Origin of the sequence: Pseudomonas sp. NPDC090233 (assembly GCF_044772285.1) — a bacterium.
In the GTDB taxonomy this organism is placed as follows: Bacteria; Pseudomonadota; Gammaproteobacteria; order Pseudomonadales; family Pseudomonadaceae; genus Aquipseudomonas.
This window is the reverse complement of record NZ_JBIVYQ010000009.1, coordinates 1-56,168: the sequence shown is the minus strand read 5'-3', so window position 1 is coordinate 56,168 and position 56,168 is coordinate 1. Positions and strand designations below refer to the sequence as shown.

Genomic DNA, 56,168 nt, shown 5'->3' with positions numbered 1-56,168 from the left:
GCCCGCCCACGCTCAAGCGAGCCGCCGATGTACAGCGGGAAGTCCAGCGGCAGGTAGCCACGCGGGGTGAGGCGCCGGTAATAAACCACGCGCAGCAGGCTGATGTTCTGCCCTGACACCGAATCCTGGCGGAACCCCGAGAGCTCCCGCGCACCGCCCATCACAAAACTCGACGGCACCACTTCGGTGGGGTCCAGCGTGCGCCCATAACGCCCGCCAAACACCCAGGTGTTCGGCCCGCTGCTGATGGCCTTGTCCAGGTTGAGCAGCCACTGCCGGTAATCCTCATCCGAATCGAGCGATTTGTCGTACTTGCGCAGGGTCAGGCCGAGGTCTTCACCGCTGTGCGGGAAGTACACGTTGTCGAGGGTGTCGAACGAATATTTCAGCTCGTAGAAGCCTTCGTTGAAACTGAACTTGGGCAAATCCTGATCGCCGATGCGCACCTCGGCTTCGCCCCAGGCCTTGCCCACGCCCAGGCGTACCTCGCCATAGGTGCCGATCTGGCGGCCGACGTTGAGGCCGAACTCGTAGCGTTCAAGGCGGTACTCTGCGACCGGGTCGTTGTCCAGGGTGGCCTCGATATTCTGCGAGCCGAAGTCCAGATAAGGCGCGATGAAGTAGCGCGAGCCCACGTCCAGCGGTTGGTAGAACTCGCTGTACAGCTCCTGCTGGTCGCCGATCTGCGCGCGCGTCAGCCACTCTGCGCCCAGGCGGTTGATGCCATTGACGCGGTAGCTGGCGCCCAGGTTGAAGGCGCTGTCGCCGCGCAGATCGTCGGACAGGTTCAGGCCCAGGCGCAGGTAGTCGGTGCCGCCGCGCTTGCCCCGGGCGTTGATCACCAGGATATGGTCGTCGCCCTTGTGCACCACGCGGTATTGCACGCGGTCGAAGTAGTCCAGGCCGTAGAGAGTGCCCATGTCGGTCTGCAGGCGGTCCAGCTCCAGCGGCTCGCCGATCGGCTGGCGGATGTAGTAGCGAATCACGTCGTCACTGACTTTGGAATCGTTCTCCACCCTGATCGCAGTGATCACCGGCGTGCGCTGGCGGGGCGAGCGCGCCACGGCCAGCTCGGCGTCGCCTTCGGGCTGGCGCAGCGTGGCCAGGCGCGGATCGAGCAGGCGCGTGGCGCGGTAGCCGGCGTCGATCATGTCGCGGGCGCGGCCAAAGTCGGTAACACCGAAGGCGGCCAGTTGGGGTTGGATGAGGATGTCGTCGCGCTGCAGGCTGGCCAGTTGTTCTTCGGAATTGCGCCGGGTCATCAGGGTTATCGACTGGTTCAACACATCGACCACCGTCGCCAACTGCTTGCGGTCGCGCAGCGGGGTGCCGATGTCGACCACGATGGCCAGGTCCACGCCCATCTCCCGCGCCACGTCGACGGGGATGTTGTCGACCATGCCGCCATCGACCAGCAGTCTGCCATCCAGCTCAACCGGGGCGAACACTGCCGGGATCGACATGCTGGCGCGGATCACCTGGGGCAGGTGGCCGCGACTGAACACCACTTTTTCGCCACTGGCGATGTCGGTGGCGACGGCGCGGAACGGGATCGGCAGTTTGTCGAAATCGCGGGTGTCGGCGGTGTGGGCCAGCTTGCTCTCCAGTAGCAGGGCGAGGTTCTGGCCCTGGATAACTCCCAGTGGCAGGCCCAGGCTGCCGTCGTCGCGAAAGCTCAGCTTCTGTTTGACCAGGAAGTCGCGGTCGTCCTGCTTGCGCCGGAACGGTACATCCTTGCGCGGCGGCGCGTCGGACAGTGCCTGCTGCCAATCAAGGGTGGTGGCGAGTTTTTCCAGCTCTTCGACGCTGTAGCCCGACGCATACAACCCGCCCACCACGGCGCCCATGCTGGTGCCGGCAATGGCGTCGATGCGCACGCCCTGTTCTTCCAGGGCCTTGAGCACGCCGATGTGGGCCAGGCCACGGGCCGCGCCACCGGAGAGCACTAGACCGACCTTGGGGCGAGGCGGCTCGGCGGCAAGCACCGTGAGCGAAGTGAGCGTCAGCAAAAGGCAGAACAGCAGGCGGTGCATCGTGAGTCTCAAACCGAGGGCTAAAGACCGCTAGTATAAGCGGCCCCCTACCTGGAGATCGCCCATCATGGCCGACAGCAAGCCGGAAATCGTCATTACCTATTGCACCCAGTGCCAGTGGCTGCTGCGCGCCGCCTGGTTGGCCCAGGAGCTGCTCAGTACCTTCACCGATGATTTGGCCCGGGTGGCGCTGGAACCGGGTACCGGCGGCATCTTCCGCATCACCTGCGACGGCGTACAGATCTGGGAGCGCAAGGCCGACGGTGGCTTCCCCGAAGCCAAGGTACTCAAGCAGCGCGTGCGCGACCAGATCGACCCGCAGCGTGACCTGGGCCACAACGATCGTTGATCAGACGCCCTCGGCCACTTCGCGCTGCTTGGGTGGTTGTTCGGCCGCCAGGCGGCTGGACAGCACGATGGCGAAGATGATCAGCGCACCGCCCAGCAGCATGCGCAGGGTGGGCGTTTCGGCGAACACCACCCAGGCCACGGCAATGCCATAAACCGGTTCCATGCCGAACACCACCGCAGCGGTACGCGCCTTGATCACCGCCAGGCTGGCGACGAACAGGCTGTGGGCGACGCCGGTGCAGAAGATGCCGAGCAGGGCGATCCACAGCCAGTCCATGGCGACCACGGCGCCAAGGCCTGGGGCGGCGAATGGCAGCAGGCACAGGCCGACCACCAGGTTTTGCCACAGCGCTGCCTGCACGGCCGGCAAGCGGCCGGAGCCGGCGCGGTTGGTCAGCGACAGCAGCGAGAACAGCAGGCCGGAAAGCAGTGCCCAGAGCAGGCCGCCGGTGGCTTCGCTGGCCAGGTCGAATGACGGGGTCACCAGCACCAGGCCGAGGCTCACCAGAATCACCAGAACCGCTTCGTTGCGGCGGATACGTTCGCGGAACAGTATCCCTTCGAGGATAACGGTAAACGCTGGGAAGCTGGCAAAGCCCAGGGTGGCTATGGCGACGCCGCCGACTTTGACGGCGATGAAGAAGCTGACCCAGTGGCCGGCCAGCAGCACGCCGCCGAGCAGCAGGCGGCGTAGGTCCTGGCCGCTGAGGCGCCGCCAGCCCGGGCCGGTAAGGCTGGCGAACAGGGCCAGGGCGAGCACCGCGAAGGCGGCACGGCCGAACACGATGATGGACGGGCTGGCGCTGGCGGCCAGTTTGCCGAAAACGCCGGTGAGGCCGAAGAACAGTGCGCCGATGTGCAGCGCGCCGAGGGCGGTGCGGTGGTTCATGGTGGTCCTTGAGCGAGTGTGTTGTCAGTGCCGGCCTCATCGCGGATGAATCCGCTCCTACAGATACCCCACAACCTGTAGGAGCGGATTCATCCGCGATGACGCCGGCACAGGCTCAGTGTAAAGCCGCAGACAAACAAGTTCTGTCGCCCCCTTAGCGTGCTTTATCGCCAGACTCTCGCCGCAACGCCCCCGGCGAACACCCGAACGCCCGCAACATCGCCGCCGAAAACGCACTCTGCGAGCCATACCCCACCTGCGCGGCAATCTCTCCCATTGGCAGCAGCGTCTGAATAACCAACTGCCGCGCCTTGAGCAAGCGCCGCTGGCGAATGTAGTCCATCGGCGTCATCGCGCATTCAGCGGCAAACCGCGCATGCAGTCGCGCACTCGACAATCCGGCAATCCGTGCAAGATCGGCAACTTGCAACGGGTACGCCGCATGTTCCTCGATATACCGGTCAAAGGCCGCATAGGGCAGGCGCTTGCTCGGGGCGACGATGGCCGCAGCCGTCGGGCTGAGACTGGCCAGCAACAATCCCGCACCCTGGCGAGCAATCAGCGGGTCGTCCATCGCGCTTGCCGCCAGCCAATCCACCAGTTGCTGCTGGCGGTCATCCAGGCCTATGGCGGCAGGCTGGTCGAGCAACCGTTGGCTGGCATCGGCATGCTCGCCCAGTTGTTCACGCAACCAATGTTCGCCCGGCACATCGAGCACCAGGCAATGGCTGCCCGCATCGCTGGCGCAGGTGTGATGGGCGCCAGCGGGCACCACGATCAGGCCCTGGCGGTCGATTAGCGCCCCATGGCCATTCACCTCGAAATCCAGCCGCCCACGCAGGCCGAACACCAGCTGAGGGTGCTCGTGGCTGTGGGCGATCAGTTCGTCACGGTAATGGCGCAGGGATAGAATCGGGCCGGCGGTCATGGGGCGTCCTCGCAGGGCAGGGCACCATTGTGCCGCATTGTGGGCTGACCATCACCCGTCACAAGGTTGCCACCAACCTGTCATGCGCGCCTGCCAGTCTCCAGCAAACAGCGCCGGAGCCCGCCCATGAGCCATGCCGAACTCTCTCGCCCGTCGCGCAAGCAACGCGTGCGCACCCTGTGGATTTCCGACGTGCACCTGGGCACCCGTGATTGCCAGGCCGAACACCTGTCGCAGTTTCTCAAGGGCTACCAGGCCGACCGCATCTACCTGGTCGGTGACATCATCGATGGCTGGAAGCTGCGCAGCGGCATCTACTGGCCACAAGCCCATACCAACGTGATCCGCCGCCTGCTGACCCTGAGCAAACGCGGCACCGAGGTGATCTACGTTACCGGCAACCACGACGAATTCCTGCGCCGCTACTCCAAGCTGATTCTGGGCAACATCCAGCTGGTGGACGAAGCAGAGCACCTGACAGCCGATGGCCGCCGGCTGCTGGTCATCCATGGCGACCAGTTCGATGTGATCACCCGCTATCACCGCTGGCTGGCTTTTCTCGGTGATCGCGCCTACGAGTTCACCCTGGTGCTCAACCGCTGGCTCAACCATTGGCGTGCGCGCTACGGCTATGGCTACTGGTCGTTGTCCGCGTATCTCAAGCACAAGGTCAAAGGAGCGGTGAACTTCATCAGCGACTTCGAGGATGCCATTGCCCATGAGTGCACCAAGCGGGGCTTTCATGGCGTGGTGTGCGGGCATATTCACCACGCCGAGATCCGCAAGGTCGGCGAGGTGGATTACCTCAACTGTGGCGATTGGGTGGAGTCGTGCACGGCGCTGATCGAGCATTGGGACGGCAGCATCGAGCTGTACCGCCTGGCCGACGCGCAGGCGCGGCAGGCTGAAGCTGCTGCGGCGCTGCGCGAGCCTGCTTAGGACGCTACAGGCTGATCCTGCCGAGCAGGATGTCGCGGAACATGGCGAAATCGCCAATCAGGCTGTACAGCGGATGCTTGAAGGTCGCCGGGCGGTTCTTCTCGAAAAAGAAGTGGCCGACCCAGGCGAAGCCATAGCCAAACAGGGGTACCGCCAACAGCAGCAGCCATTTGCCGCTACCGATCGTGTACGCCAACAAGGCGATGACCAGGCTGGTGCCGACGAAATGCAGGCGCCGGCAGGTGGGGTTGTTGTGCTCCCCCAGGTAGTAGGGGTAGAACTCGGCAAAACTGCGAAACTGCGCTGTGCTGTTCATGGGCAGTGCTCCGGGATTAACACTTTTTGACAGGATACACGGCGTGGAGCCTGAATCGAGTCTAGAGTCATTGACGGGGCTCGCCAGTGACCACGGGCGCCATTTGAGTATCCTTGGAGTTCACCGCATGAAGCGGTAAGAAGAAGCCTGTCATGAGTGAGAGAACAACGTCTGCCAGCTGGGCATCAGGGATTGTGAAAGCGCTGGAGCTGGAAGGGCTCGATTGCCCAGCCATGTTCAGGCAGCTCGGTTTGGATTTCGCCGCCCTTGACGACCCGGACGCCCGCTTCCCACAAGACGCCATGACCCGCCTCTGGCAACTGGCTGTCGAGCTGTCGGGCAACGAAGCCATTGGCCTGAACATGGCGCGGGTGGTGCGGCCAGCGTCGTTCCATGTGGTGGGCTATGCGTTGATGTCCAGCCGCACCCTTGCCGAAGGTTTCGACCGCCTTGTGCGGTATCAGCGCATCATTGCCGAAAGCTCCGACCTGAGTTTCCGCCTGGGGCCTGAAGGCTATTCACTGATTCTTACCGTGCACGGTGATCACCTCCCACCCACCCGGCACAGCGCCGAGGCGTCGCTGGCCTGCGCGCTGGCATTGTGCAAGTGGCTCAGTGGCCGGCCGATCCAGCCACGGCGGGTACTGGTTCAGGGGCCGCAACCGAAGAACATCGAGCCTTACAAGGTGGCGTTCCATTCCCCACTGGTGTTCGGGGCGCCGCACGACGCCCTGGTGTTCGAGCGCGCCGACATGGAAGCCCCCCTGCCAACGGCCAACGAAGCAATGGCCATCTTGCATGACCGCTTTGCCGGGGAATATCTGGCGCGTTTCTCGGAAAGCCGAGTGACCCATCGGGTCCGTCAGGTGCTGTGCCGCATCCTGCCGCAAGGCGAACCCAAACGGGAAACCCTGGCTCAGGCGCTGCACCTGTCCCAGCGCACCCTGCAGCGGCGCCTGCAGGAAGAGGGCACCAGCTTCCAGGCATTGCTGGACGACACCCGCCGCGAGTTGGCCGAGCAATACCTTGCCCAGCCAGGCATGACCCTGCTGGAAACCGCGTACCTGTTGGGCTTCGCCGACCCGAGCAACTTCTACCGCGCCTTCCGCCGCTGGTTCGATGTGACCCCCAGCGAGTACCGTGCCCGCCTAGGCGGGGACAGCGAAGGCGTCAGTGACGCCAGAACGCCGGCATACACAGCACCAGCACCGTGATGATCTCCAGGCGGCCGAGCAACATGCCGCCGGCAAGAATCCATTTGGCGGCGTCCGGCAGCGTGGCGTAGTTCCCTGACGGCCCGATCACTTCGCCCAGGCCCGGGCCGACGCCGGAAACGGTCCCTGCGGCGCCGGTCAGCGCGGTCATCCAGTCGACGCCCAGCAACGACAGCAGCAAGGCCATTACGCAGATGGTAATGGCGAAGAAGAACGAGAAGGTCAGGATCGAGCGCACGATATCTTCGTCGAGGCGGTGCCCGTTGTACTTCTGCTTGATCACCGCGCGGGGGTGGATCAGCTGGTTGAGGCTGGCCTTGAGCAGGATGTAGGCCACCTGGAAGCGGAAGATCTTGATGCCGCCGGCGGTCGAGCCGGAGCAGCCACCGACGAAGCCCAGGTAGAAGAACAGCATCAACGAGAAGTTACCCCACAAGCTGTAGTCGCCCAGGGCGAACCCGGTGGTGGTGACTACCGAAGTGACGTTCAGCGCCACATGGCGCAGGGCATCCAGCCAGTGCAGGTTGGTCGAGTACCAGTACCAGGTGCCAAGCACCAGCCAGGTGACGACCAGCATGCCCAGCAAGCCCTGCACCTGCTGGTCGCGGATCAGTGCCTTGCGGTTGCCGCGCAGGGTCGCCACGTACAGCGTGAACGGCAGGCTGCCGAGGATCATCACCACCACCGCCACCCAGTGCACCGCTGGGATGTCCCACTTGGCCAGCGATTGGTCGGAGGTGGAGAATCCGCCGGTGGAGATGGCCGACATGGCGTGGTTGATGGCGTCGAACGGGCTCATGCCGGCCCACCAGAAGGCCAGCGCACCCAGCACAGAAAAGCCGACGTATACGCCGACGATCGACTTGGCGACCATGTGCGAGCGCGGCATGACCTTTTCCGAACGGTCGGACGATTCGGTCTGGAACAGGCGCATGCCACCGATGCGCAGCAGCGGCAGGATCGCCACCGCCATGGCGATGAAGCCGATACCGCCGAGCCAGTGCAGCATCGAACGCCACATCAGGATGCCCGGCGACATGCTGTCCAGCCCGCTGAGTACGGTGGCGCCGGTGGCGGTGATGCCGGACATGCTTTCGAAGAAGGCGTCGGTGTAGCTGATGTGTTGGGTCAGCAAAAAGGGCAGGGCGGCGAACACGCACACCACCAGCCAGCTGCTCACGGTCAGCAGGTACATGTCGCGCGGGCGCAGGTGCACATGTTCCGGGCGGCCCTGCACGACCATCAGCAGGCCGGCGACGAAGGTGATCAGGCTGGACCAGAGGAACGACGGCATGTCGCCGGTGCGTTCGAAGATCACCAGGGTCGCCATGGGTACGACCATGCTGACCGCCAGGGTGATCAGGAAGATGCCGATGATGAAACCAATGATCCTTAAGGTCGGCAACGCCATGTGATCTGCTCTGACTCTGAACGGAAGGGCGCCATTCTACCTATGGGTCTGGTGATGTAAACGCTAGAATGGCGGCACATTCACCTGCCAGGAGGGTAGCCGATGGAGGCTCTCGACGCATTGCTCAACCGTGTTTCCGTGCCACGCCTGACCGAGCCGGCGCCCAATGACGCCCAGCGTGAGGCATTGTTCCAGGCGGCGCTGCGTGCGCCGGACCACGGCCAACTGCGGCCGTGGCGGTTCCTGACCATTGAAGGCCAGGGGCGCGAGAAACTCGGTGAGCTGTTCGCCGAAGCGGTGCAGCACAAGGGTGACGCGACCCCGGCGGCACTGGACAAGGCACGTGCCATGCCGCTGCGCGCACCGTTGCTGATCGTGGTGATCGCCAAATTGCAGGACCACTTCAAAGTGCCCAAGTCGGAGCAGCGGTTGGCGGCCGGGTGTGCGGCGCATGGCATTCTGATTGCGGCGCACGCGCAGGGGATCGGTGCGGTGTGGCGTACCGGTGACATGGCCTTTGATGCCCATGTGCACAAGGGGCTTGGGCTGGCCGAAAACGAAGAGTTGATCGGTTACCTGTACGTTGGGACGCCGATGGCCGAGCCGCGCACGGCGCCGATTCTGGAAACGGCCGAGTACGTCAGCGCCTGGGGCCAGTAAGGCGGTGAATCCTTCGCGGGGCAAGCCCGCTCCCACAGGTTCTGCATAGTACCTGTAGGAGCGGATTCATCCGCGAAGAGGCCGGAAGACCCAACCTCAATTCAACTGCCAATCTCCACCACCAGCGGCAACTCCAGCCTGGCTACAAATCCACCCTGTGGATGATTTTCCAGCACCAGACTCCCGCCATGCCGCTCCGCCGCCTTGCGCGCAATCGCAAGCCCCAGCCCATGCCCCGCCGCATCCTGCCCCGGTGCCCTGAAGAACGGCTCACCCAACTGCGCCAGGTGCTCAGCCGATACCCCCGGCCCATGATCGCGCACGCTCACAACGATTCGCTCCTCCTCGCGCACAGCGCGCACCTCGATCGGCTGTCCCGTTGGATTGAAGCGCAGCGCGTTGCGCAGCAGGTTGTCCACGGCACGCTCGATCAACGTCGGCCAGCCCTGCAGGGTCAAACCCGGCTGCGCTTCCAGGCGTACGTCCTGCTCCGGCGCACTGAGCTGGGCGTCTTTGCGCACACTGCCGAGCAAGGCGTTGAGGTCGACAGGTTCGGCGTGGGCCTGTTCGGCATCGACCCGGGCCAGGGTCAGAATCTCGCTGATCAAGTCCTCCAGGCGGTCGCATTCGCGAGTCAGGCGAGGCCACAGGGCCTGGCGCTGCTCGGCTTCGGCGCGTTCGGCCAACGCCAGGGCGATGCGCAAACGTGCGAGGGGGGATCGCAGTTCGTGTGAAACATCACGCAGCAACTGACGCTGGCTGCCAATCAGGCTTTGCAAGCGTGCGCCCATCTTGTTGAAGTCCTTGGCCAGCACGCCGAATTCGTCGCGCCGGGCGGCGAGGCGGGCCAGGCTGTTCTGCTGGTAGCTGGCCTGGCCAAGGTCGTGCACCGCACTGCGCAGGCGACTCAGGGGGCGGGTGATGGACAGGGTCACCAGAAGGCTGAACAAGGTCAAGACCACCAGGGCGATGCCCAACGCACTCAACGGCCAGAGCAGGCTTTCGCGGTGCCAGGCATCCAGTTCCGGATGCGGAATGCGGTAGATCAGCAGGTAGGTTTCACCGCTGTCGGGGCTGGTGTATTCCTCGGTCAGGCGGCGCCACGGCAGGCGGCGTTCGTCATTGTGCTGGCGCGCCTCGAAGGCGGCGGCGCGGCGCGGGAAGGTGCCGGGCACCACCGCCTCGCCACTGTCGTCGAGCACCTGCACGTCGATCTTGAAGCGCTGCTTGCGGCGTTCAAGGAAGTGTTGCGCCGACTCCAGGCCTTCCTGTTCATAGTGCTTGGCCCAGTGGCTGGCCAGGGTGTTGAGGCCTGGGTGACGGCTGAGGATCCAGGCGTCCTGGTTGAGCATGTGGCCCAGCAGGATCGACAGGCCTGCGACCAGGGTGATGGCTAGCCAGAAACTGGCCAGGATGCGCCAGAACAGAGAACGCAAGAGCACCTCCTGTAAACGGGAAAAGCCCGGCCCGCTTGTGGGCGGGCCGGGCAGTGGGGAACAGCTTACTGGGCCTTGCCGGCTTTTTCAGCTTTCCAGGCCTGGAACTCCTTCCATTCGGCCTTGCGTGCTTCACGCTCTTTCTGCAGTTCGTCGAACTTCTTTTGCTGCTCAGGCTTGAGCAGGGCGCGCACCTGGCTGTCGGCCTTGTCGCGGCTGGCCTTGAGCTCGTCCTTCATGGCCTTCTGATCGGCAGCAGGCAGCTTGGCCAGGTAGCGCTCGGTGATGTCGCGGCGGTTCTTCATCTGGTCGCCCATCAGCTTGCCGATCTGCTGGCGCTGGTCGCGGCTCAGGTCCAGTTGGGCGAAAGGCGCGTCACCGCGATGATGCGGGCCGTCGTGACGCGGGCCGCCTTCAGGCATGGCCATGGCCACGGTCGGCAGGGCGGCGGCGAACATCAGGGCGATTAGGGTCTTGCGCATGGTGTCTCTCCTGTCATGGGCCGGTGGTTACCGGATGAGCTCAGTCTAGGGAGATGGAGGTCAAGCGCCGTCAGTGAAGGGTAAAGGCAGGGTAAAGACGGTCAGGGCCGCAGTGCGGCCCGGGGTGGTCAGAGGCTGTAGTAATAGCCGCGGCTGCGCAGCGCGACGATGCGCGGGCGGCCGTCGGCGTGGGGGCCGATCTTCTTGCGCAGGTTGCTGACGTGCATGTCCAGGCTGCGATCGTACAGGGTCAATTTGCGGCCCAGGCCGATCTGCGCCAGGTCCTGCTTGTCCAGGGGCTCGCCCGGTTGACGCAGCAACGCTTCGAGGATCCGGCTTTCGGACAGGGTCAGGCTCATCTCGCGGCCATCGATGCTGACCACGCCGCGCACCGGGCTGAAAGCCAGGTCTCCGAGCTCGACTTGGGTAGTGGTGGCGGTCGGGTGGCTGCGGCGCAGCACCGCGCGCAGGCGGGCGGTGAGTTCACGGGGGTCGCAAGGCTTGGCCAGGTAATCGTCGGCGCCCAACTCAAGGCCGAGAATGCGGTCCAGCGGCTCGCCGCGCGCAGATAGCATCAGCACCGGCAACTCGGCGTGGTCGCTGCGCAGCTGTTTGAGCAGCTCCAGGCCGCTGCCGTCGGGCAGCATCACATCGAGTACCACGGCCGCCGGCGCGTGTTCAGCCAGGGCCTGGCGCGCGCTCTGGCCATCGTGGCAGGCGCGGACAACAAAACCTTCCTGGGTCAGCCAGCTGCCGAGCAGCTCGCAGAGTTCCTGGTCATCATCAATCAGTAACAGCTCGCTCATGACTCACTCAATTCAAATCGACAGCGTCTGACGCGCTCGCCAGTGGCAAAGATACCGCAGACGCCGCCAATTTATAAATCGATCAGGGCAAGACTTGTTTGAAAGGTTTTACGATGACCTTGTCGTACACGCCAGCGGCAATGTACGGGTCGGCATCGGCCCAGGCCTGGGCGGCGCTCAGCGAGTCGAACTCGGCAACGATCAGGCTGCCGCTGAAGCCGGCTTCGCCCGGGTCGTTGCTGTCGATAGCCGGGTGCGGGCCGGCCAGCACCACGCGGCCTTCGGCCTTGAGCTGTTGCAGGCGCTCGATGTGCGCCGGGCGCGCGGCCAGGCGTTTTTCCAGGGAATTCGCGACGTCGCTGGCAATGATGGCGTAAAGCATGTCAATCCTTGGTCTTGGAAGTGGAGGGGTCGTCATGCAGGTGACGCGACAGGTAGACACCCTGCGCCACCAGGAAAATCACGGTCATGCCCAGGCTGCCGAACACTTTGAAGTCGACCCAGAAATCCTGGAAGGTGAACGCGACGAACAGGTTGGCCGCGCCGCAGAACAGGAAGAACGCGATCCACGCCACGTTCAGGCGGGCCCAGATGGCATCGGGCAGGGTCAGGGCGTGGCCCATGATGCGCTTGATCAGCACCCGGTCGCCGATGAAGTGGCTGCCGGCAAAGCCCAGGGCGAACAGCCAGTTGACCACCGGCGCCTTCCACTTGAGGAAGGTTTCGCTGTGGAAGGTCAGGGTCAGGCCGCCGAACACCAGGCAGGCGACCAGGGTCAGCCACTGGCCTTTCTCCAGCTTGCGCTGGCGCAGGAACAGCGCGCCATACACCACCAGCGAACTGATGATCAGCATGGCCGTGGCGCTGTAGATGCCGCCGAATTCGAAACTGTGGCCAGCGACCTCCAGGGGGCGTGGGTCGAGCTTGTAGACGATGAAGAACAGCAGCAGCGGGATGAAATCGATGAATTGTTTCACAATGGCAGCCAGAATCGGGATGTGACGGCATAATAACAAACATCGATTCCAGCGGTAGCACCCCTCCATGAATGTTGATCTGCACTGTCACAGCACGGCCTCCGACGGCGCCCTGTCGCCCACGGTCCTGGTCGCCCGGGCCCATGAACACGGGGTACAGACGCTGGCACTGACCGACCACGACACCCTCGAAGGCTTGGCCGAGGCCCGCCAGGCCTGCGCCGAGCGCGGCATGCGCTGGGTCAGCGGGGTGGAGCTGTCGTGCACCTGGGGTGGCGCGACCATTCATGTGCTGGGCTACGATTTTCCGCTCGATGCGCCGCCGTTGCTCGAAGCGATCGAGTCGCTGCACCGAGGACGCTGGCTGCGCGCCGAGGAAATCGACAAACGGCTCGCGGCCAAGGGCATGGTCGGCACGCTCGACGGTGCCCGCGCTGTGCAGCAGGAGCTCGGCGACAGCGGCAACGCCCCGGCGAGGCCACATTTTGCCGAATACCTGGTGCGTGCCGGGCACGTCAAGGACCGCGGTGAAGCCTTCCGCAAGTGGCTGGGCGCCGGCAAGCTGGGTGACGTCAAACTGCATTGGCCCACTCTGGAGGAAACCGTTGCCACCTTGCGCCAGTCCAACGCTTGGGTGAGCCTGGCACATCCGATGCACTACGATCTGACCCGCAGCAAGCGCAGGCGGCTGATTGCCAACTATATTGAGGCAGGCGGGCAGGCGCTTGAGGTGGTCAACGGGATGATGCCGGCCGAGCAGGTGGGCACGATGTCCATCCTCACCCGTGAGTTCGGCCTGCTGGCAAGCGCTGGCAGCGATTTCCACGGCCCCGGCACCTGGGGCGAGATCGGTGCCTACCGGCCATTGCCTGAGGATCTGCCACCTTTGTGGCGTCGATTCAGCCATGAACAGCCTATGGCGATATGAACAGGATGACTTCGTGAGCCAATTTTTCCAGATTCATGCGGAAAACCCGCAAGCGCGCCTGATAAAACAGGCCGTCGAGATCATTCGCAAGGGCGGCGTGGTGGTGTATCCCACCGACTCGGCCTACGCGCTGGGCTGCCAGATTGGCGACAAGACCGCTGTAGAGCGGGTTCGCCGCTTGCGCCAGCTGGACAAGCAACACAACTTCACGCTGTTGTGCTGCGACCTGTCGCAAATGGGGCTGTTCGCCAAGATCGATACCTCGACCTTCCGCCTGCTCAAGGCCCATATCCCCGGCCCGTATACCTTCATTCTCAACGCCACCCGTGAAGTGCCACGCCTGCTGATGCATGAAAAGCGCCGTACCATCGGCCTGCGCGTGCCTTCCAACCCGATCGTCCTGGCGCTGCTCGAAGAGTTGGGCGAACCGCTGATGAGCGTGAGCCTGATCCTGCCGGGCGATGAAGAGCCGATGACCGACCCTTACGAGATCCGTCAACGTCTGGAGCACCATGTCGACCTGATCATCGATGGCGGTTTTGGTGACCTCAAGGCCTCCACGGTAATCGACCTGACCGGTGACGAGCCTGCATTGATCCGTGAAGGCTGCGGCGACCCCACGCCCTTCCTGGTCAACGCGTGAGCCAGCTGGATACCCCCGAGGCACCGAGTATCGACGCCGAATCGCCCCAGCAATTGCAGTTGGCCCTGGTCTACGGTGAAGCGCTGACCGAAATGCCGGTGGATCTGTACATCCCACCGGACGCCCTGGAAGTCATCCTCGAAGCCTTTGAAGGCCCGCTCGACCTGCTGCTGTACCTGATCCGCAAGCAGAACATCGATATCCTCGACATCCCCGTGGCGGAAATCACCCGCCAGTACATGGGCTACGTGGAGCTGATGAAGAGCGTGCGCCTGGAGCTGGCAGCCGAATACCTGGTCATGGCCGCCATGCTCGCCGAAATCAAGTCGCGCATGCTGCTGCCGCGCTCGGCCGAAATCGAGGAAGAGGAAGGCGACCCACGCGCCGAACTGATCCGCCGCTTGCAAGAGTATGAGCGTTTCAAGGCCGCCGCCGAGGGCATCGATGAGCTGCCGCGGGTGGGCCGCGACGTGCTCGTGCCGCACCTTGTGGCGCCGCAGGCCAAGGTGCGCAAGCTGCTGCCGCAGGTCAGCCTGGAAGAGCTGCTGGTGTCCATGGCCGAGGTCATGCGCCGCAACGACCTGTTCGAAAGCCACCAGATCACCCGCGAGACCCTGTCCACCCGCGAGCGCATGAGTGACGTGCTGGAGCGCCTCAAAGGCGGCGGTTTCGTGCCCTTTGTCCAGCTGTTCACGGCCGAAGAGGGCAAACTGGGTGTAGTAGTGACATTCATGGCGATTCTGGAGCTGGTGAAGGAGTCGCTGATCGAACTGGTGCAGAATGAGCCTTTCGCCGCGATCCATGTCCGGGTGCGTGCCGAGCCTGTCGAAGAAGCTGATGAATCTGAATGAACCCCGCGACCTGGCGTCGCTGATCGAGGCCTTTCTGCTCGCCTCTGGCAAACCGCAATCCCTCGAACGCCTGTACGAGCTGTTCGAGGAAGCCGAACGCCCGGAACCCAAGGTCTTCAAGAAGGCTCTGGAAGTGCTGGGCAAGTCCTGCACTGGCCGTGCTTTCGAGTTGAAGGAGGTGGCCAGCGGTTACCGCCTGCAGATCCGCGAGACCTACGCGCCGTGGGTGGGCCGCCTGTGGGAAGAACGCCCGCAGCGTTACTCCCGGGCGCTGCTCGAAACCATGGCCTTGATCGCCTATCGCCAGCCGATTACCCGTGGCGAGATCGAGGATGTGCGCGGTGTGGCGGTGAACAGCAACATCATCAAGACACTGGTGGAGCGCGAGTGGATCCGCGTGGTCGGCTACCGCGAGGTGCCAGGGCGGCCGGCGATGTTCGCCACCACCAAGGCGTTTCTCGATCATTTCAACCTCAAGAGCCTGGACGAGTTGCCGGCACTGGCCGAGCTGCGTGAGATGGAACCCGCGCCAGTGCTCGATGACCCGGATGAAGCGCCGGTGCCGGCACACCTGCAGGCGTTGGCCGATGCCAGTCTGGGTGAGGAACATGAGGTGGCCGAGCCGAAGGAGGAAACCAGCTTCCGCAGCCTCCTGGTTGAGCTGGATGCCATGGAGGAGGGGCTGAAGACCGACTTCGATGATTTGCGTGAGGAAGAGGCTTCGGTGGGGGAAGAGGGTAAGTTGCAGTCTTGAGGTCCCTGCAGTCAGTGCCGGCCCTTCGCGGATAAATCCGCTCCTACAGATACACCGCTGGGCTCCTGTGGGAGCGGCTTTAGCCGCGAATAGGGACCACCTGGCAGAAAACGATCCCCGCTCTCACAAAACCCTCTACGCTGCAGTGCGTTCCCGCACCGAACCGCGTATGATGCGCGGCCTTTTGGCGCGTTCGTCGCCAGAACTCTTTTCATTCCTACACCGGGAGGTGCCCAGATGAGTGAGCAAGACCTGCAAAATACCGAAATCACCCCACCAGCCGGCGAAAAGCTGCAGAAAGTGCTGGCCCGCATTGGCGTGGGTTCGCGCCGTGATGTCGAGGCCTGGATCAGCCAGGGTCGCATCAAGGTCAATGGCGTCGCCGCCACCCTCGGCCTGCGCGTCGACCTGCACGATGCCATCACCGTCGACGGCAAGCTGATCAAGCGCGAAGAGGCCGCCGAGGCCACCCGCCGGGTGATCATGTACAACAAGCCCGACGGCGAGATCTGCACCCGTGACGACCCGGAAGGCCGTCCGACCGTGTTCGACCGCCTGCCGCGTCCGAAAGAAGGCCGCTGGATCAACATCGGCCGCCTGGACATCAACACCACCGGCCTGCTGCTGTTCACCACCGACGGTGAACTGGCCAACCGCCTGATGCACCCTTCCTACGAGATGGACCGTGAATACGCGGTGCGTGTGCGTGGCGAAGTCGACGACGAGATGCTCGACCGCCTCAAGGCCGGCGTGATGCTCGAAGACGGCCCGGCCAAGTTCACCGACATCCAGAAGGCGCCGGGTGGTGAAGGCTTCAACCACTGGTACCACTGCGTGGTGATGGAAGGGCGCAACCGTGAGGTGCGTCGCCTGTGGGAATCCCAGGGCATGGTGGTCAGCCGCCTGAAGCGCGTGCGCTTCGGCCCGGTGTTCCTCAACTCCGACCTGCCGATGGGCCGCTGGCGTGAAATGACCCAGGGCGAAATCGACATCCTGGCCGCTGAAGTGGGCTTGCAGCCGGTTGCGTTGCCTGCCATGAACCTCAAGTCCAAGGACAAGATGGAGCGCCTGCAGCGCAAGTCCACTCGCCCGATGGGCCGCAACGAGCGTGTACGCAGCCTGCGCCCGGCGCAGGACGCCGGCACCGCCGAGCGCCCTGCACGCCAGCCGCGTGAAGAAGCGCCGCGTAAAGGCAGCCGTGGCAGCGCCGTGGCCGAGCGCCCAAGCGATATGCGCAAACGCCCGTCCAAGCCTGATGGTGACAAGCCGGCAGGTCGCGGCGGTCGCGGCAAGCCGCGTGGCTGATCTGCTTCGCCAGTGATGAATGAGCCAGCCTTCGGGCTGGCTTTTTTGTGCCTGCGGTTTAGCCGCTCAGCGCCAAGACCTTGAACAAAAAGATTTTTTCGGACGACTGGCAAGTTTTCAAACCGGCTTGTAAAGAAATCTATACAAAATCGACAGATTTCGCGGGTCACAATTATTTTCTGTAAACAGATCTTGCCGCAACACCGTCCGCAGTCTTCCATTCCAGCCCGCCCCCCTATTGCTCAAACCCCCGTGCCACGGGGATATTGCGGCCATTGCCGTGTGCAAAGAGCCTGTCCACAGAGCCGGGCTGATAAAACAACAAATGGAGGCGCCATGTACGCCGATCACACCGCCTTACCAGGCATCTACCACAGGATCGCTGCGTTTTTTCCCAAGGGAACAACGCAACGCGTTGACGCCTGCGCGCTTGCAGGGGTATACAGTGCGCCGCGTTTTACCTGTGACCCTTTTGCGTACCGCGCACTCTTGCTCACACCCGGCTGAGCCGCTCTGGCGGCACCTGTGTTCAAGAAACCCAAGGTAACCACCTTGCCCATTCCGCTGCGCCACGAGCGCGGTGGGTCCGATCCCGTCACAGATAAAAACAATGCAGGTGACTTCGTTCATGAGTGAACACAACATGCATTCAGGCGAGCTCAAGCGGGGCCTGAAGAACCGCCATATCCAGTTGATCGCCCTCGGCGGCGCAATTGGTACCGGTCTGTTCCTCGGTTCGGCAGGCGTGATGAAATCCGCCGGCCCGTCGATGATCCTCGGCTACGCCATCTGCGGCTTCATCGCCTTCATGATCATGCGCCAGCTCGGCGAAATGATCGTCGAAGAGCCGGTCGCCGGTTCGTTCAGCCACTTTGCCCACAAGTACTGGGGCGGTTTCGCCGGCTTCATGTCGGGTTGGAACTGCTGGGTGCTGTACATCCTGGTGGGCATGTCGGAGCTCACCGCGGTCGGCAAATACATTCACTACTGGTGGCCGGAAATCCCGACCTGGGTGACGGCGGCGGGCTTCTTCCTGCTGATCAACTTTATCAACCTGATGAACGTGAAGGTGTTCGGCGAGGCCGAGTTCTGGTTCGCCATCATCAAGGTCGCGGCCATTGTCGGCATGATCGGCCTTGGCGCTTACCTGCTGACCAGCGGTAGCGGCGGCCCCGACGCCTCGGTGACCAACCTGTGGGCGCATGGCGGCTTCTTCCCGCATGGCGTCAGCGGCCTGGTCATGGCGTTGGCGTTCATCATGTTCTCGTTCGGCGGCCTGGAAATGCTCGGTTTCACTGCCGCCGAGGCCGACAAGCCGAAGACCGTGATCCCCAAGGCGATCAACCAGGTCATCTACCGCATCCTGATCTTCTACATCGGCGCGCTGGTCGTGCTGTTGTCGCTGACCCCGTGGGACAACCTGGTCGCCAGCATCGACGCCTCCGGCGGCAGCTACGGCAGCAGCCCGTTCGTGCAGGTGTTCTCCCTGCTGGGCAGCGATGTGGCCGCGCACCTGCTGAACTTCGTGGTGCTGACCGCGGCGCTGTCGGTGTACAACAGCGGCACCTACTGCAACGCCCGCATGCTGCTGGGCATGGCCGAACAAGGTGACGCTCCGGCCGGCCTGGCCAAGGTCGACAAGCGCGGTGTGCCGGTGCGTTCGATTCTGGCGTCGGCTGCAGTGACCGTGATCGCAGTGCTGCTCAACTACTTCATGCCGCAGAATGCGCTGGAGCTGCTGATGTCGCTGGTGGTGGCGACCCTGGTGATCAACTGGGCGATGATCAGCTATTCGCACCTGAAGTTCCGCCAGCACCTGGACCGTACCGGCCAGAAGCCGCTGTTCAAGGCGCTGTGGTACCCCTATGGCAACTACATCTGCCTGGCGTTCGTGGTGCTGATCCTGGGCATCATGCTGCAGATCGATGGCATCAAGATCTCGGTGTATGCGATGCCGGTATGGATCCTGGGGATGTTCGTGCTTTACCTGATCAAGCCCAGGCGCAGAACGCTGGGTAATGGCGCGGCCGCCGGTACTGTCGCCAAGTAAGGGCAGCAGGCGGTAAGCGAAACCCGATGCCAGGTGACTGGCATTGGGTTTTTTGTTACTGGGTCAGATCTGCTCCAGCAACCAGCTGCGAAATGCCCGCAATGAAGGCAACGCCTCATTCCTCGGTGGATAGATGAGGTAGTAGCTGCGCTGGCTTGCAAATGCCTCTCCCGGGCTGTACAGCTCGCCTTTGGCCAACTCCTCTTCCACCAGTATCCGTGGTACCAAGCCGATCCCGATCCCGGCGCGTACCGCCTGGATCAGGTGCGACGTCAGCTCGAAGCTCGGCCCCAGGCGCATCGAGCGGTGCGCCAAGCCATGGTGCGAAAACCACTCACCCCAGGCATGCGGATTGTTGGCGACATTCAGCAGCACCTCGGCGCTGATCCGTGCCGGGTCCCAACCTTGAGGGGCGCCACCGGCTTCTGGAGGCAGAATCACCACCAGTTCCTCGGCATGCAGGCGATGGCAGATCAGCCCAGGCAGGTCATGGCTGGCCACGCCGATGGCGGCGTCGATCTCGCTGGTGTCGAAGTTGATCGCTTCGATGCGTGAATGAATATGCACCAGCATCCCTGGGTGGGCGCTGTAGAAGGCGTGCAGGCGCGGCAACAGCCACTTTGAACCGAATGTGGGCAAGGTGGCCAGGCGCAGGGTGCCGACCCCGGACTGATAGGCGAGCGCCTGCAAGGTGGCACTGCGGATGCGCCCCAGAGCTTCGCTGAGCTCGCGCTGGTATAGACGGCCGACGTCGGTGAGCTGCACCTGGCGGCCCTCGCGGCGGAACAGGGTGAGGCCCAGTTGCTGCTCCAGCGCCTGCACCTGGCGGCTGACCGCGCTCTGGGTCAGGGATAGCTCGGCGGCGGCGCGGGTGTAGCTTTCATGCCGGGCAGCGGCCTCAAAAGCCAGCAGCAGCGACATGGACGGTGTCAGGTGTCGGTAATTCATTCATAAAAGTCATCGATAGCGGCAGGATTATCCGTTTGCCCCTGAAGCGAAACTACAGGAACATTGGCCTATACGTCACCCCGCATGGTTTGATACATGCCGGCATGACAGGAATTCCGTGAATTAGCCCATATCAAGAGGCCATCCTTCGATGATCGCCCAGCTGCCGACCGTTGCGCCGAGCGCCAACTACCCCGAATTCCTCGAAGCCCTGCGCAACAGCGGCTTCCGTGGCCAGATCAGCGCCGACTACGGCACCCGTACGGTGCTGGCCACCGACAACTCGATCTACCAGCGTCTGCCCCAGGCGGCGGTGTTCCCGCTGGACGCCGACGACGTGGCGCGGGTCGCCCGGCTGATGGGCGAGGCGCGCTTCCAGCAGGTCAAGCTGACCCCGCGCGGTGGCGGCACCGGCACCAACGGTCAGTCGTTGACCGACGGCATCATCGTCGACCTGTCGAGGCACATGAACACCATCCTCGAAATCAATGTCGAGGAGCGCTGGGTGCGGGTGCAGGCCGGTGTGGTCAAGGACCAGCTCAACGCTGCGCTCAAGCCCTACGGCCTGTTCTTCGCCCCCGAGCTGTCCACCTCCAACCGCGCCACCGTCGGTGGCATGATCAACACCGACGCCAGCGGCCAGGGCAGCTGCACCTACGGCAAAACCCGTGATCACGTGCTGGAGCTGCACAGCGTGCTGCTCGGGGGCGAGCGCCTGCACAGTCGGCCGATCGACGATGTCGCGCTGGAGCAGGCCTGCGCCGCGTCTGGCCGTGTTGGCGAGGTCTATCGCACCGCCCGCGAGATCCAGGAAACCCAGGCCGAGCTGATCGAAACCACCTTTCCCAAGCTCAACCGCTGCCTGACCGGCTACGACCTGGCACACCTGCGCGACGAGCAGGGCCGCTTCAACCTCAACAGCGTGCTGTGTGGCGCCGAGGGTTCGCTGGGCTACGTGGTCGAAGCCAAGCTCAACGTCCTGCCCATCCCGAAATACGCGGTGCTGGTCAACGTCCGCTACACCAGCTTCATGGACGCGCTGCGCGATGCCAACGCGCTGATGGCGCACAAGCCGCTGTCGATCGAGACGGTAGACTCCAAGGTCTTGATGCTGGCGATGAAGGACATCGTCTGGCACAGCGTTGCCGAGTACTTCCCGGCCGACCCCGAGCGTCCGACCTTGGGTATCAACCTGGTGGAGTTCTGCGGCGACGAGCCGGCCGAAGTCAATGCCCGGGTGCAGGCCTTCGTCGAACACCTGCAGGCAGACACCAGTGTCGAGCGCCTTGGGCATACCCTGGCCGAAGGTGCCGAGGCCGTTACCCGTGTCTACGTAATGCGCAAGCGCTCGGTAGGGCTGCTGGGCAACGTCGAGGGCGAAGTGCGCCCGCAGCCGTTCGTGGAAGACACGGCGGTGCCGCCGGAGCAACTGGCGGACTACATCGCCGACTTCCGCGCGCTGCTCGATGGCTACGGCCTGGCCTACGGCATGTTCGGCCACGTCGACGCCGGTGTGCTGCACGTGCGCCCGGCGCTGGACATGAAAGACCCGGCCCAGGCCGCACTGGTCAAGCCGATTTCCGATGCCGTGGCCGCATTGACCAAACGCTACGGCGGCCTGCTGTGGGGCGAGCACGGCAAGGGTTTGCGTTCGGAATACGTGCCGGAGTACTTCGGCGAGCTGTACCCGGCGCTACAGCGCCTGAAGGGCGCCTTCGATCCGCACAACCAGCTCAACCCCGGCAAGATCTGTACCCCGCCAGACAGCGCCGAGGGTTTGACCCCGGTGGATGGCGTGACCTTGCGCGGCGACCTCGACCGCACCATCGATGAGCGCGTGTGGCAGGATTTCCCCAGTGCCGTGCACTGCAATGGCAATGGCGCCTGCTACAACTATGACCCCAACGACGCCATGTGCCCGTCGTGGAAGGCCACCCGCGAGCGCCAGCATTCGCCCAAAGGCCGTGCTTCGCTGATGCGCGAATGGCTGCGCCTGCAGGGCGAGGCGAACATCGACGTGCTGGCGGCCGCGCGTAACAAAGTGTCCTGGCTCAAGGGGCTGCCTGAGCGGCTGCGCAACAACCGTGCCCGCAGCCAAGGCCAGGAGGATTTTTCCCACGAAGTCTACGACGCAATGGCCGGCTGCCTGGCGTGCAAATCTTGCGCTGGCCAGTGCCCGATAAAGGTCAACGTGCCGGACTTCCGTTCGCGCTTCCTGGAGCTTTACCACGGCCGCTATCAGCGCCCGATGCGCGATTACCTGATCGGCTCGCTGGAGTTCACCATCCCGTACCTGGCCCACGCACCGGGGCTGTACAACGCGGTGATGGGCTCGAAGTGGGTGAGTAAACTGCTGGCGGACAAGGTCGGCATGGTCGATAGCCCGCTGATCAGCCGCTTTAACTTCCAGGCCACCCTGACCCGCTGTCGGGTGGGCGTGGCCAGTGTGCCGGCATTGCGCGAACTGACCCCGGCCCAGCGCGAGCGCAGTATCGTGCTGGTACAGGACGCGTTCACCCGCTATTTCGAGACGCCGCTGCTGGCCGCGTTCATCGAACTGGCGCATCGCCTTGGTCACCGAGTGTTCCTGGCGCCCTACAGTGCCAATGGCAAGCCGCTGCACGTGCAGGGTTTCCTCGGCGCCTTCGCCAAGGCGGCGATTCGCAACGCCACCCAGCTCAAGGCGTTGGCCGACTGCGGTGTGTCACTGGTGGGCCTGGATCCGGCGATGACCTTGGTGTATCGCCAGGAGTACCACAAGGTACCTGGCCTGGAAGGTTGCCCGAAAGTTTTGCTGCCTCAGGAATGGCTGATGGATGTGCTGCCCGAACAGGCGCCGACCGCGCCCGGCAACTTCCGCCTGATGGCGCACTGCACCGAGAAAACCAACGTGCCGGCCAGTACTCGTCAGTGGGAGATGGTGTTTGCGCGCCTGGGCCTGAAGTTGTCGACCGAGGCCACCGGCTGCTGCGGCATGTCCGGTACCTACGGGCACGAGGCGCGTAACCAGGGCACGTCACGGACCATCTTCGAGCAGTCGTGGGCGACCAAGCTGGACAAGGAGGGCGAGCCACTGGCCACGGGCTATTCGTGCCGCAGCCAGGTCAAGCGCATGACCGAGCGGCAAATGCGCCACCCGCTGGAAGTGGTGCTGCAGTATGCGCAGCGTTGACTGATCGGGCCAAGGGGCGCAATGCGCCCCAGCTTGCTAACTGTTCCTGACGCGTAGTGCCTGCCGGTACAAGTACAGGCTCAACACCAGCCCGCAACATGCAGCCGCTGCCGCGAACAGGAACATTGACGCAAACCCGAACCCGGACGCCACCGCGCCCACCAGTGGCCCGGTGACCCCCAGTGACAAATCGATGAACAATGAATACGCGCCCACCGCCGCCCCGCGGTTGGCGGCTGATACCTGATTGACCGCCTCCACCCCCAGCGCCGGAAACACCAGCGAGAAGCCGAAGCCGCTGAGTGCGGCTCCAGCCAATGCCATCTCGGCGCTGGGTGCCAGCCACAGCATCAGCAGGCCCAGGGTCTCCACGGAAAGGCAGGCGATCGCCACGCGAAACCCGCCAATCCGGTTGATCAGGTTGCCGAACAACAGCCGCGCGCTGATAAAGCTTGCGCCGAACAGGCTCAAGGTCAGTGCCGCATTCGCCCATCCTTGGCTGGCGTAATACAGGGTGATGAAGGTGGCGATGGTGCCGAACCCGATCGAGCCCAGCGCCAGCCCCGAACCATGCGGGAACACTTTGCCCAGCACTTGCAGGAACGGCAGGCGCACGCCGCTGACGATCGGCGCCGCCCGTTTTGGCCAGGCCAGCAACAGCCCGAGCGCGCACAGCAGAATGATGCTCACGCCCATGCTCCACAGCCCCAGTTGCTTGACCATCAGCACGCCCAGCGGTGCGCCGATGGCCAGGGCGCCGTAGCTGGCGATGCCGTTCCAGGAAATGACCTTGGCCGTGTTGTCGGCGCCGACCCGGCCAATGCCCCAGCCAATCGAGCCTGAGCCCACCAGGCTCTCGGCGCTGCCCAGCACCAGGCGGCCGAGCAGCAGGCAGGCCAGGCTCAGCCACGGCAGGTGGGTGAGGTAGGCGCAGGCGAGCATGAACACACCGCTCAGGCCACACCCGGCAAGGCCATACATGACCGCCTTCTTGCTGCCCAGGTTGTCGATGATGCGGCTTGCAGTGGGGCGGCTGAGCAGGGTGGCCAGGTATTGCACGCTGATCACAAGGCCCGCGATCACGGTGCTGAAGCCCAGGTCGTTGTGCACATAGCCAGGCAGCACGGCCAGGGGGATGCCGATGTTCAGGTAGCCGATGAAGGTGAACAGGACGATGGAGACGACTTGCAGGGTGACCGCAAGGGGGCGCGGTGAGTGGGGCATGGGGGCCTACTGTTCTGGACGGTGTGAAAACGTGATGAAGGCGGTAGTCCGCAGATCAGCCGTTTTCACACTGTCGGGGGATGCGCGGTTATTCCTGGTCAGCGCTGGATTGATCGTCGCCATCCTCGACGGCAGGCGTCGGTTCGGAGTGGGCGGCAACGGTGGGCTCTTCTGGGTTCAGGCTTGGGAAGGGAAGATTCGGGATCTCGTGCATCTCGTCGTCCTCGCAAGAGTGAGTGAAAAGTCTGCGCCAGGCGCGTTTGGAGCTTTGCAAAGCTGGGGCAGGATACACAAGTCTGGATGACAGTTTGGATTTTTTCCCGGTCGCTTGTCGGTTTTGCGGGCGGATACCGGACATTATCGGGCAAAAAAACAGGGCCGTTGCGGCCCTGTCGGTGGTGTTTACTTACGGCCTTCGGCCGTTTCGGCCACCTTGTCGGTGCGCGCGCACATGATGAAATCGTTGCGGTGCAGGCCTTTGATCGAGTGGCTCCACCAGGTCACGGTGACCTTGCCCCATTCGGTCAGCAGGCCCGGGTGGTGGCCTTCGGCTTCAGCGATTTCGCCCACGGCGTTGGTGAAGGCCAGGGCATGCTTGAAGTTCTTGAACAGGAACACGCGCTCCAGCTCCATGTGGCCGTCGCGTACTTCGATGTTCCAGTCCGGGATCTCGCGGATCAGTTCGGCCAGCTCGTCGTCGGTGACTTTCGGTGCATCGGCGCGGCAGGCTTCGCAGTGGGCTTGGTTCAAGGCATTCATGGGTTGTTTTCCGGTTCGAGTTGTTGTCGCAAGGCCGCTCAGGCGGCGACTTTGGGTGGAAACTTCGGTGCATGCAGCCCCAGCTGCATGGCGTGCTGGACCATGCCCATGATGTCTTCGTGGGCCAGGTCGAACAGGCGCTTGAGGTTCGGCAGCACGAAATACAGCGGCTGCAGAATGTCGATACGGTACGGGGTGCGCATGGCTTCGACCGGATCGAAGGCCTGGTACTCCGGCTCGCCGGACAAACTGTAGACGGTCTCCTTGGGCGAGGAGAGGATGCCGCCGCCATAGATCTTGCGACCTTGCGGGGTGTCCATCAGGCCGAACTCGATGGTCATCCAGTACAGTCGCGCCAGGTATACGCGCTGTTCCTTGGTGGCGGCCAGGCCGAGCTTGCCGTAGGTGTGGGTGAATTCGGCGAACCAGGGGTTGGTCAGCAGCGGGCAGTGGCCGAAGATCTCGTGGAAAATGTCCGGTTCCTGCAGGTAGTCCAGTTCTTCCGGCGTGCGGATGAACGTGGCGACCGGGAAGCGTTTGCTGGCCAGCAGTTCGAAGAACGTCTGGAAGGGGATCAGCGCCGGCACACGGGCAACCTGCCAGCCGGTGGTGGCGCCCAGCACCTTGTTGACCTCGCCCAGTTGCGGGATACGGTCATGGGGCAGCTTCAGCTGGTCGATACCGTCCAGGTACTCCTGGCAGGCGCGGCCTTCGATGACCTTCAGCTGGCGGGTGATCAGCGTGTTCCACACCGCATGCTCTTGCTGCGGGTAGTCGATAAAACCGTGCGCATCGGGCTCGCGTGCCACGTACTGCGTCTGTTTCATGTGGCTCTCCTGGTGAGGCTTTCTTGTTATGTCCACGACATACGCTTAGGAATATCCCTTCACTCGCCCAAATGCACGGGGGGCACAGGGTGCTATGCGAGGTTTTTGCGGATATTTCGTAACGATAATTTTACAAAAAGCCCGCCATCACGGAAAATTCGGCTCATCTGGCTGGCGTTAGTGCTCTTTTTGTCAGCTTATCTTTACGACTTTTCTGCGCGCAGTTAAAAAACTTCGCTGCTTCGAGAGCTTTCATGCGTATCAAAGTGCACTGCCAGAACCGAATCGGCATCCTTCGCGACATCCTCAACCTGCTGGTGGAGTACGGCATCAACGTGCTGCGTGGCGAGGTGGGGGGCGACCATGGCAACGCCATCTATCTGCATTGCCCGAACCTGATCAATCTGCAGTTCCAGGCACTGCGGCCGAAATTCGAGTCGATTGCCGGGGTGTTCGGGGTCAAGCGAGTGGGCCTGATGCCCAGTGAGCGGCGGCATATGGAGCTCAATGCGCTGCTCGGTGCGCTGGATTTTCCGGTGTTGTCGGTGGATATGGGGGGCAGCATCGTGGCCGCCAACCGTACCGCTGCGCAGCTGCTTGGCGTGCGCGTGGACGAGGTGCCGGGCATGCCGCTGGCGCGTTACGTCGAGGACTTCGACCTGCCGGAGCTGGTGCGGGCCAATCAGTCGCGCATCAATGGCCTGCGGGTGAAGGTCAAGGGTGATGTGTTTCTGGCCGACATCGCGCCCTTGCAGTCCGAACACGATGATAGCGAGGCGCTGGCCGGCGCCGTGCTTACACTGCACCGCGCTGACCGTATCGGCGAGCGCATCTATAACGTGCGCAAGCAGGAACTGCGCGGCTTCGACAGCATCTTTCAGAGTTCGCGGGTGATGGCGGCGGTGGTGCGCGAGGCGCGCCGCATGGCGCCCCTGGATGCGCCCCTGCTGATCGAAGGCGAGACCGGCACGGGCAAGGAATTGCTGGCGCGTGCCTGTCACCTGGCCAGCCCGCGCGGCCAGGCGCCGTTGATGGCGCTCAACTGTGCCGGCCTGCCGGAATCCATGGCTGAAACCGAGCTGTTCGGTTATGGCCCGGGGGCTTTCGAGGGGGCACGCGCCGAAGGCAAGCTGGGGTTGCTGGAGCTGACCGCCGGCGGCACGCTGTTTCTCGATGGGGTAGGGGAAATGAGCCCCCGGCTGCAGGTAAAACTGTTGCGCTTTCTGCAGGACGGGTGCTTCCGGCGTGTCGGCAGCGATGAAGAGGTGTACCTGGATGTTCGGGTGATCTGCGCGACCCAAGTGGACCTTTCCGAATTGTGCGCCCGTGGCGAGTTCCGTCAGGACCTCTATCACCGCCTCAATGTGCTGTCGTTGCACATACCGCCGCTGCGCGAGTGCATGGATGGCCTGGAGGGGTTGGTACAGCACTTTCTCGATCAGGCCAGCCGACAGATTGGTTGTGCCATGCCGCGCCTGGCGCCAGCGGCGATGGACAAACTTGCGCACTACCATTGGCCGGGCAATGTACGGCAACTGGAGAACGTATTGTTCCAGGCCGTATCGTTGTGTGAAGGCGGGGTGGTGAAGAGCGAACATATCCGCTTGCCGGATTATGGTGTGCGGCAACCGTTGGGTGAGTTTTCCCTGGACGGAAATCTTGCAGATATTGTTGGGCGATTTGAAAAGGCGGTATTGGAAAGTTTGTTGGGGGAATACTCAAGCAGCCGCGCACTGGGTAAACGCCTGGGTGTATCCCATACGACGATCGCCAACAAGTTAAGAGACTATTCGCTTGGCAAGTCTGCCGATTAGTTGAATCACGACAGGGCCCCCGCGGGGCCCTGTTCAGTCGAAGCGATCAGCCGTTGGAGCAGCCGTTGCCCATCACGCGGTATTCGAGAATGTGCTTCTGGCCCTGGGAATCTTCATAGGTCATGCGGGCAGGCACCACTTCGCAGACATTCGGCACTTCGCTCATGGAGATGACGCGGGCGATGTCCAGGTGCTGCGAGTAACTGTACTGTTCAACCGGAATCTGCTCGACATCGTTTGCCTCGCCGGCTATCGCCGCGCTGCAAAGACTGCCAAGTACCAATGCCAGTAAAGCTTTCATTTTCTATTTACCTGTCTAAGGTCGTGAAGGGGCGCGCGGCACTTGTGGCGCCGCGAATAAAGCCAAGTTTTCAACTATCGGATTAGAAGGGGATTAACAGATTGCCTTCGTGGGGGCTGTTACTGTTTCCAGTTGTTAATCCCTTGCCGTTGCTGGCGAGGTGAATCTTATGCCTGGCTAATTAAGGGAAACAGAGGGCGTTTTGATAAAGTTTTTTCGCCTTTTGACAGAATCTGTAACAATCCCTCGGCAGAATCTTTCGTTTTTACCCCTCGCCGGGCCGCCGGCTGCGGCCTAGAGCCTTTTCCACCCAATGCTGGGTTCGCATTCGGTCGCGTTACTACCATCGTCGTATGGCTTTTGCCGCTCTGGTACAGTTACAAACGGTTCCATACAAAAACAACTATTACACCGAGGTAACACAGATGAGTGCGGCTCCACTGTATCCCGTTCGTCCCGAGGTTGCGGCCACTACCCTGACCGACGAGGCCACCTACAAGGCCATGTACCAGCAATCGGTGATCAACCCGGACGGCTTCTGGCGTGAGCAGGCCCAGCGTCTCGACTGGATCAAGCCTTTCACCAAGGTCAAGCAGACCTCCTTCGACGACCATCATGTCGATATCAAGTGGTTTGCCGACGGCACTCTGAACGTTTCTTCCAACTGCCTGGACCGCCACCTCGCCGAGCGCGGCGACCAGCTGGCAATCATCTGGGAAGGCGACGACCCTTCCGAACACCGCAACATCACCTACCGCGAGCTGCACGAGCAGGTCTGCAAGTTCGCCAACGCCCTGCGTGGCCAGGACGTGCACCGAGGCGATGTGGTGACCATCTACATGCCGATGATCCCGGAAGCCGTCGTGGCCATGCTGGCCTGTGCCCGCATCGGCGCGATCCACTCGGTGGTGTTCGGCGGCTTCTCGCCGGAGGCGCTGGCGGGGCGGATTATCGATTGCAAATCCAAGGTGGTGATCACCGCCGACGAAGGCGTACGGGGTGGTCGTCGTACCCCGCTCAAGGCCAACGTCGACCTGGCGCTGACCAACCCGGAAACCAACAGCGTGCAGAAGATCATCGTGTGCAAGCGCACCGGTGGCGACATCGCCTGGCACCAGCACCGCGACATCTGGTACGAAGACCTGATGAAGGTTGCCTCCAGCCACTGCGCACCCAAGGAGATGGGCGCCGAGGAAGCGCTGTTCATCCTTTATACCTCCGGCTCCACCGGCAAGCCCAAGGGCGTGCTGCACACCACTGGCGGCTACCTGGTCTATGCCGCACTGACCCATGAGCGGGTGTTCGACTACCGCCCGGGCGAAGTGTACTGGTGCACCGCCGACGTCGGTTGGGTCACCGGCCACAGTTATATCGTCTACGGCCCGCTGGCCAATGGCGCGACCACGCTGCTGTTCGAAGGCGTGCCGAACTACCCGGACATCACCCGCGTGTCGAAGATCGTCGACAAGCACAAGGTCAACATCCTCTACACCGCACCGACCGCCATCCGCGCGATGATGGCCGAAGGCGAGGCCGCCGTTGCTGGCGCCGATGGTTCCAGCCTGCGCCTGCTGGGCTCGGTGGGTGAGCCGATCAACCCCGAAGCGTGGAACTGGTACTACAAGACCGTGGGCAAGGAGCGTTGCCCGATCGTCGACACCTGGTGGCAGACCGAAACCGGCGGCATCCTGATCAGCCCGCTGCCGGGTGCCACCGGCCTCAAGCCGGGGTCGGCGACCCGGCCGTTCTTCGGCGTGGTGCCGGCGCTGGTGGACAACCTGGGCAACCTGATCGACGGGGCGGCCGAAGGTAACCTGGTCATCCTCGATTCCTGGCCGGGCCAGTCGCGTTCGCTGTACGGCGACCACGACCGCTTCGTCGACACCTACTTCAAGACCTTCCGTGGCATGTATTTCACCGGTGACGGTGCGCGCCGCGACGAGGATGGCTACTACTGGATCACCGGCCGGGTCGATGACGTGCTCAACGTGTCCGGTCACCGCATGGGCACCGCCGAGATCGAGAGTGCCATGGTGGCCCATGCCAAGGTGGCCGAGGCTGCAGTGGTGGGAGTGCCGCACGACATCAAGGGGCAGGGCATCTATGTCTATGTCACCCTGAATGCCGGTGTCGAGTCGAGCGAGCAATTGCGCCTGGAACTCAAGAACTGGGTGCGCAAAGAGATCGGCCCGATCGCTTCGCCGGATGTGATCCAGTGGGCGCCAGGGCTGCCGAAGACCCGCTCGGGCAAGATCATGCGGCGGATCCTGCGCAAGATCGCCACCGGTGAATACGATGCGCTGGGTGATATTTCGACCTTGGCCGATCCGGGTGTGGTGCAGCATTTGATCGATACCCACAAGGCGATGAACCTGGCTTCGGCCTGATGTACGGGTCGCGGAACCTGTGGGAGCGGCTTTAGCCGCGAAGCAAACGCCGCGGTGAATGGCACCGGCTTCGCCGGTGTTCGCGGCTGAAGCCGCTCCTACAAAAAATATCTGACCTCCAAAAATCCCCGCACGGGCAACCGGCGGGGTTTTTGCTTTACTGTTACCCGACATTCATCGGTAACTCTTCTGTCACCGCATTCGCACGAAAACGGGGCGCCGCGAAACAGTCGAGGGCTCTTTGGGTGCGTTTTTTCCGACATTTTGTGCGGCCCAGCACGCTGCACTTGCCGTAGCACAAGGCTTTGCCAATAATAGGCCCAGTAATTGCTAGTTCTATGGGTTCTATTTCCCTCGCATTTGCATATTTTGCAAAGGCTGTCAACCTGGCTCGCTGCGATTTCAAGCGCTTCTGTAAGTAGTTGTCGCTTTGAAGAAATATCGACTATCGGGCTGTCGTTAAAATGCCACTCACTCGCTCGTGGTCATCGACCGACCTTGCGCGGCTTGCGTTGTACCCATTCGCATATCGGGCAGCTGTTACCCTGCCTTGTATTGCCCCGTACCGATGGAGTTACCTGATGAAGAAGCTCGCACTGCTTGGCGCCCTGGCGCTTTCCGTGTTTTCCCTGGTGTCGCAGGCCGAAGAAAAACCGTTGAAAATCGGTATCGAAGCCGCCTACCCACCCTTCGCCTTCAAGCAGCCTGACGGCAGCATCGCCGGTTTCGACTACGACATCGGCAACGCCCTGTGTGAAGAGATGAAAGCCAAGTGCACTTGGGTCGAGCAGGAGTTCGATGGCCTGATCCCAGCCCTGAAAGTGCGTAAGATCGATGCCATCCTGTCGTCCATGTCGATCACCGAAGACCGCAAGAAATCGGTCGACTTCACCAAACGCTATTACCTGACCCCAGCCCGTCTGGTGATGAAGGAAGGCACTGCCGTGAGCGACAGCCTGGCTGAGCTCAAGGGCAAGAAGATCGGTGTGCAGCGCGGCTCGATCCACGACCGCTTCGCCAAGGAAGTGCTGGCTCCGCAAGGCGCCACCGTCGTGCCGTACGGCACCCAGAACGAAATCTACCTGGACGTCGCCGCTGGCCGCCTCGACGGTACCGTGGCCGATGCCACGCTGCTCGAAGACGGCTTCCTGAAAACCGACGCCGGCAAAGGTTTTGCCTTCGTAGGCCCATCGTTCACCGACGTGAAGTACTTCGGTGACGGCGTTGGTATCGCCGTGCGCAAGGGTGACAAGGCCAATGCCGACCGCATCAATGCCGCCATCGATGCCATCCGTGCCAACGGCAAGTACAAAGAGATCGAGAAGAAGTACTTCAACTTCGACATCTACGGTCCAGACTCGAAGTAAGACGTCGAGTTTCACCTGTGCAATGGTGCAAACAGCAGAAGCTCTGAGGTTTGCACCATTTTTCATTCTCTAGGTCGAGGACCTCATCATGTTGAAAGGCTACGGGGCAGTCATCCTCGACGGGGCGTGGCTGACGCTGCAGCTCGCCCTGTCGTCGATGGCCCTGGCCATCGTGCTCGGCCTGATCGGCGTGGCGCTGCGCTTGTCGCCGGTGCGCTGGCTGGCCTGGTTGGGCGATATGTATTCCACGGTGATCCGTGGGATTCCGGACTTGGTACTGATCCTGCTGATCTTCTATGGCGGCCAGGACATCATCAACCGAGTGGCGCCGCTGCTCGGCTACGACGATTACATCGACCTGAACCCGCTGGTCGCCGGTATCGGCACGCTGGGCTTCATCTTTGGCGCGTATCTGTCGGAGACATTCCGCGGCGCCTTCCTCGGTATTCCCAAGGGCCAGGCCGAAGCCGGCGTGGCCTATGGCATGAGCAACCGTCAGGTATTCTTCCGCATCCAGGTGCCGCAGATGATCCGCCTGGCGATACCAGGCTTCACCAACAACTGGCTGGTGCTGACCAAGGCGACTGCGCTGATCTCGGTCGTCGGCCTGCAGGACATGATGTTCAAGGCCAAGCAGGCGGCAGATGCCACGCGCGAACCCTTTACCTTCTTCCTGGCGGTGGCGGCGTTGTACCTGGTGCTGACCAGTGTCTCGCTGCTGGCCCTGAAATATCTTGAGAAGCGCTACTCGGTGGGCGTCAAGGTGGCTGAACTATGATCTTCGACTACAACGTCGTCTGGGAGGCCATGCCGCTGTACCTTGGCGGCTTGCTGACCACGCTCAAGTTGCTGGCGTTATCGCTGTTCTTCGGCCTGCTGGCGGCTGTTCCGCTGGGCCTCATGCGCGTGTCCAAGCAACCGGTGGTGAACTTCACGGCCTGGCTCTATACCTACGTGATTCGCGGCACGCCAATGCTGGTGCAGTTGTTCCTGATCTACTACGGCCTGGCTCAGTTCGAGGCGGTGCGCGACAGTATCTTCTGGCCATTGCTGTCCAGCGCGACCTTCTGTGCCTGCATGGCATTCGGTATCAACACCAGTGCCTACACTGCCGAAATCATCGCTGGCAGCCTCAAGGCCACGCCCCATGGCGAGATCGAGGCGGCCAAGGCCATGGGCATGTCGCGCATGAAGATGTACCGCCGCATCCTGCTGCCGTCGGCCTTGCGCCGCGCGTTGCCGCAGTACAGCAACGAAGTGATCATGATGCTGCAGACCACCAGCCTGGCGTCGATCGTCACCTTGATCGACATCACCGGTGCCGCACGCACGGTCAATGCCCAGTACTACCTGCCTTTCGAGGCCTACATCACGGCGGGCGTGTTCTATCTGTGCCTGACCTTTATCCTGGTGCGCCTGTTCAAGATGGCCGAACGCCGCTGGCTCGGCTACCTGGCGCCGCGCAAGCACTGAACGCTCTGTGAGAACCGACAGCATGTACAAACTCGAAGTCCAAGACCTGCACAAGCGCTATGGCAGCCATGAAGTCCTCAAGGGCGTGTCTCTGGCGGCCAAGGCAGGCGATGTGATCAGCATCATCGGCTCCAGCGGTTCGGGCAAGTCGACTTTCCTGCGCTGCATCAACCTGCTGGAGCAGCCGCACGCCGGCAAGATCCTGCTCAACAACGAAGAACTGAAGCTGGTCGCCGGCAAGGACGGCGCGCTGAAGGCCTCCGACCCCCGCCAACTGCAGCGCATGCGTTCGCGCCTGTCGATGGTGTTCCAGCACTTCAACCTGTGGTCGCACATGACCGCGCTGGAAAACATCATCGAAGCGCCCGTTCATGTGCTGGGCGTGAGCAAGAAGGAAGCCCTGGAGAAGGCCGAGCACTACCTGGCCAAAGTGGGCGTGGCGCACCGCAAGGATGCCTTCCCCGGGCACATGTCCGGTGGTGAGCAACAGCGTGTGGCAATTGCCCGCGCGCTGGCCATGGAGCCTGAGGTGATGCTGTTCGACGAACCGACCTCGGCACTCGACCCGGAGTTGGTCGGCGATGTGCTCAAGGTCATGCAGGCGCTGGCTCAGGAAGGCCGGACCATGGTGGTGGTGACGCACGAGATGGGCTTTGCCCGTGAGGTGTCCAACCAGCTGGTGTTCCTGCACAAAGGCCTGGTTGAAGAAACCGGCTGCCCACGTGAAGTGCTGGCCAACCCGCAATCGGAGCGGCTCAAGCAGTTTCTCTCCGGCAGCCTGAAGTAAAGGCTGCACCTTTGCACCAAAGTAGGGCATGCTGCGCAGCGAGCGCAGCCTGACCTGGCGCCTCAGACTCGAACGAACTCAGGTTTCGGACCGCACCCTATGACCACCCAGCGTATCGGTTTTCTCATTTGGCCAAGCACCAAGCCTTTGACCCTGGCGCTGGCGGAGGAAGTGTTGCTGGTTGCCCAGCGGGTCCATCCCGACGTGGTCTACGAGCTGGTCTTCCTGCAGGCCGAGCCAGCCGAGGAGGGCGCCTGGCGGTTGCCGGGTGAGCCGTGGAGCGGGCGACTTGAAGGCTGTCACAAGCTGTTTTTGCTGGCCGATGAGTTGCCGCAGGCGGTCGGTTCTACCCTGTCGACGGCGCTCAAGCAGCTGGCTCGCAGCGGTTGCATGATCGGCGGCCTTTCCGCTGGCGTGTATCCGCTGGCCATGCTCGGCCTTCTCGATGGCTATCGTGCGGCGGTACATTGGCGCTGGCAGGACGACTTTGCCGAGCGCTTCCCCAAGGTGATTGCCACCAGCCACTTGTTCGATTGGGACCGTGATCGCCTGACTGCCTGTGGCGGCATGGCCGTGACCGACTTGCTGCTGGCGGTGCTGGCGCGCGATCACGGTGCCGAGCTGGCCGGTGCGGTGTCCGAGGAATTGGTGGTCGAGCGCATTCGCGAGGGCGGCGAGCGCCAGCGCATTCCGTTGCAGAATCGCCTTGGCTCCAGTCATCCGAAGCTGACTCAAGCGGTACTGCTGATGGAGGCCAACATCGAAGAGCCCTTGACCACCGACGAAATCGCCCAGCATGTCTGCGTGTCGCGTCGGCAGTTGGAGCGCATCTTCAAGCAGTACCTCAATCGTGTGCCGAGCCAGTATTACCTGGAACTGCGCCTGAACAAGGCGCGGCAGATGCTGATGCAGACCAGCAAGTCGATCATTCAGATCGGGTTGTCCTGCGGCTTTTCGTCGGGGCCGCATTTCTCCAGTGCGTACCGTAACTTCTTTGGCGCAACGCCGCGGGAAGATCGTAATCAGCGGCGTAGCAGCAGCCCGTTCGAGCTGAGCTCGGCGCCTGCCGAAAAGGGTTGAGATCTTAGTCGTCAGTGCCGGCCTATTCGCAGGGCAGGCCCGCTCCCACAAGTTGAGGTGAGCGCCAACTCTGTGGGAGCGGGCTTGTCCCGCGAAAGGGTCGGTACAAGCTACTTCCCTTCATATGTGTACACCCGTTCACCCAGCCCCTCCTCTCCCGTACACTGCGCGATTGCGACAGTGTTTGTCGCATTGCCGAAAGCCTGGGTAAAACAGGGTTTTGCGCTGTAACAAGTTGTCGCTTGGCCGCAAGGACAGGCGCTGATCAGTCCTTACAATCCCCCCATCGCTCGCCACTTCCAGGCCAGCGTTCCTCTTCAGGAGACTCAGATGTCCGTTGAGCAAGCCCCGGTGCAACGTGCCGATTTCGACCAGGTCATGGTCCCCAACTATTCTCCGGCGGCCTTCATTCCTGTGCGAGGCGAGGGTTCCCGCGTCTGGGACCAGTCCGGTCGCGAGCTCATCGACTTTGCCGGCGGCATCGCGGTGAACGCCCTGGGCCATTGCCACCCGGCACTGGTCAAGGCCCTGACCGAGCAGGCCAATACCCTCTGGCACGTGTCCAACGTTTTCACCAACGAGCCGGCCCTGCGCCTGGCGCACAAGCTGGTCGACGCCACCTTTGCTGACCGTGCGTTCTTCTGCAACTCCGGCGCCGAGTCCAACGAGGCCGCCTTCAAGCTGGCCCGTCGCGTCGCTCATGACCGCTTCGGCCCTGAGAAGCATGAAATCATCGCCACCGTGAACAGCTTCCACGGTCGCACGCTGTTCACCGTCAGCGTCGGTGGCCAGCCGAAATACTCCGACGGTTTCGGTCCGAAGATCACCGGCATCAGCCATGTGCCGTACAACGACCTGGAAGCGTTGAAGGCGCAGATTTCCGACAAGACCTGCGCCGTGGTCATCGAACCGATCCAGGGTGAGAGCGGTGTGGTGCCGGCCGACAAGGCGTACCTGGAAGGCGCGCGCAAGCTGTGCGACGAGCACAATGCCTTGCTGATCTTCGATGAAGTGCAGACCGGTGTCGGCCGTACCGGTTCGCTGTATGCCTATCAGCATTACGGTGTGACCCCGGATATCCTCACCAGCGCCAAGAGCCTGGGCGGTGGTTTCCCGATCGGCGCCATGCTCACCACCACCGAACTCGCCAAGCACCTGGCCGTCGGCACCCACGGCACCACCTATGGCGGCAACCCGCTGGGCTGCGCAGTTGCTTGCGCCGTGCTGGACGTGATCAACACCCCGGAAACCCTGGCTGGCATCAAAGCCAAGCACGAGCGCTTCAAAGCCCGTCTGGAAAAGATCGGCCAAGAGACCGGCCTGTTCTCCCAGGTGCGCGGCGTCGGCCTGCTGATCGGCTGTGTGCTGACCGAAGCCTGGCAGGGCAAGGCCAAGGACATCCTCAACGCCGCCGAGAAGGAAGGTGTAATGGTGTTGCAGGCCGGCCCGGATGTGGTGCGTTTCGCGCCAAGCCTGGTGGTCGAGGATGCCGACATCGACGAAGGCCTGGACCGCTTCGAGCGCGCCGTGGCCAAACTGACCCAGGGCTGATCCGCCTGCGGTCCTTTCGCCGGCCCTGAGCGGGCCGGCGATACCTGAATTCCAGTGCGGGCGCGTGCTTGCAGATTCATTCACGCGCCCGCCGTTTTTCCGTGCCGTCCTGAGCGGCCCGTTTTTCCAAAGGAGTGACACCATGCTGGTGATGCGCCCCGCGCAAATGGCTGATCTGAACGAAGTGCAGCGCATGGCTGCAGACAGCCCCGTTGGTGTCACCTCGCTGCCGGACGATACTGCCCGTCTGGGCGACAAGATCGCCGCCTCGGAAACATCGTTCGCCGCCGAAGTCAGCTTCAACGGTGAAGAGAGCTACTTCTTCGTGCTCGAAGACAGCAAGACCGGCAAGTTGGCCGGTTGCTCGGCCATCGTCGCTTCGGCCGGTTATTCCGAGCCGTTTTACAGTTTCCGTAACGAAACCTTTGTGCACGCGTCGCGCGAGCTGAAGATCCACAACAAGATCCACGTCCTGTCACTGTGCCACGACCTGACCGGCAACAGCCTGCTGACCAGCTTCTATGTGCTGCCCGAACTGGTCGACAGTGGCTGGGCCGAACTCAATTCGCGCGGTCGTCTGCTGTTCATGGCCGCGCATCCGGAGCGCTTCGCCGACTCGGTGGTCACCGAGATCGTCGGTTACAGCGACGAGCAGGGCGAATCGCCGTTCTGGGACGCCATCGGTCGCAACTTCTTCGACCTCAACTACGCCCACGCCGAGCGCCTCTGCGGCCTGAAGAGCCGTACCTTCCTCGCCGAGCTGATGCCGCATTACCCGATCTACGTACCGCTGCTGCCCGATGCCGCGCAGGAAGCCATGGGCCAGGTGCACCCGCGAGCGCAGATCACCTTCGACATCCTCATGCGCGAAGGCTTCGAGACCGAGCACTACATCGACATCTTCGACGGTGGCCCGACCTTGCACGCGCGCGCCTCGGGCATTCGCTCGATCGCCCAGAGCCGCGTGGTGCCGGTCAGGTTGGAGGAGGCGCCGGTCAAGGGTGGCCGCCCTTACCTGGTGTGCAACGGGCAGTTGCAGGATTACCGGGCCGTGCTGGTGGAGCTGGACTGGGTGCCGGGCAAGCCGGTCAGCCTCAGTGCCGAGGCAGCCGAAGCATTGGGTGTGGGCGAAGGCGCCAGCGTGCGTCTGGTCGCGGTCTGAAGCCTGGGAACAGAGTTTTGCGGTGGCTGCAGCTGCCGCACAAGGAGATAGCATGATCGTTCGTCCTGTACGCAGCAGCGATTTACCTGCGCTGATCGAATTGGCCCGCAGCACCGGTACCACTGGGCTGACCACGTTGCCAGCCAACGAGGAGCGCCTCGGGCATCGGGTTGGCTGGGCCGAAAAGAGCTTCCGTGGCGAAGCCGAGCGTGGCGACACCGACTACCTGTTCGTGCTGGAAAACGATGAAGGCCTGGTGGTCGGCATCAGTGCCATCGCCGGTGCCGTCGGCCTGCGCGAGCCCTGGTACAACTACCGGGTCGGCCTGACCGTCAGCGCCTCGCAGGAACTGGGCATCTACCGCGAGATCCCCACCCTGTTCCTGGCCAACGACCTGACCGGCAACTCCGAGCTGTGCTCGTTGTTCCTGCGTAGCGACTACCGCTCCGGGCTCAATGGCCGCTTGCTGTCGCGCGCGCGCATGTTGTTCATCGCTGAGTTCCCTGAGCTGTTCGGCAACAAGATCATCGCCGAAATGCGCGGCATGTCCGACGAGCACGGCCGTTCGCCGTTCTGGGAAAGCCTGGGGCGGCACTTCTTCAAGATGGAGTTCAGTCAGGCCGACTACCTCACCGGCGTGGGCAACAAGTCGTTCATCGCCGAGCTGATGCCCAAGTTCCCGCTGTATACCTGCTTCCTGTCGGAGGCTGCGCGCGACGTCGTCGGCCGGGTGCACACCGACACCGAGCCGGCGCTGGCCATGCTCAAGCAGGAAGGCTTCAACTACCAGGGCTATGTCGACATCTTCGACGCAGGCCCGGCCATCGAATGCGAGACCTCGAAAATTCGCGCCGTGCGCGAAAGTCAGACGCTGGTGCTGGCAGTGGGCACGCCGGGCGATGACGCCACCCCTTACATCATCCATAACCGCAAACGCGATGACTGCCGCATTACCGCCGCGCCAGCACGCCTGGCCGCCGGGACCCTGGTGGTCGACCCGCTGACCGCCAAGCGCCTGCGCATGGGCGCTGGCGACAACGTGCGCGCGGTGCCGCTGTCGGCAAGCCGGGAGGCCCAGTAAATGAGCACACATTACATCGCCGGCCAATGGCAGGCCGGCCAGGGTGAAGCCCTGCAATCGCTCAACCCGGTCAGCCAATCCATTGTCTGGAAGGGGCAGGGTGCCGATGCTGGCCAGGTCGACGCAGCGGTCAAGGCTGCTCGTCAGGCGTTCCCGGCCTGGGCGCAGTTCAGCCTGGAGGCGCGCATCGACGTGCTGGAAAAGTTCGCCGATCAGCTCAAGCAGCACGCCGAAGCGCTGGCCCACTGTATCGGTGAGGAAACCGGCAAGCCGCTGTGGGAATCGGCAACGGAAGTCACCAGCATGGTCAACAAGGTGGCGATTTCGGTGCAAAGCTACCGTGAGCGCACCGGTGAAAAAAGCGGCCCACTGGCCGATGCCACTGCCGTGCTGCGGCACAAGCCCCACGGTGTGGTCGCCGTGTTCGGTCCCTACAATTTCCCCGGCCACCTGCCAAACGGCCATATCGTCCCAGCGCTGCTGGCGGGCAACTGTGTGGTGTTCAAGCCCAGCGAGCTGACCCCGAAAGTCGCTGAGCTGACCGTCAACTGCTGGATTGCCGCAGGCCTGCCTGCCGGTGTGCTGAATCTGGTCCAGGGCGCGCGCGAAACAGGCGTGGCGCTGGCGGCCAATCCAGGTATCGACGGCCTGTTCTTCACCGGCTCCAGCCGCACCGGCAACCTGCTGCATCAGCAGTTCGCCGGGCGCCCGGACAAGATCCTCGCGCTGGAAATGGGTGGCAACAACCCACTGCTGGTAGATGAGGTCAAAGACCTCGACGCAGCGGTGTACACGATCATCCAGTCGGCGTTCATCTCTGCCGGCCAGCGCTGCACCTGTGCCCGTCGCCTGCTGGTGCCGCAGGGCGCCTGGGGTGATGCGCTGGTTACGCGGTTGGTCGAGGTGTGCAAATCCATCACGGTCGGCGCCTTCGACCAGCAGCCTGCGCCCTTCATGGGCGCGGTGATCTCGCTGCAGGCCGCGCAGGCGCTGATGGCGGCGCAGAAAGAATTGCTCGGCAAGGGCGCCACCAGCCTGCTGCAGATGACCCAGCCACAGGTCAACGCCGCATTGCTGACCCCGGGCATCATCGATGTCACCGCGGTCGCTGATCGCCGTGACGAAGAGTTCTTCGGCCCACTGCTGCAGGTGATCCGTTACGCCGACTTCGATGCCGCCATCGATGAAGCCAACAACACCCAGTACGGCCTGGCCGCCGGCCTGCTGTCCGATTCATGTGCGCGCTACCAGTACTTCTGGCTGCGCAGCCGCGCCGGCATCGTCAACTGGAACAAGCAGCTGACCGGCGCAGCCAGCAGCGCGCCGTTCGGGGGTGTGGGCGCCAGTGGTAACCACCGCGCCAGTGCCTATTACGCCGCCGACTACTGCGCATACCCCGTGGCTTCGCTGGAGACCGCCAGCCTTGCCTTGCCGGCGACCCTGACGCCGGGCGTCACCCTATAACGACAGGTCACGGAGCCTAGCCGATGAAATCCTATGAAGTGAATTTTGATGGCCTGGTGGGGCCTACCCACAACTACGGCGGCCTGTCCTACGGTAACGTGGCTTCGCAGAGCAACAGCCAGCAGGCGTCCAACCCGCGCGAAGCGGCGCGCCAGGGCCTGGCGAAAATGAAAGCACTGGCCGACCTTGGCTTCAAGCAAGGCGTGCTGGCTCCGCAGGAGCGCCCGGATGTCGCCGCCCTGCGTCGCCTGGGCTTCGGCGGCAGCGATGCCGAAGTGATCCAGCGCGCCGCCAAGGAGGCCATGCCACTGCTGGTCGCCAGTTGCTCGGCGTCGAGCATGTGGGTGGCCAACGCCGCCACCGTCAGCCCCAGCGCTGACACCGCCGATGGCCGCGTGCATTTCACGGCTGCCAACCTGAACTGCAAGTACCACCGCAGCATCGAGCATCCGACCACCAGCCGTGTATTGGCCGCGATGTTCAACAACGAGAAACACTTTGCCCATCACCCGGCGCTGCCTGCCGTGGCACAGTTCGGCGATGAGGGCGCGGCCAACCACACCCGCTTCTGCCGCCGCTATGGCGAGGCTGGCGTGGAGTTCTTCGTCTATGGCCGCAGCGCCTTCGACAGCCGCTTCCCTGCGCCGCAGAAGTACCCGGCACGGCAAACCCTCGAGGCTTCGCAAGCGGTGGCGCGCCTGCATGGCCTGAGTGAAGGCGGAGTGGTCTACGCTCAACAGAATCCGGCGGTGATCGACCAGGGTGTGTTCCACAATGATGTGATTTCGGTGGGCAACGGCGAGGTGCTGTTCTACCACGAGGATGCCTTCCTCGAGACCGACGCGGTACTTGGTCAGCTGCAAGCTAAACTGGCCAGCAAGGGCGGCAACTTCCAGCCCATCCGCGTGCCTCGGGCGGCGGTGGCGGTAGAGGATGCAGTGCGGTCCTACCTGTTCAACAGCCAGTTGCTCAGCTGTGACGATGGCTCGATGCTGTTGGTAGTGCCGGAAGAGTGCCGCAACAACGAACGCGTCTGGGCGTACTTGCAGCAGTTGACCAGCCAGGGCGGCGCAATCAAGGAGGTCAAGGTGTTCGACCTCAAGCAGAGCATGCAGAACGGCGGCGGCCCGGCTTGCCTGCGCTTGCGTGTGGCATTGCAGGAATCGGAACTGGCAGCGGTCAATCCAGGCGTTATCATGACCGCCCCGCTGTACGACACTCTGCTGCAGTGGGTCGACAAGCACTACCGCGATCGCCTGGGCGAGGCGGACCTTGCCGACCCGCAGTTGCTGGTCGAATGCCGTACGGCACTGGATGAGTTGACCCAGATCCTGAAGTTGGGTTCGGTCTATCCGTTCCAACGCCAACCTTGAAGAGAGAGTTTGTAATGACCGACGCCCTGCGCCTGATCCTCGAAGATGAAGACGGTACCCAGCTGGAAACCTCCTGCACCCGTTTTGCCGTGGTCTGGCAAGGCAAGGAAGTGTGGATTCAGCAGGATGGCCGTGGCCAGCTGCTGATCGGTGTCGACGTCGACGAGAACGACACCGAGTACGCCAACCTGCTGCTGCGTCCGATGGCTACCAACCTGGTCAGCCTGCAGCTGGAGATGGAGCCAGCAGAAGTCGGTGAAGATGACGACCACGTTCATGGCCCGGACTGCGGCCACCACCACTAAGGAAGCGCCTATGCTCGCCCTTGGCAAATTGCTTGAGCTGACCCTGACCGATCACGAGCCGGCCGAGAAAACCCAAGTGACACCCAAGGGCGCGCGTTTGCGCTGGCTGGGGGACGGCGCACTGGAAGTCCGCCCGCCGGACGCCGAGGATTGCGGGCTGGACCTGCTGTTGTCGGCGGGCATCCATGGCAACGAAACAGCGCCGATCGAGTTGCTCGAACGTTTACTGCACGGCGTCGCTAACGGCAAGATCAAACCGCGTGCGCGGGTGCTGTTCCTGTTCGGCAACCCGGCGGCCATCCGCAAGGGTGAGCGCTTCATCGAGCAGGACATCAATCGCCTGTTCAATGGCCGTCATGAACTCTCCAGTGGTTTCGAGGCGTTGCGCGCCGCCGAGCTTGAACAATTTGCCCGGGTGTTCTTCAGCAAACCCGAGCGCACCCGCCTGCATTACGACCTGCATACCGCCATTCGCGGCTCCAAAATCGAGCAGTTCGCCTTGTATCCCTATAAAGAGGGGCGTCAGCATTCCCGGCGTGAGCTGGCTCGTTTGGCGGCGGCCGGCATGGAAGCGGTGCTGCTGCAGAGCAAGTCGTCGATCACCTTCAGTGCCTTCACCTACGAGCAGCTCGATGCCGAGGCCTTCACCCTGGAGCTTGGCAAGGCACGGCCGTTCGGGCAAAACGAGCAGGTCAATCTCGACAAGCTGGAAGAGCGCCTGATCCAGATCATCGAAGGCACCGAGCCTGAAAACGAAATCTCGCTGGATGGCTTGAAACTGTTCAGCGTGTCCCGCGAGATCATCAAGCACAGCGAGGGCTTCCGCCTGCACCTGCCGGCAGATATCGAAAACTTCTCCGAGCTGAGCAAGGGTTACCTGCTGGCCGAAGACCTGGCTGAGACGCGCTGGGTGGTCGAGGAGGAGGGCGCGCGTATCATTTTTCCAAACCCCAAGGTCAAGAATGGGCTACGGGCGGGAATTCTCATCGTGCCTGACAACGGCGCCCGATTGGGGTGACGCTCAGTACTTCAGGCGAGGTGGCAGCCCCAATTCGTGGCGTAGGGCATTCTCGTTGAACGGGGCCGGGTTGGTTCTGCTCGGTGGGGTCGAGGGATCATCGTCGAAGTCGAAGGCTTCGCCGCTGTCGAGTCCTATGGCTTGTTGCTCTCGGTTTCCCAGCATGCTGCCGGTGGCCAGGTTCCAGGCGTGGCAGAGTTCGTGGTACAGGGCGACCACCGCTGGCTCCCGGCGGACGTTGATCAATGGGTTGAACTCGATCACGCACTCAAGGATTCGATCACCGCGTTTCCCTTCATGGGCGCGGGGGGTTTGAAGAAATCGATTGCTGCGAGTGCGGGCGTTGTACAGGTCCGGCGTATTGCGAATGCAGACTTTGGTTTGATTCGCAACGAGGTCGGCGAGCAAGACTGAAGCGGTCTGGCTGCTTTTGAGCATGTTGAGCAGCACGGTGATCTTGTTTACGTAAGTGGCAGTGCCCTGGATAACGAACGTCGCGGCATAGGCTTCGGGCAGCGGCTCGTTCTTCGCCTCCAGCAACAGCGGTGCGTCATACCCGCCGGTGGCAACGACGCTTTCGGCATGGCCATAGATTCGATCGTCGAAGGGGCCATTGGTGATGGTGTTGGTTCCGCTCATCGCCTCGATGATGGCGCGTCCAGCGCCGACGTTCAGCGCATCCTCCCCGGTGCCGGCGAAGAGCATGCCGTAGGTGGCTGAGCTGTAGATCTCGTCATTGCCTGGCCCACCGTCGAGCTCTGCCTCCTGAACGTCATGGGCGACGAGCTTGTCGTCGCCTGGCCCTGCGTCCACGACCACCCGCGCCCAGTCGTCTTCGGTTATCGGTGTGTAGTTCAGTGTGATGTGGTCGTTACCCTCGCGGGTTTCGACGACTACTCGTGCATTGCCATCGGCTTCAACGTGCACGTTGTCGTTGCCATTGCCGGTCCTGACGTAGGCGATTTCACTGGACAAGAACAGCATGTCGTACTGGACGTCGCCAAGTTGTACGCCAAGGCCTGGGGGGAGGCTTGAACAAGCACCTCGACATCGTCCGTCAGCACCTCGACGATGACAGTGAATGGCGCGCTGGTGATCGATACCCGCTGGTCGTTATAGGGCAGGCATTGTTGGGTTGAAGGCGAGTCGCCTTGGGAAATAGTGAGGGTGCGCTGGCTCATGTAGAAGCATTCCATTGACTGACGTGCGCACAGGTTGACGTGAAATTCCGCGGCTCAGCGGTGCAGGGGTAGCACCGATGGCGTCGGCAGGTGGGCTGCATCGCTGGTTAACCGGCTGTTCCATTTTCCGCTACGTTGAGCGGTAATTCGCTTGCCAGCTGCAAAAGGCTGCCTTTAGCATCACAAACATGCCTTCCGATCTGTTCAGGCTTGAAAAACCGCCGGATCGACGCTTTCTAACGCATAAACACACTGCACCGAGATTGCAGGACCGATATAATGCGGCCCTTTGCCGTCGTTTCGTCGACGCGTTTGCCCCCAAAGGGCCGCCGTTTCCGTGGAAGAACCTATGAAAAGCGCAGAAATCCGTGAAGCCTTCCTTCGCTTCTTCGAAGAGCAGGGCCATACCCGAGTCGCCTCCAGTTCGCTGATCCCGAACAACGACCCGACCCTGCTGTTCACCAACGCAGGGATGAACCAGTTCAAGGACTGCTTCCTCGGTGCCGAGAAGCGTGCCTATACCCGCGCGGTCAGCAGCCAGAAGTGCGTGCGTGCCGGTGGCAAGCACAACGACCTGGAAAACGTCGGTTACACCGCGCGTCACCACACCTTCTTCGAAATGCTGGGCAACTTCAGCTTCGGCGACTATTTCAAGCGCGACGCGATCACCTTCGCCTGGACCTTCCTGACCTCCGACAAGTGGCTGAACCTGCCCAAGGAAAAGCTCTGGGTCACCGTCTACGCCAGCGACGACGAAGCCTACGACATCTGGACCAAGGAAGTCGGCGTGCCGGCCGAGCGCATGGTGCGCATTGGTGACAACAAGGGCGCTCCGTACGCGTCCGACAACTTCTGGACCATGGGCGACACCGGCCCGTGCGGCCCGTGCACCGAGATCTTCTACGACCACGGCGCCGACATCTGGGGCGGCCCACCCGGCTCCCCGGAAGAAGACGGCGACCGTTACATCGAGATCTGGAACAACGTCTTCATGCAGTTCAATCGCACCGCCGACGGCGTGCTGCACCCGCTGCCAGCCCCTTCGGTAGACACCGGCATGGGCCTGGAGCGCATCAGTGCGGTCATGCAGCACGTGCACTCGAACTACGAGATCGACCTGTTCCAGAACCTGCTGTCCGCCGCGGCCAAGGCCATCGGTTGCAGCAACGACGCCCAGGCATCGCTGAAAGTCGTGGCCGACCATATCCGTTCTTGCGGTTTCCTGATTGCCGACGGCGTGCTGCCGTCCAATGAAGGCCGTGGCTATGTGCTGCGCCGCATCATTCGTCGCGCTTGCCGCCACGGTAACAAGTTGGGCGCGAAGGGTAGCTTCTTCTACCAGATCGTCGCCGCCCTGGCCGCTGAAATGGGTGAGGCTTTCCCAGAGCTGCGCAACCAGCAGGCGCACATCGAGCGCGTGCTCAAGGCTGAAGAGGAACAGTTCGCCAAGACCCTGGAGCAGGGCCTGCGCATCCTCGAACAGGACCTGGCCCAACTGCAGAGCAATGTGGTGCCGGGCGACGTGGTGTTCAAGCTGTATGACACCTACGGCTTCCCAATGGACCTGACCGCCGACATCGCCCGCGAGCGCGAGCTGACCATCGACGAAGCCGGCTTTGAGCGCGAGATGGACGCCCAGCGTGAGCGTGCGCGTTCCGCCAGCGCCTTCGGCATGGACTACAACAGCCTGGTCAAGGTCGACACTGCCACCGAGTTCCTCGGTTATGACGCCACCGAAGGCCAGGGCAAGATCATCGCCCTGTACAAGGATGGCCAGTCCGTCGATCAACTGGGTGAAGGCGAGCAGGGCGTCGTGGTACTCGACCGCACGCCGTTCTACGCCGAATCCGGCGGCCAGGTCGGTGACAGTGGCTTCCTCCAGGCCGGCGCTGCACGCTTCGACGTACGCGATACCACCAAGACCGGCGGCGCTTTCCTGCACCACGGCGTGGTCGCCAGCGGTGCGCTGGTCATCGGTTCGCCAGTCGAAGCCAAAGTCGATGCCGACGTGCAGCACGCCACCTCGCTGAACCACTCGGCCACCCACCTGCTGCACGAAGCCCTGCGCCAGGTGCTGGGCGAGCACGTGCAACAGAAGGGCTCGCTGGTCGACAGCCAGCGCCTGCGCTTCGACTTCAGCCACTTCGAGGCTGTCACACCTGCGCAGATCAAGGCGCTGGAAGAGATCGTCAACCGTGAAGTGCGCAAGAACACCCCGGTTGAAACCGAACTGACCGATATCGAAACCGCCAAGGCCAAGGGTGCCATGGCTCTGTTCGGCGAGAAGTACGGTGATACCGTGCGCGTGCTGAGCATGGGCGGCGATTTCTCCGTCGAGCTGTGCGGCGGTATCCACGCCAAGCGCACCGGCGATATCAGCCTGTTCAAGATCATCAGCGAAGGCGGCGTCGCCTCTGGCGTGCGCCGTATCGAAGCAGTGACCGGCGCCGCTGCGCTGGCCTACCTGAACGCTGCCGAAGAGCAGGTCAAGGAAGCCGCGCAACTGGTCAAGGGTAACCGCGACAACCTGATCGACAAGCTGTCGGCTGTGCTCGAGCGCAACCGTCAGCTGGAGAAGCAGCTGGAACAGCTGCAGGCCAAGGCCGCCAGCGCCGCTGGGGATGATCTCTCCAACGCGGCCGTTGAGGTCAAAGGCGCCAAGGTCCTCGCCGCCCGCCTGGATGGGCAGGATGGCAAGGCTCTGCTGGCCCTGGTCGATCAATTGAAAAACAAGCTCGGCCACGCAGTGATCCTGCTGGGCAGCGAGCATGAGGGCAAGGTCGTGCTGGTGGCCGGCGTGACCAAGGACCTCTCCAGCCAACTCAAGGCTGGCGACCTGATGAAACAAGCTGCTGCTGCAGTCGGTGGCAAGGGCGGTGGCCGTCCGGACATGGCCCAGGGTGGTGGCGTTGACGTCGCTGCGCTGGACCAGGCCCTGGCGCTGGCTGTGCCATTCGCAGAGCAGGGACTTTGAGATGAAGGGGCGGGTGGTCTAGTCACCCGCCCCTTCATGTTGGATGGTTTTTTTGGGGCCCTGTATGGGCTGAGGCACCATTGAAATGGCGTTGATCGTACAGAAATTTGGCGGCACCTCTGTCGGTTCCATCGAGCGGATCGAGCAGGTTGCCGAAAAGGTCAAGAAACACCGTGAAGCGGGCGACGACCTGGTGGTTGTGCTGTCGGCCATGAGCGGCGAAACCAATCGCCTGATCGACCTGGCCAAGCAGATCACCGATCAGCCGGTGCCGCGTGAGCTGGATGTGATCGTGTCTACCGGCGAGCAGGTCACCATTGCCCTGTTGACCATGGCCTTGATCAAGCGTGGCGTGCCAGCGGTGTCCTACACCGGCAACCAGGTGCGCATCCTTACCGACAGCTCGCACAACAAGGCGCGCATCCTGCAGATCGACGACCAGAAAATTCGCGCCGACCTGAAGGAAGGGCGCGTGGTAGTCGTGGCAGGCTTCCAGGGTGTCGACGAGCACGGCAGCATCACTACCCTTGGCCGTGGTGGCTCCGACACCACCGGTGTGGCCCTGGCTGCAGCGCTCAAGGCTGATGAGTGCCAGATCTACACCGACGTCGACGGCGTCTATACCACTGACCCGCGTGTCGTGCCGCAGGCCCGCCGCCTGGAGAAGATCACCTTCGAAGAGATGCTGGAAATGGCCAGCCTCGGGTCCAAGGTGCTGCAGATCCGTTCGGTGGAGTTCGCCGGCAAGTACAACGTTCCGCTGCGCGTGCTGCACAGCTTCAAGGAGGGTCCAGGTACCCTCATTACCATTGATGAAGAGGAATCCATGGAACAGCCGATCATTTCCGGTATCGCCTTCAACCGTGATGAAGCCAAGCTGACCATTCGCGGCGTGCCGGATACCCCAGGCGTCGCCTTCAAGATCCTCGGCCCGATCAGCGCCTCGAACATCGAAGTGGACATGATCGTGCAGAACGTCTCGCACGATAACACCACCGACTTCACCTTCACCGTGCACCGCAATGAGTACGAGAAGGCCTACAGCGTGCTGGAAAACACCGCGCGTGAAATCGGTGCCCGCGAAGTCATCGGCGACACCAAGATCGCTAAGGTGTCGATCGTCGGCGTTGGCATGCGTTCCCACGCTGGTGTGGCCAGCCGCATGTTCGAAGCCCTGGCCAAGGAGAGCATCAACATCCAGATGATTTCCACGTCCGAGATCAAGGTTTCGGTGGTCATCGAAGAGAAGTACCTGGAGTTGGCCGTACGCGCGCTGCACACCGCGTTCGAGCTCGACGCTCCTGCCCGACAGGGCGAGTAAGGCGTTGCCTTGAGGGGCGCGGCTTGCCGCGCCCTTCGCGTTTCTGTGGTTTGCGCAGGCCCTGTCCTGCCAGCGTCACCGCTATCAAGGCCCTGCGTCGCTGTCCACGACCAGGCCAGTTGTTCCCAGACTGTTATCCCTGAATGTTTGCGTAAGGAGAAAGCTATGTTGATTCTGACTCGTCGGTGCGCCGAGAGCCTGATCATTGGAGACGGCGAGATCACCGTGACGGTGCTCGGCGTGAAAGGAAACCAGGTGCGTATCGGCGTCAGCGCTCCGAAGGAAGTGGCCGTTCACCGCGAGGAAATCTACCTGCGCATCAAGAAAGAGAAGGATGAAGAGCCAAGCCTTTAATTTTTTTGAAGTTTTTTTCAAAAAAAGGGTTGCAAAGGTGAAAGAGGTTCTTTAATATTCGCCTCGTGTTGCGGTGAGGTGGCCGAGTGGCCGAAGGCGCTCCCCTGCTAAGGGAGTATACCTCATAAGGGTATCGGGGGTTCGAATCCCCCCTTCACCGCCATTATTCGCTTAGGGCGCTGTAAACGGTAAGAACGCTAAGTAGTTGAATTTAAACGAAAAAGTTCTTGCAAAAATGTTTCAGCGACCTATAATGCGCGGCAAGACACGGACTCATAGCTCAGCTGGATAGAGTACTCGGCTACGAACCGAGCGGTCGGAGGTTCGAATCCTCCTGAGTCCGCCACTTTTGAAGTGGCTTTGCTTACAAAGCTGTTTCGAATAACCAGTGGTAACCTGGTCTAAAACTACCATTGCGGACTCATAGCTCAGCTGGATAGAGTACTCGGCTACGAACCGAGCGGTCGCAGGTTCGAATCCTGCTGAGTCCGCCACTTTTTGAAGTGGCTCTGCTTGCAAGGCGGCTTCACTAAACCAGTGGTAACCTGGTCTAAAACTACCACCACGGACTCATAGCTCAGCTGGATAGAGTACTCGGCTACGAACCGAGCGGTCGCAGGTTCGAATCCTGCTGAGTCCGCCACATATCAAGAAGCCCGCTCATTTGAGCGGGCTTTTTGTTTTCTGTATTCCACTGATTTATCAGTGATGTCCGCTAGACTCCCAATAGACACCTACGACAATCTTTTGCGCAGCGGCTGTGCTTTTTATCCGTTGCTCGCCGTCGCACAGATAGCTTCGAGCGTTGTCCTAGCTTTATCGCGCAAACGATTGTTCTGGCCAAAAATTTAAGCGATCTGACAGCTTAGGCAGTGTATGATTGCGCCCGTCAGCCCCGCCGGGGCTTGTGGAACACCACCATGGACTTACCCAGTAGTTACTCCTTAACACGATTCATACCGCTTGATCTGACCGATTGATTCCCCCGGCGTGCTCCGCTGCTGGGAGTGGAGTTCGCCTATGACTGAAGTAGAAGTAAAAAAAGCGCAAGAGAGCCTGCAGGATCGCCTGGCCCAGGTGGTCGACCTGTTGCAGCGCCAGCGCGTAGTGGAAGACCTGACCCATCGTCAGGAAGGTCAACATAACGACCTGGTGGAAAATCTCGTCCACCGTCAGAACCTGGTCGAGCTGCAACGCAAGCTCGACGACCTGCACCCTGCCGACATCGCCTACATCCTCGAAGCCTTGCCCCTGGACGACCGTCTGACGGTCTGGCAGCTGGTACGTTCGGATCGTGACGGCGATATCCTCCTTGAAGTTTCCGATTCGGTTCGCCAGTCGCTGATCGCCGACATGGATGATCACGAACTGCTTGCCGCAGCCAAGGAGATGGACGCCGACGAACTGGCCGACCTGGCGCCTGAGCTGCCGCGTGACGTCGTTCACGAGCTGATGGAAACCCTCGATGCTCAGCAACGTGAACGTGTGCGTTCGGCGCTGAGCTACGACGAAGAACAGGTCGGTGCGCTGATGGACTTCGAGATGGTCACCATCCGCGAAGACATCAGCCTGGAAGTGGTTCTGCGTTACCTGCGCCGCCTCAAAGAACTGCCCAACCACACTGACAAGCTGTTCGTGGTCGACTACGACGGCATCCTCAAAGGTGTGCTGCCGATCAAACGTCTGTTGGTCAACGACCCGGACAAGAAAGTGGCAGAGGTTATGGCGACGGACCCGGTGTCCTTCCACCCCGAGGAAGATGCCTACGCCGCTGCGCAGGCTTTCGAGCGTTACGATCTGGTTTCGGCGCCGGTGGTAGACAAGAGCGACCGCCTGATTGGCCGACTGACCATTGACGAAATGGTCGACCTGATCCGTGAGGAGAGCGAAAGCGAAGTTCTCAACATGGCCGGTCTGCGCGAAGAAGAAGACATTTTCGCCTCGGTCTGGCGTTCGCTGCGCAACCGCTGGGCGTGGCTCGCAATCAACCTGATTACCGCATTCATCGCTTCTCGGGTCATTGGCCTGTTCGAAGGGTCGATCGAGAAGCTGGTGGCCCTGGCTGCGTTGATGCCGATCGTGGCGGGTATTGGCGGTAACTCAGGTAATCAGACCATTACCATGATCGTTCGCGCGATGGCGCTGGATCAGGTGTCGCCGGGCAACACCAGTCGCCTGATGCGCAAAGAGCTGGCGGTGTCGCTGCTCAATGGTCTGATCTGGGGTGGCGTTATCGGAGTTGTGGCGTTCTGGTTGTATGGCAGCTGGTCATTGGGCTTGGTGATGACTGCGGCCATGACGTTGAACTTGCTGTTGGCGGCACTTTTGGGCGTACTGATCCCGATGACCCTGACACGCCTGGGTCGCGACCCGGCCATGGGGTCCAGTGTGATGATCACTGCGGTGACCGACAGTGGTGGTTTCTTTATCTTCCTGGGGCTGGCAACTTTGTTCCTGCTCTGACCGCATTTGCGATGGGGGCTGTGTGCAGTCCCCAAAACACAGGGTACACAACGAAAAAAGCCAGCTTACGCTGGCTTTTTTGTGCTCGCTATGCGCCTCAGGAGGCGTCTGCGGCCATTTCCACATCGTGAGCGATGAGGGCGACCAGCGCATTCTGCTGGCGGTGGGACAGCTGGCGGAAGCGTTGCAGCAGCTCGCGCTCATGCAGGGACAGTTCAGGGCTGTCCAAGCGCGTGCTCAGCTCGTCGCCCAGCGCACCTTCCTGGATAAGGCTCTGTTCCAGGCGTGCGATGATCTCGGAGTTCATGCTGCGGTGGTGGTTGCGCGATACCTCGGCAATGCGCTCACGCATTCCGTCTGGCAGGCGGACGACGAACTTGTCAGCGGTGCGGCTCGAATAGATAGCCTGTTTCATTGGGCGCATATAAATTGACCGGTTTTTGGTTCAGGGGAAGCGGTTCTCAAATTGGCCGCACGGGATGGTGGTACGACCGTGGCGACGACAAAATGTTCAACCGACTGGAAAATTTGGTGCTCATCTTGCCTCAAGGTCGCCGTTTCCTTGGCGTCAATTCTGTGACAAATAGTGATCCCGGTAAAGGCTTTTTGCCAGTACCAATTATCAGAAATGAGTACTGGTTTGAAAAGTTTTGCATTCCCTGGTTCACCCTACCGTCAGACCTTTGCCGTCAAAAACCTGTAAAACGCAGCAAAGGTCACAGAAAACTCCTAAAATGCGCGGGTTTCCTTTCATAGAGCATAGTGGCTATGCAACATGACGCAAGCGCTCAGACTAAAGCCTCAGGCCGCCTGATATTTCTGATGGGACCTTCGGGTTCGGGAAAAGATTCCCTGATCGATGCAGCTCGAACGGATCTGACAGCCGCGGGTGTGGAAATTGCCCGCCGGGTCATTACGCGTTCAGCCGAAGCCAAAGGGGAGGCGGCACATGGCGTTACATCAGAGCGCTTCGCAGCGATGCGTGCGGCTGGCGAATTTGCCATGTGTTGGCAAGCCAATGGCTTGGAGTACGGCATCCCCGCGCAAGTGGATAAATGGCTTGGGCAAGGGCGATCTGTGCTGGTGAACGGTTCCAGGGCCTACCTGCCGGAAGCACGTTCGCGTTATCCGGACCTTCTGGCCGTTTGCCTGGAAGTCAGGCCCGAGGTATTGCGCGAACGCTTGCTCGCCCGCGGGCGGGAAACGCCGCTTGAGGTCGACCAACGCCTGGCGCGAAGTGCGCGATTGCAGGCAGAACCTGATTCGGCGGTACATCGAGTAGACAACTCGGGGGCGCTGGCTGCGGCGGTAAGTGCCTTGCTTGAGCTGCTACGCAAGGAGGGGCTGCCGATTTGAATGCGTCGGAAAGCCCCTACATGCAAAAAGCCCGATAGGTGCATGACAAACGGCAGCCCGCTGGTTAACATGCTTGCCGTCCAGCTGTGCAGCGCTCGCTGCCGGTTCTTGTGTCTCAGTAGCTCAATTGGATAGAGCATCCCCCTCCTAAGGGGAAGGTTGCAGGTTCAATTCCTGCCTGGGACGCCATATTCTCTGGCTATTCAGCGTACTCACCTTTATCTGTCAACCCTGAGGGGGATAGGGGGTATTTCGGCTGAATTGCAGTACCTCCAGCCCTGTTATCTAGCTGATTTTTCTGCCAATGTTAGCTGCGGCGCCGGCCTGAGCGTCGAATCATGTCGGGACGTTGGATGACAACTACAGAGGATGGCAGCACTCACCGTGGGTACCGACGAATCATTCCGTCGATGACCGCGCTTCTGGAATTCGAGGCGGTTGCCCGTAACAGCAGCATTACCGTCGCCGCCCGGGAGCTAGGGGTGACCCAAGCTGCAGTGAGTAAACAAATCAGAATCCTTGAGGAAAACATCGGCGTCCAGCTTTTCCAGCGTCATCACCGAGGCGTTCGGTTGACCAGTGAGGGGCAGACGTTGTTTGCGGTGATGTCGGAATCGCTACAGAAGGTCGCGGCGGTGTTTGACCGGCTTTCCGAGGGCAGTGGCGAGCAGCAATTGGTACTCAGCACCACCGCGACTTTTTCGCACCTGCGAGTTATGCCACGTTTGAACAGCCTCCAAGCTGCGATGCCCCATATACGCTTGCGGCTCGCCACTCAGATGTTTATTGGGGATCTGCGCAACCACGACGTTGACTTGATGGTGCGGTATGGCAACGGCAAGTGGGCGGATGGCAGCGCTCTGCATCTATTTGACGAAGAAGTCTTTCCGGTGTGCTCTCCGGCGTGGCTTGCTCGAAATCCAGTGCCTTCGTCACTGGAGGAGCTCTACAGTGCAGATCTGCTCGATGCGGAGGCCACTACGGAGGGCTGGATGACATGGCCCACATGGTTCCGCGCGCTGGGCGGAAATCCACCCAAACTCGATTATCGCCTGCACTGCCAGCTGTATACAGACACGATCCAAGCAGCACTTCACGGGCATGGGGTTGCACTGGGCTGGGGGCGGATGCTCGATCATCTGTTGGCATCGGGCGAGCTGGTGCGGTTGACGGATCTTGTGATCAAGCCCAGAGAAGCGTACTACCTGGTAGTGCCCCAAGGGCGCGATACCACGAAGACGATCTTGGGTCTTGCACAATGGTTGCGTAGCTAGACACGGCTGAGTGGACGTCGACCAGGGCTCTGCGACAAGCGTCGCAGAGCCCTTCAGAACGGCGGGCTAGTTGATCAGGAACGATGAGGCTTGAACTGCGGCGAATGCGCCTTCGAGGCTTTCGCGCTGGGTGCAGAGGTTTCGCTTAGCAGCTTGCCTTTGGTCTCTGGTGCGAGGAAGTAAGTAACGATCAAACCGAAGAAACTCACGCCCCCGGCGATCAGCACCGTGGTCGTGATTCCGTAGGCCTCCATGCTGAGCGGTAGCAGAAAGGTGCCTGCCGCTGCGCCGACGCGTGAAGCTGCCGTAGCGAAGCCCACACCGACACCGCGAATTTCCGTTGGGAATACTTCGCCTGGATAGACGCCGGTGAGGGTTGTCGATACCGCGTTCGCCAGAGAGAAGGTCAGGAAGCAGATTACCGTCACCACCGGCGACACATTCCAGAAGAACGCCACAATGAACAGTGCCACAGTCGCGATGGCGAAAGGTGGAATTGCCAGTTTGCGGCGGCCCACTTTTTCGATCAGAGCCACCGCGATCAGGGTGCCCCCCACGGCGATCGCGTTGATAGCGAGGCCTCCGGTAAGGCCGTCTTCGAGGCCAAGGTGCTCCAGCACGGTGGGTACGAAGGTACCGATGGCGAAGTAGGGCGTCACGAGGCAAATCCAGAATACCGAGACGAATATCGTTGCCTTGGCGTATTCAGGCGAAAACAGGCTGGCAAATCCGAGTCTCTTGCCTTCGTACTTCGCTCCCAGGTCAGCTCGCTCATCGGGCGACATGTATTCCTCGGCAAGCGCGAGGGCCTCTTGCGTTCGCCCTTTGCTCATTAGCCAGCGAGGAGACTCTGGTGTGCCCAGGCGAGCAAGCAGCACGATTACAGTCGGGATGGTGCTTAGCCCCAAGATAACGTTCCAGTTCGCAGTATCGGAGACCGTAAGGGCCCAGCCGATGGCATACGAAGCGAGATAACCCACGTACCAGCCGACCTCTTGGACGCAGAGCAGCTTGCCCCGCAGGCGCGCGGGTGCGAACTCGGCCAGCAGTGGCCAGCCGATGGCGTAGTCAGCGCCGATGGCAACGCCCATCAGCAGGCGTACGGCGAAAAGCTGCCAAGCCTCGGTGACGAAAAATTGCAAGACCGACCCGACCAGAAAGATCGCGAGGTCAATCGTGAACATCGGCTTACGGCCTATCTTGTCGGCCAAGTAGCCGCCCAGAGGGCCGCCCAGGAAGATGCCAATGAGGGCGGATGCCCCGATCAAGCCTTGCCAGGCGAGCGAGAGCTCCAAGTCATTGGTAATCGCTGGCATGACGATGCCGATGGCACCGAGGATGAAGCCATCAATCAGCATGCCGCCTGAAATCAGGGTGGTAAGTTTGATGATGAACTTACGCTGCTTATCGGACATAGCCTTCGCAGGCTGTGTTACGTGCTTGGACACAAATACATCTCCACATTGTTTTTATCGTTGGATGATTTGAGCGCTGGCAGCTTTAGCCGGCGTTTAAGATTTTCTCAAGCGCTTGGGTGCGTCGGACTCAGCCGTCGAACTTCGATGCTTTGATCACCTGAGCGGTCGTATGCAAGGGCTTGATGGAAAAGTAGGGAAAGGGCCATTGCCCGCATGAGGCAATGACCCTTGGGGTGCCGAACTCCGTCAGAACAGCACCGGTACTGCTCTATTACGAAGCGTTGATCCAGATGGTCTTCAGCTCCGTGTACTGGTCGTGGGCCCATATGGACTTGTCGCGCCCACCAAACCCGGACTCCTTGTAGCCACCGAACGGCGTGGTCACATCACCCTCACCAAAGCAGTTGACCGTCACCACGCCCGCGCGGATTTCACGCGATAAGCGCAACGCATTGCGCAGGCTGCCGGTGTAGGCCGAAGCAGCCAGGCCGTAGACGGTGTCGTTGGCCAGCTCGATCGCTTCATCAATGGTCTCGAAGCTGGTCACGCTCAGCACCGGGCCAAAGATTTCCTCGACGAACAGCTTGCTGTCACGGCCGACGTTGTCGACGATGGTCGGCTGAATGAACACACCCTGTTCGGCCTCGCCACCTTGAACGACATCGAGCTTCTGCTCGGCAGCGTATTCTAGGTACGACTTGACCTTCTCGAAGTGCGACTTGCTGACCATGGCGCCCAGGCGGTTGTCCGGATCCAGCGGA

51 protein-coding genes and 5 tRNA genes (1 of these 56 running past the window's edge) are annotated in these 56,168 nt (G+C 61.9%); 36 read left to right on the top strand and 20 right to left on the bottom strand.

Annotated elements, in window-relative coordinates; translation table 11 throughout:
* Positions 1 to 2,033 carry the 5' portion of a patatin-like phospholipase family protein gene (locus ACIQUF_RS23330; RefSeq protein WP_403135889.1) on the bottom strand. 154 nt of this gene lie to the left of the window's left edge, so 2,033 of the gene's 2,187 nt are visible here — the first part of the coding sequence; the start codon lies at positions 2,031 to 2,033; its stop codon lies off the left edge, out of view.
* 67 nt (positions 2,034 to 2,100) lie between these two features.
* Here ACIQUF_RS23330 and ACIQUF_RS23325 point away from each other — a divergent pair, with 67 nt between their 5' ends.
* Entirely contained in the window at positions 2,101 to 2,382 is a 282-nt protein-coding gene (locus tag ACIQUF_RS23325; RefSeq protein WP_403135887.1) for a SelT/SelW/SelH family protein, read from the top strand.
* On the opposite strand, the gene ACIQUF_RS23320 is transcribed toward ACIQUF_RS23325, so the two are convergent.
* On the bottom strand, positions 2,383 to 3,273 hold the full coding sequence (locus tag ACIQUF_RS23320; RefSeq protein ID WP_403135885.1) for a DMT family transporter: 891 nt from the start codon (positions 3,271 to 3,273) through the stop codon (positions 2,383 to 2,385).
* 154 nt (positions 3,274 to 3,427) lie between these two features.
* On the bottom strand, positions 3,428 to 4,201 hold the full coding sequence (locus ACIQUF_RS23315) for an AraC family transcriptional regulator (RefSeq protein ID WP_403135884.1): 774 nt from the start codon (positions 4,199 to 4,201) through the stop codon (positions 3,428 to 3,430).
* Positions 4,202 to 4,327: 126 nt separating this feature from the next.
* Between ACIQUF_RS23315 and ACIQUF_RS23310 the strand changes: the two genes are divergently transcribed.
* A complete protein-coding gene (locus tag ACIQUF_RS23310; RefSeq protein WP_403135882.1) occupies positions 4,328 to 5,140 on the top strand; it encodes a UDP-2,3-diacylglucosamine diphosphatase in 813 nt (270 codons plus the stop codon).
* A gap of 4 nt (positions 5,141 to 5,144) precedes the next feature.
* Here the strand turns inward: ACIQUF_RS23310 and ACIQUF_RS23305 are convergent, their stop codons facing one another.
* The gene (locus ACIQUF_RS23305) at positions 5,145 to 5,456 is read right to left on the bottom strand and encodes an Mpo1-like protein (protein ID WP_400795286.1); all 312 of its coding nucleotides are present in this window, start codon (positions 5,454 to 5,456) and stop codon (positions 5,145 to 5,147) included.
* 152 nt (positions 5,457 to 5,608) lie between these two features.
* Here ACIQUF_RS23305 and ACIQUF_RS23300 point away from each other — a divergent pair, with 152 nt between their 5' ends.
* Positions 5,609 to 6,670 (top strand): AraC family transcriptional regulator, encoded by a 1,062-nt coding sequence (locus tag ACIQUF_RS23300; RefSeq protein WP_403135880.1) that lies wholly within the window; start codon positions 5,609 to 5,611, stop codon positions 6,668 to 6,670.
* Here ACIQUF_RS23300 and ACIQUF_RS23295 read toward each other — a convergent pair.
* Complete coding sequence (locus ACIQUF_RS23295) at positions 6,627 to 8,081, bottom strand: TrkH family potassium uptake protein (protein ID WP_403135878.1); 1,455 nt, start codon at positions 8,079 to 8,081, stop codon at positions 6,627 to 6,629. The two genes, ACIQUF_RS23300 and ACIQUF_RS23295, sit on opposite strands and share 44 nt — an antisense overlap.
* A 102-nt stretch (positions 8,082 to 8,183) precedes the next feature.
* On the opposite strand from ACIQUF_RS23295, the gene ACIQUF_RS23290 reads away from it, so the two are divergent.
* A complete protein-coding gene (locus tag ACIQUF_RS23290; protein ID WP_403135877.1) occupies positions 8,184 to 8,741 on the top strand; it encodes an NAD(P)H nitroreductase in 558 nt (185 codons plus the stop codon).
* A gap of 101 nt (positions 8,742 to 8,842) precedes the next feature.
* Here the strand turns inward: ACIQUF_RS23290 and ACIQUF_RS23285 are convergent, their stop codons facing one another.
* The 5 genes from ACIQUF_RS23285 to ACIQUF_RS23265 all read right to left on the bottom strand — a co-directional run bounded on the left by ACIQUF_RS23285 (position 8,843) and on the right by ACIQUF_RS23265 (position 12,442).
* On the bottom strand, positions 8,843 to 10,183 hold the full coding sequence (locus tag ACIQUF_RS23285; protein WP_403135875.1) for an ATP-binding protein: 1,341 nt from the start codon (positions 10,181 to 10,183) through the stop codon (positions 8,843 to 8,845).
* A gap of 59 nt (positions 10,184 to 10,242) precedes the next feature.
* Positions 10,243 to 10,659: a Spy/CpxP family protein refolding chaperone gene (locus tag ACIQUF_RS23280; RefSeq protein WP_403135874.1), complete on the bottom strand. Its 417-nt coding sequence runs from the start codon at positions 10,657 to 10,659 to the stop codon at positions 10,243 to 10,245.
* 128 nt (positions 10,660 to 10,787) lie between these two features.
* The gene (locus ACIQUF_RS23275; RefSeq protein WP_403135871.1) at positions 10,788 to 11,465 is read right to left on the bottom strand and encodes a response regulator transcription factor; all 678 of its coding nucleotides are present in this window, start codon (positions 11,463 to 11,465) and stop codon (positions 10,788 to 10,790) included.
* 82 nt (positions 11,466 to 11,547) lie between these two features.
* The gene (locus tag ACIQUF_RS23270) at positions 11,548 to 11,847 is read right to left on the bottom strand and encodes a YciI family protein (protein ID WP_400795275.1); all 300 of its coding nucleotides are present in this window, start codon (positions 11,845 to 11,847) and stop codon (positions 11,548 to 11,550) included.
* Between the two features lies 1 nt (position 11,848).
* The gene (locus ACIQUF_RS23265; protein WP_403135868.1) at positions 11,849 to 12,442 is read right to left on the bottom strand and encodes a septation protein A; all 594 of its coding nucleotides are present in this window, start codon (positions 12,440 to 12,442) and stop codon (positions 11,849 to 11,851) included.
* Positions 12,443 to 12,509: 67 nt separating this feature from the next.
* Between ACIQUF_RS23265 and ACIQUF_RS23260 the strand changes: the two genes are divergently transcribed.
* From ACIQUF_RS23260 to ACIQUF_RS23235, 6 genes are all read left to right on the top strand, one after another.
* The gene (locus ACIQUF_RS23260; protein ID WP_400795271.1) at positions 12,510 to 13,370 is read left to right on the top strand and encodes a PHP domain-containing protein; all 861 of its coding nucleotides are present in this window, start codon (positions 12,510 to 12,512) and stop codon (positions 13,368 to 13,370) included.
* A 13-nt stretch (positions 13,371 to 13,383) separates the two neighbouring features.
* Positions 13,384 to 14,013: an L-threonylcarbamoyladenylate synthase gene (locus ACIQUF_RS23255; protein WP_403135863.1), complete on the top strand. Its 630-nt coding sequence runs from the start codon at positions 13,384 to 13,386 to the stop codon at positions 14,011 to 14,013.
* A 125-nt stretch (positions 14,014 to 14,138) separates the two neighbouring features.
* The gene (locus tag ACIQUF_RS23250) at positions 14,139 to 14,864 is read left to right on the top strand and encodes a segregation and condensation protein A (RefSeq protein ID WP_403136068.1); all 726 of its coding nucleotides are present in this window, start codon (positions 14,139 to 14,141) and stop codon (positions 14,862 to 14,864) included.
* Positions 14,851 to 15,618, top strand: coding sequence for an SMC-Scp complex subunit ScpB (gene scpB / locus ACIQUF_RS23245; protein WP_403135860.1), 768 nt, complete (start codon positions 14,851 to 14,853; stop codon positions 15,616 to 15,618). The genes ACIQUF_RS23250 and scpB overlap by 14 nt, the downstream gene beginning before the upstream one ends.
* 237 nt (positions 15,619 to 15,855) lie before the next feature.
* Positions 15,856 to 16,923, top strand: coding sequence for a 23S rRNA pseudouridine(2605) synthase RluB (gene rluB, locus ACIQUF_RS23240; RefSeq protein ID WP_403135858.1), 1,068 nt, complete (start codon positions 15,856 to 15,858; stop codon positions 16,921 to 16,923).
* 628 nt (positions 16,924 to 17,551) lie between these two features.
* Complete coding sequence (locus ACIQUF_RS23235; protein ID WP_403135856.1) at positions 17,552 to 18,973, top strand: amino acid permease; 1,422 nt, start codon at positions 17,552 to 17,554, stop codon at positions 18,971 to 18,973.
* Positions 18,974 to 19,036: 63 nt separating this feature from the next.
* Here ACIQUF_RS23235 and ACIQUF_RS23230 read toward each other — a convergent pair whose 3' ends face one another.
* The gene (locus ACIQUF_RS23230; protein ID WP_403135853.1) at positions 19,037 to 19,921 is read right to left on the bottom strand and encodes a LysR substrate-binding domain-containing protein; all 885 of its coding nucleotides are present in this window, start codon (positions 19,919 to 19,921) and stop codon (positions 19,037 to 19,039) included.
* A gap of 151 nt (positions 19,922 to 20,072) precedes the next feature.
* Between ACIQUF_RS23230 and ACIQUF_RS23225 the strand changes: the two genes are divergently transcribed.
* The gene (locus ACIQUF_RS23225; RefSeq protein ID WP_403135850.1) at positions 20,073 to 23,093 is read left to right on the top strand and encodes an FAD-binding and (Fe-S)-binding domain-containing protein; all 3,021 of its coding nucleotides are present in this window, start codon (positions 20,073 to 20,075) and stop codon (positions 23,091 to 23,093) included.
* A gap of 36 nt (positions 23,094 to 23,129) precedes the next feature.
* On the opposite strand, the gene ACIQUF_RS23220 is transcribed toward ACIQUF_RS23225, so the two are convergent.
* The 4 genes from ACIQUF_RS23220 to phhA all read right to left on the bottom strand — a co-directional run bounded on the left by ACIQUF_RS23220 (position 23,130) and on the right by phhA (position 25,903).
* Positions 23,130 to 24,317, bottom strand: a complete 1,188-nt coding sequence (locus ACIQUF_RS23220; RefSeq protein ID WP_403135848.1) for an MFS transporter — start codon at positions 24,315 to 24,317, stop codon at positions 23,130 to 23,132.
* An 88-nt stretch (positions 24,318 to 24,405) separates the two neighbouring features.
* Entirely contained in the window at positions 24,406 to 24,531 is a 126-nt protein-coding gene (locus ACIQUF_RS23215) for a hypothetical protein (RefSeq protein WP_255212384.1), read from the bottom strand.
* Between the two features lie 188 nt (positions 24,532 to 24,719).
* Complete coding sequence (locus ACIQUF_RS23210; RefSeq protein ID WP_008096719.1) at positions 24,720 to 25,076, bottom strand: 4a-hydroxytetrahydrobiopterin dehydratase; 357 nt, start codon at positions 25,074 to 25,076, stop codon at positions 24,720 to 24,722.
* A 38-nt stretch (positions 25,077 to 25,114) separates the two neighbouring features.
* A complete protein-coding gene (phhA, locus tag ACIQUF_RS23205) occupies positions 25,115 to 25,903 on the bottom strand; it encodes a phenylalanine 4-monooxygenase (RefSeq protein WP_403135846.1) in 789 nt (262 codons plus the stop codon).
* Positions 25,904 to 26,157: 254 nt separating this feature from the next.
* Between phhA and ACIQUF_RS23200 the strand changes: the two genes are divergently transcribed.
* On the top strand, positions 26,158 to 27,717 hold the full coding sequence (locus ACIQUF_RS23200; RefSeq protein ID WP_403135843.1) for a sigma-54-dependent transcriptional regulator: 1,560 nt from the start codon (positions 26,158 to 26,160) through the stop codon (positions 27,715 to 27,717).
* Positions 27,718 to 27,763: 46 nt separating this feature from the next.
* Here the strand turns inward: ACIQUF_RS23200 and ACIQUF_RS23195 are convergent, their stop codons facing one another.
* On the bottom strand, positions 27,764 to 28,018 hold the full coding sequence (locus ACIQUF_RS23195; RefSeq protein ID WP_403135840.1) for a DUF2790 domain-containing protein: 255 nt from the start codon (positions 28,016 to 28,018) through the stop codon (positions 27,764 to 27,766).
* 425 nt (positions 28,019 to 28,443) lie between these two features.
* Here ACIQUF_RS23195 and acs point away from each other — a divergent pair, with 425 nt between their 5' ends.
* The 13 genes from acs (at position 28,444) to astE (ending at position 43,066) form a co-directional block, all read left to right on the top strand.
* Positions 28,444 to 30,405 (top strand): acetate--CoA ligase, encoded by a 1,962-nt coding sequence (gene acs / locus ACIQUF_RS23190; RefSeq protein ID WP_400795249.1) that lies wholly within the window; start codon positions 28,444 to 28,446, stop codon positions 30,403 to 30,405.
* Between the two features lie 581 nt (positions 30,406 to 30,986).
* Entirely contained in the window at positions 30,987 to 31,772 is a 786-nt protein-coding gene (locus tag ACIQUF_RS23185) for an ABC transporter substrate-binding protein (RefSeq protein ID WP_403135837.1), read from the top strand.
* 88 nt (positions 31,773 to 31,860) lie between these two features.
* Positions 31,861 to 32,550 carry an ABC transporter permease gene (locus ACIQUF_RS23180; protein WP_400795245.1) on the top strand — a complete coding sequence of 230 codons (690 nt, stop codon included), beginning with the start codon at positions 31,861 to 31,863 and terminating at the stop codon, positions 32,548 to 32,550.
* Positions 32,547 to 33,245 (top strand): ABC transporter permease, encoded by a 699-nt coding sequence (locus tag ACIQUF_RS23175; protein ID WP_403135835.1) that lies wholly within the window; start codon positions 32,547 to 32,549, stop codon positions 33,243 to 33,245. Before ACIQUF_RS23180 ends, ACIQUF_RS23175 begins: the two co-directional genes overlap by 4 nt.
* A 22-nt stretch (positions 33,246 to 33,267) precedes the next feature.
* Positions 33,268 to 34,032, top strand: a complete 765-nt coding sequence (locus ACIQUF_RS23170; RefSeq protein ID WP_403135833.1) for an ABC transporter ATP-binding protein — start codon at positions 33,268 to 33,270, stop codon at positions 34,030 to 34,032.
* A 99-nt stretch (positions 34,033 to 34,131) separates the two neighbouring features.
* A complete protein-coding gene (gene argR, locus ACIQUF_RS23165) occupies positions 34,132 to 35,112 on the top strand; it encodes a transcriptional regulator ArgR (protein WP_403135830.1) in 981 nt (326 codons plus the stop codon).
* A gap of 330 nt (positions 35,113 to 35,442) precedes the next feature.
* Positions 35,443 to 36,663 carry an aspartate aminotransferase family protein gene (locus ACIQUF_RS23160; RefSeq protein ID WP_403135827.1) on the top strand — a complete coding sequence of 407 codons (1,221 nt, stop codon included), beginning with the start codon at positions 35,443 to 35,445 and terminating at the stop codon, positions 36,661 to 36,663.
* A 142-nt stretch (positions 36,664 to 36,805) separates the two neighbouring features.
* On the top strand, positions 36,806 to 37,825 hold the full coding sequence (gene aruF / locus ACIQUF_RS23155) for an arginine/ornithine succinyltransferase subunit alpha (protein ID WP_403135825.1): 1,020 nt from the start codon (positions 36,806 to 36,808) through the stop codon (positions 37,823 to 37,825).
* Positions 37,826 to 37,877: 52 nt separating this feature from the next.
* A complete protein-coding gene (gene astA, locus ACIQUF_RS23150; RefSeq protein WP_403135824.1) occupies positions 37,878 to 38,906 on the top strand; it encodes an arginine N-succinyltransferase in 1,029 nt (342 codons plus the stop codon).
* A complete protein-coding gene (gene astD, locus ACIQUF_RS23145) occupies positions 38,907 to 40,370 on the top strand; it encodes a succinylglutamate-semialdehyde dehydrogenase (protein WP_403135823.1) in 1,464 nt (487 codons plus the stop codon). It abuts the gene before it with no gap.
* A 23-nt stretch (positions 40,371 to 40,393) separates the two neighbouring features.
* A complete protein-coding gene (gene astB, locus ACIQUF_RS23140) occupies positions 40,394 to 41,743 on the top strand; it encodes an N-succinylarginine dihydrolase (protein WP_403135821.1) in 1,350 nt (449 codons plus the stop codon).
* A gap of 14 nt (positions 41,744 to 41,757) precedes the next feature.
* Positions 41,758 to 42,048 (top strand): topoisomerase II, encoded by a 291-nt coding sequence (locus ACIQUF_RS23135; RefSeq protein WP_274909289.1) that lies wholly within the window; start codon positions 41,758 to 41,760, stop codon positions 42,046 to 42,048.
* Positions 42,049 to 42,058: 10 nt separating this feature from the next.
* A complete protein-coding gene (astE, locus tag ACIQUF_RS23130) occupies positions 42,059 to 43,066 on the top strand; it encodes a succinylglutamate desuccinylase (protein WP_403135819.1) in 1,008 nt (335 codons plus the stop codon).
* Between the two features lie 3 nt (positions 43,067 to 43,069).
* Here astE and ACIQUF_RS23125 read toward each other — a convergent pair whose 3' ends face one another.
* Positions 43,070 to 44,050 carry a M91 family zinc metallopeptidase gene (locus tag ACIQUF_RS23125; protein ID WP_403135816.1) on the bottom strand — a complete coding sequence of 327 codons (981 nt, stop codon included), beginning with the start codon at positions 44,048 to 44,050 and terminating at the stop codon, positions 43,070 to 43,072.
* Between the two features lie 546 nt (positions 44,051 to 44,596).
* Between ACIQUF_RS23125 and alaS the strand changes: the two genes are divergently transcribed.
* The 8 genes from alaS (at position 44,597) to mgtE (ending at position 51,359) form a co-directional block, all read left to right on the top strand.
* Positions 44,597 to 47,221 carry an alanine--tRNA ligase gene (alaS, locus tag ACIQUF_RS23120; RefSeq protein ID WP_403135813.1) on the top strand — a complete coding sequence of 875 codons (2,625 nt, stop codon included), beginning with the start codon at positions 44,597 to 44,599 and terminating at the stop codon, positions 47,219 to 47,221.
* A gap of 85 nt (positions 47,222 to 47,306) precedes the next feature.
* Complete coding sequence (locus tag ACIQUF_RS23115; protein WP_403135810.1) at positions 47,307 to 48,542, top strand: aspartate kinase; 1,236 nt, start codon at positions 47,307 to 47,309, stop codon at positions 48,540 to 48,542.
* A gap of 165 nt (positions 48,543 to 48,707) precedes the next feature.
* Positions 48,708 to 48,896 (top strand): carbon storage regulator CsrA, encoded by a 189-nt coding sequence (csrA, locus tag ACIQUF_RS23110; RefSeq protein WP_003254503.1) that lies wholly within the window; start codon positions 48,708 to 48,710, stop codon positions 48,894 to 48,896.
* Between the two features lie 72 nt (positions 48,897 to 48,968).
* A tRNA-Ser gene (locus ACIQUF_RS23105) sits at positions 48,969 to 49,059 on the top strand.
* A gap of 106 nt (positions 49,060 to 49,165) precedes the next feature.
* Positions 49,166 to 49,242 (top strand) — tRNA-Arg (locus ACIQUF_RS23100).
* Between the two features lie 71 nt (positions 49,243 to 49,313).
* A tRNA-Arg gene (locus ACIQUF_RS23095) sits at positions 49,314 to 49,390 on the top strand.
* 72 nt (positions 49,391 to 49,462) lie between these two features.
* Positions 49,463 to 49,539 (top strand) — tRNA-Arg (locus ACIQUF_RS23090).
* Positions 49,540 to 49,916: 377 nt separating this feature from the next.
* Positions 49,917 to 51,359 (top strand): magnesium transporter, encoded by a 1,443-nt coding sequence (gene mgtE / locus ACIQUF_RS23085; RefSeq protein ID WP_400795220.1) that lies wholly within the window; start codon positions 49,917 to 49,919, stop codon positions 51,357 to 51,359.
* A 97-nt stretch (positions 51,360 to 51,456) separates the two neighbouring features.
* Here the strand turns inward: mgtE and ACIQUF_RS23080 are convergent, their stop codons facing one another.
* A complete protein-coding gene (locus ACIQUF_RS23080) occupies positions 51,457 to 51,783 on the bottom strand; it encodes an Arc family DNA-binding protein (RefSeq protein ID WP_403135808.1) in 327 nt (108 codons plus the stop codon).
* Positions 51,784 to 52,127: 344 nt separating this feature from the next.
* Between ACIQUF_RS23080 and phnN the strand changes: the two genes are divergently transcribed.
* From phnN to ACIQUF_RS23065, 3 genes are all read left to right on the top strand, one after another.
* Entirely contained in the window at positions 52,128 to 52,715 is a 588-nt protein-coding gene (phnN, locus tag ACIQUF_RS23075; protein ID WP_403135805.1) for a phosphonate metabolism protein/1,5-bisphosphokinase (PRPP-forming) PhnN, read from the top strand.
* Between the two features lie 112 nt (positions 52,716 to 52,827).
* Positions 52,828 to 52,904: transfer RNA gene (locus tag ACIQUF_RS23070), tRNA-Arg, on the top strand.
* Between the two features lie 164 nt (positions 52,905 to 53,068).
* Entirely contained in the window at positions 53,069 to 53,989 is a 921-nt protein-coding gene (locus ACIQUF_RS23065) for a LysR substrate-binding domain-containing protein (RefSeq protein WP_403136066.1), read from the top strand.
* Positions 53,990 to 54,063: 74 nt separating this feature from the next.
* Here ACIQUF_RS23065 and ACIQUF_RS23060 read toward each other — a convergent pair whose 3' ends face one another.
* Together ACIQUF_RS23060 and ACIQUF_RS23055 are read right to left on the bottom strand one after the other, a co-directional pair.
* Complete coding sequence (locus tag ACIQUF_RS23060; protein ID WP_403135803.1) at positions 54,064 to 55,437, bottom strand: MFS transporter; 1,374 nt, start codon at positions 55,435 to 55,437, stop codon at positions 54,064 to 54,066.
* A 241-nt stretch (positions 55,438 to 55,678) separates the two neighbouring features.
* The coding region (locus tag ACIQUF_RS23055; RefSeq protein WP_403135800.1) for an aldehyde dehydrogenase family protein at positions 55,679 to 56,168 on the bottom strand (490 nt) is incomplete at its 5' end.

Excerpts from the sequence above, each read along its gene's own strand:
- ACIQUF_RS23300 (WP_403135880.1), top strand. The coding sequence starts at position 5,609 with ATGAGTGAGAGAACAACGTCTGCCAGCTGGGCATCAGGGATTGTGAAA.
- ACIQUF_RS23180 (WP_400795245.1), top strand. The coding sequence starts at position 31,861 with ATGTTGAAAGGCTACGGGGCAGTCATCCTCGACGGGGCGTGGCTGACG.
- aruF (WP_403135825.1), top strand. The coding sequence starts at position 36,806 with ATGCTGGTGATGCGCCCCGCGCAAATGGCTGATCTGAACGAAGTGCAG.
- phnN (WP_403135805.1), top strand. The coding sequence starts at position 52,128 with ATGCAACATGACGCAAGCGCTCAGACTAAAGCCTCAGGCCGCCTGATA.
- ACIQUF_RS23305 (WP_400795286.1), bottom strand. The coding sequence starts at position 5,456 with ATGAACAGCACAGCGCAGTTTCGCAGTTTTGCCGAGTTCTACCCCTAC.
- ACIQUF_RS23220 (WP_403135848.1), bottom strand. The coding sequence starts at position 24,317 with ATGCCCCACTCACCGCGCCCCCTTGCGGTCACCCTGCAAGTCGTCTCC.
- astA (WP_403135824.1), top strand. The coding sequence starts at position 37,878 with ATGATCGTTCGTCCTGTACGCAGCAGCGATTTACCTGCGCTGATCGAA.
- ACIQUF_RS23230 (WP_403135853.1), bottom strand. The coding sequence starts at position 19,921 with ATGAATTACCGACACCTGACACCGTCCATGTCGCTGCTGCTGGCTTTT.
- ACIQUF_RS23310 (WP_403135882.1), top strand. The coding sequence starts at position 4,328 with ATGAGCCATGCCGAACTCTCTCGCCCGTCGCGCAAGCAACGCGTGCGC.
- ACIQUF_RS23175 (WP_403135835.1), top strand. The coding sequence starts at position 32,547 with ATGATCTTCGACTACAACGTCGTCTGGGAGGCCATGCCGCTGTACCTT.
- ACIQUF_RS23270 (WP_400795275.1), bottom strand. The coding sequence starts at position 11,847 with ATGCTTTACGCCATCATTGCCAGCGACGTCGCGAATTCCCTGGAAAAA.
- ACIQUF_RS23170 (WP_403135833.1), top strand. The coding sequence starts at position 33,268 with ATGTACAAACTCGAAGTCCAAGACCTGCACAAGCGCTATGGCAGCCAT.
- ACIQUF_RS23200 (WP_403135843.1), top strand. The coding sequence starts at position 26,158 with ATGCGTATCAAAGTGCACTGCCAGAACCGAATCGGCATCCTTCGCGAC.
- astE (WP_403135819.1), top strand. The coding sequence starts at position 42,059 with ATGCTCGCCCTTGGCAAATTGCTTGAGCTGACCCTGACCGATCACGAG.
- ACIQUF_RS23315 (WP_403135884.1), bottom strand. The coding sequence starts at position 4,201 with ATGACCGCCGGCCCGATTCTATCCCTGCGCCATTACCGTGACGAACTG.
- ACIQUF_RS23135 (WP_274909289.1), top strand. The coding sequence starts at position 41,758 with ATGACCGACGCCCTGCGCCTGATCCTCGAAGATGAAGACGGTACCCAG.
- ACIQUF_RS23275 (WP_403135871.1), bottom strand. The coding sequence starts at position 11,465 with ATGAGCGAGCTGTTACTGATTGATGATGACCAGGAACTCTGCGAGCTG.
- ACIQUF_RS23290 (WP_403135877.1), top strand. The coding sequence starts at position 8,184 with ATGGAGGCTCTCGACGCATTGCTCAACCGTGTTTCCGTGCCACGCCTG.
- astB (WP_403135821.1), top strand. The coding sequence starts at position 40,394 with ATGAAATCCTATGAAGTGAATTTTGATGGCCTGGTGGGGCCTACCCAC.
- ACIQUF_RS23225 (WP_403135850.1), top strand. The coding sequence starts at position 20,073 with ATGATCGCCCAGCTGCCGACCGTTGCGCCGAGCGCCAACTACCCCGAA.
- ACIQUF_RS23065 (WP_403136066.1), top strand. The coding sequence starts at position 53,069 with ATGACAACTACAGAGGATGGCAGCACTCACCGTGGGTACCGACGAATC.
- phhA (WP_403135846.1), bottom strand. The coding sequence starts at position 25,903 with ATGAAACAGACGCAGTACGTGGCACGCGAGCCCGATGCGCACGGTTTT.
- scpB (WP_403135860.1), top strand. The coding sequence starts at position 14,851 with ATGAATCTGAATGAACCCCGCGACCTGGCGTCGCTGATCGAGGCCTTT.
- ACIQUF_RS23160 (WP_403135827.1), top strand. The coding sequence starts at position 35,443 with ATGTCCGTTGAGCAAGCCCCGGTGCAACGTGCCGATTTCGACCAGGTC.
- ACIQUF_RS23215 (WP_255212384.1), bottom strand. The coding sequence starts at position 24,531 with ATGCACGAGATCCCGAATCTTCCCTTCCCAAGCCTGAACCCAGAAGAG.
- astD (WP_403135823.1), top strand. The coding sequence starts at position 38,907 with ATGAGCACACATTACATCGCCGGCCAATGGCAGGCCGGCCAGGGTGAA.
- ACIQUF_RS23185 (WP_403135837.1), top strand. The coding sequence starts at position 30,987 with ATGAAGAAGCTCGCACTGCTTGGCGCCCTGGCGCTTTCCGTGTTTTCC.
- alaS (WP_403135813.1), top strand. The coding sequence starts at position 44,597 with ATGAAAAGCGCAGAAATCCGTGAAGCCTTCCTTCGCTTCTTCGAAGAG.
- ACIQUF_RS23210 (WP_008096719.1), bottom strand. The coding sequence starts at position 25,076 with ATGAATGCCTTGAACCAAGCCCACTGCGAAGCCTGCCGCGCCGATGCA.
- acs (WP_400795249.1), top strand. The coding sequence starts at position 28,444 with ATGAGTGCGGCTCCACTGTATCCCGTTCGTCCCGAGGTTGCGGCCACT.
- ACIQUF_RS23280 (WP_403135874.1), bottom strand. The coding sequence starts at position 10,659 with ATGCGCAAGACCCTAATCGCCCTGATGTTCGCCGCCGCCCTGCCGACC.
- ACIQUF_RS23320 (WP_403135885.1), bottom strand. The coding sequence starts at position 3,273 with ATGAACCACCGCACCGCCCTCGGCGCGCTGCACATCGGCGCACTGTTC.
- rluB (WP_403135858.1), top strand. The coding sequence starts at position 15,856 with ATGAGTGAGCAAGACCTGCAAAATACCGAAATCACCCCACCAGCCGGC.
- ACIQUF_RS23260 (WP_400795271.1), top strand. The coding sequence starts at position 12,510 with ATGAATGTTGATCTGCACTGTCACAGCACGGCCTCCGACGGCGCCCTG.
- ACIQUF_RS23195 (WP_403135840.1), bottom strand. The coding sequence starts at position 28,018 with ATGAAAGCTTTACTGGCATTGGTACTTGGCAGTCTTTGCAGCGCGGCG.
- ACIQUF_RS23080 (WP_403135808.1), bottom strand. The coding sequence starts at position 51,783 with ATGCGCCCAATGAAACAGGCTATCTATTCGAGCCGCACCGCTGACAAG.
- ACIQUF_RS23235 (WP_403135856.1), top strand. The coding sequence starts at position 17,552 with ATGAGTGAACACAACATGCATTCAGGCGAGCTCAAGCGGGGCCTGAAG.
- ACIQUF_RS23115 (WP_403135810.1), top strand. The coding sequence starts at position 47,307 with ATGGCGTTGATCGTACAGAAATTTGGCGGCACCTCTGTCGGTTCCATC.
- mgtE (WP_400795220.1), top strand. The coding sequence starts at position 49,917 with ATGACTGAAGTAGAAGTAAAAAAAGCGCAAGAGAGCCTGCAGGATCGC.
- csrA (WP_003254503.1), top strand. The coding sequence starts at position 48,708 with ATGTTGATTCTGACTCGTCGGTGCGCCGAGAGCCTGATCATTGGAGAC.
- ACIQUF_RS23295 (WP_403135878.1), bottom strand. The coding sequence starts at position 8,081 with ATGGCGTTGCCGACCTTAAGGATCATTGGTTTCATCATCGGCATCTTC.
- ACIQUF_RS23125 (WP_403135816.1), bottom strand. The coding sequence starts at position 44,050 with ATGCTGTTCTTGTCCAGTGAAATCGCCTACGTCAGGACCGGCAATGGC.
- argR (WP_403135830.1), top strand. The coding sequence starts at position 34,132 with ATGACCACCCAGCGTATCGGTTTTCTCATTTGGCCAAGCACCAAGCCT.
- ACIQUF_RS23325 (WP_403135887.1), top strand. The coding sequence starts at position 2,101 with ATGGCCGACAGCAAGCCGGAAATCGTCATTACCTATTGCACCCAGTGC.